The sequence below is a fragment of the Streptosporangium sandarakinum genome, from assembly GCF_050942225.1.
Taxonomy (GTDB): domain Bacteria; phylum Actinomycetota; class Actinomycetes; order Streptosporangiales; family Streptosporangiaceae; genus Streptosporangium; species Streptosporangium nondiastaticum.
In genome coordinates, this window is sequence record NZ_CP192034.1 from 7,718,697 (window position 1) to 7,776,005 (window position 57,309).

Here is a 57,309-nt window from a genome sequence, read left to right on the forward strand (position 1 = left end):
TTCGGTCACGCCAGTGCCGGTTCAACGTCATAAGTCTGCCAGCACCGCCCCCACAAGCTCCCATCGAGGTATTAACCAGACATAGAGGCACATGTGGGACGTGAACGACCAGGCTAAAATACCGGCGCACCGGCAGTGCTCGCACCCATTGCCCCTCTGATGACCTTGAGCTGGGCTAACGTTGGGCGGGGCACGGGGGACCTGAGGCCCACCGGCAAACCACGCGAATTGCCGTGGAACCTCTTTCTCGGAGATCCCGTCCAATGTGTGCGGCGGACCCCCGCCGCAGGCACTTCAACCACTCGCATCCAATAGAGTCCTTGCCATGAGCCAGCCGGAATCCGCGATCGCGGACGCCCAGGCGGGCGGCCCGAAGAACGGCACCCCCACCAAGGGGCAGGAGCCGCTGGCCAAGCTCGCCGAGCGTTACGGACTTCGGCGTGCCATCGCACGCCCCAGTCTGCCCGTCTACCTGCGCCAGTTGTGGGAACGACGGCACTTCATCACGACGTACGCCACCGCGCGCAACGTCTCGAAGTACAGCAACTCAGCCCTGGGCCAGCTGTGGCAGGTCCTCACGCCGCTGCTCAACGCGGCGATCTACTACGTGATGTTCGGCCTCATCCTGGGGGCCAAGGGCGGCATCGAGAACTACCCGGCGTTCCTCATCACCGGGATGTTCGTCTTCACCTACACCCAGCGCTCGGTGAGCAGCGGCGCCAAGTCGATCTCCGGCAACCTGTCGCTGATCCGCGCCCTGCACTTCCCCCGCGCGGCGCTCCCCCTCGCCTACACCATCCAGGAGTTCCAGCAGCTGCTGATCTCCATGGGCGTGCTGGTCGTGCTCGTGGTCATCACCGGCGAGCTGCCCACGTGGCTCTGGCTCCTCGTCCCGGTCGCCCTGGCACTGCAGACCATGTTCAACATCGGCGCGAGCCTGGTCCTGGCCCGCGTCGGCGCCTCGGCCCGCGACCTGAACCAGCTGCTGCCCTTCATCATGCGCACCTGGCTGTACGCCTCCGGGGTGTTCTTCTCCATCCAGGACCGGGTCGTGAACGCCGCGCACCTGCCGCAGTGGATCGCCGACGTCATGTACTTCAACCCGGCCGCCGCCTACATGGAGCTCATGCGCGATCTACTCATGAAAACGCACGAGCTGCGCCCCTATATCTGGCAGGTCTGCGTATTCTGGGCAGTGTTCGCCCTGATCGGTGGCTTCTGGTACTTCTGGCGAGCCGAGGAGAAGTACGGCCGTGGCTGAGTTGACCGAGGAGCTGTCGCACGTGAAGGCCGAGGAGCCCGGCGTCCCCAAGACGGACGTCAGGGTGCACCCTGACCCCGAGCCCGCCGGCAAGGACAAGGAGCGCGTCCCCACGGTCATCGTGGACGACCTGCACATCATCTACCGCGTGTACGGCGCGGCCACCGACAACGAGAAGGGCAACGCCGCCAACGCCCTGATGCGCCTCGTCAAGCGCCAGGGGCGGCCCCAGATGAAGGAGGTGCACGCCGTACGCGGCGTGTCCTTCGTGGCCTACCACGGCGACGCCATCGGCATCGTCGGCCGCAACGGCTCCGGCAAGTCCACGATGCTGCGCGCCATCGCCGGCCTGCTGCCGCCGCACTCCGGCGCCGTCTACACCGACGGCCAGCCGTCCCTGCTCGGCGTCAACGCCGCGCTGATGCGCGAGCTCACCGGCGAGCGCAACATCGTGCTCGGCTGCTACGCCATGGGCATGAACCCCGCGCAGGTCAAGGAGAAGTACGACGACATCGTCGACTTCTCCGGCATCGGGGAGTTCGTACAGTTCCCCATGTCCACCTACTCCTCGGGCATGGGCGCCCGCCTGCGCTTCGCCATCGCCTCGGCCAAGTCCCACGACGTGCTGCTCATCGACGAGGCCCTGGCCACCGGCGACCGCGAGTTCAAGCGCAAGAGCCAGGAGCGCATCAAGCAGATGCGCCAGGAGGCCGGCACGGTCTTCCTCGTCGCCCACAACCTCGACGTGATCGAGGAGACCTGCAACCGGGTCATCTGGCTGCACAAGGGGAAGATCAAGATGGACGGCGACCCGAAGACGGTCCTCGCCGCCTACAACGCCTGACCCGGGCAAGATGGGAAGGTCCGAAAGACCGTCCCACCGGAGGTGAACCTGTGTCCTCGCGGCCACCGATCCCCTACGACTTCCTGCCCGAGGTCCCCGCGCTGACCGTCGAGAGCGACGACGTCCGCGACGGCGAGACCATGTCCCAGACCCACGTGTTCGACGACTGGGGCTTCACCGGGGAGAACCTCTCCCCGCACCTGCGCTGGTCCGGCGCCCCCGAGGGCACGCTGAGCTACGCCGTCACCTGCTACGACCCCGACGCCCCCACCGGCAGCGGGTTCTGGCACTGGCTGCTGTTCGACATCCCCGCCGACGTGACGGAGCTGCCGAGGGGCGCCGGGAGCGCCGACGGCGGGTTCGGCACCCACGGCCGCAACGACTACAGCGCCAACGCCTACGGTGGCGCCGCCCCGCCGCCCGGCCTGCCGCACCGCTACATCTTCGCGGTGCACGCCCTCGACGTGGACAAGCTCGACCTGGGCCCCGACACCCCGCCGGCCGTGATCGGTTTCAACATCACCGCGCACACCGTGGCCCGCGGCTACATCGCGCCGGTCTACGAGAGCTGACCGCCGCCGCGCCGTCCCGCTCGGGACCGCCCCGGCCGGGACCGCCGGAGGGCCGCCCGCCCGGGCGCGTCCCGGCGCGCCGAACGGGGCCCCCGGCGCGTCTCCGGCGCGTCCGCCCCGATCCGCTGACACGACGATCAGCGTTCCGCTATGATTCGAACGTTGGTTCGATCATTGGAAGCCGTCATGGAGTGGGGGAGCGCGTTGCGAGAGCTGTCGACCGCGATCGACCACCTGGCCGTCGAGGACCCATCCGAGATTCCCCGCCTCCAGCTCGCCGAGCAGCTCATCGAGCTGCACTGGCAGATGGCGCGGCTCCAGGCCCAGATCGCCCGCCGCACCGCCGTACGGGCGCCGGGGGCCTGAGCCCGAGCGGGCCCGCGCGGCCCCGGAGCGTTCGGGAGACCCGCACGGGATCCCCGGCCCCGGGAAACGCGGCGCACCTTACGTCCACCCGGAAGGCGCGCGAGACCGGACTTCGGCGGCCGGTCGCGGCGCGCGGCACGACGGAGAGGGGCGGCCGACACATGTCGGCCGCCCCCTCTCCTCGTCACGGTCATCCGGCCCCCGGCGAACGCCGCGGCCGGCGCCCGTCCCGGGTTCCGTCCCCGCGGAATGATCCGCGGGGACGGAACCGGACCGTCCGGTGGCGCCCACGATCGTCCACGCGGGCACCGCCCGGCCGCCGTCAGCGGCCCATGACCACCAGCGGCATGCCGCCCATCGGCATCCCGCCCATCTGCGCGCCCATCTGCGCGCCCATGGGCATGCCGCCCATCGGCATGCCACCCATGGGCATCCCGCCCATCGGCATGCCGCCGCCCAGCGGCATCATCATGGGCGGCACGCCCGTCTCGCCGCCGCCGTTGAGGCCGAGCGACCCGATCGGCTGGCCGAGCAGGTTGAGGTTGTCGAGCTGCAGGCCGAGGATGCCCAGCAGGTTGTTGTTCCCGCCGATACCGCTGTCCGTCGCCGCCTGGGCGGGGGCGCACACCGTCGCCGCGACGCCGAACGCCGCGACGGCCACGGCCGTCTTGATGATCTTCTTCATGGTTGCCTTCCCAGCTTCTCTTCGGCCCGCTTCGTTCCCGGACTCTTTTCGGGAAGCGGGCTCTGGACCCTGTGTCGCCGGCGGGCGCGATGTGAAGGGTGCGCGGTGAACGCGCCGGCCGGGAACCGCTCGGCATTTGTATCCCAGGCCCGACGGCGCGAGATCGGCCTTTGGCCAGCTGATTACCCTCCTGGTCCGGGCCCTCCCGTCCCCGGGTGCCCGCTTGACCGATCGCGGCGGATACGGAGTCCTCCACGTCCCGGCCTTTGGCTTTCCCGCCGGACGGCGCACCTTCCCCACCGCCCTTCCGGCGCCGAGCCGCACGACCCTCCACGCACCCCGCCCTCCCCGGCGCTCCGGCCGACCCGGTGCCCCGCCCTCCCCGGCGCTCCGGCCGGCCCGGCGGCACTCCTCCGGAAATCACCGGATTCACCTATCGCGATATATCTTGTCCGCGTACAATCGGCGCATGACCTCCCTCGACCCCGCCGCCCGCGTGTCCGGCCTGGCCCCGCACGGGTCCGACCCCGCGCTGCGCGCCTCCGACGCCGACCGCGACCGCGTGGCGAGCGTGCTGAGCGAAGCCCTCGCCTCCGGCAGGCTCACCAGCCTCGAACACGCCGACCGCCTGGAGGCGACCTACAACTCCGTGACCGTGGGCGAGCTCGCCCCGATCATCCGCGACCTGCCCGACACCACCCCGGCCGGCACCGGCGCCGCCCCCGTCCGGCAGGAGATCGGCGCGGTCTTCAGCAAGGTGATCCGCGACGGGCGCTGGATCGCCGGACGCCACACGGCGCTGAACGCCACCTTCGGCGCCCTGATCGTCGACCTGTCCGACGCCGTGCTCCCCGGCCGGGAGATCACCCTTGAGGTCGACTGCCGCTTCAGCAAAATGATCGTCAGGGTCCCCGAGAACTCCCACGTCATCGACGAGGTCGGCGCACTGTTCGCCAAGCGCAGCATCTCCGGCGGCGTCGGCGCCGCGGACGGGCCCGTCATCAGGGTCGTCGGCAACGTCGCCTTCGGGAAGATCGTCATCTCGCGGGAGACCACCGACTGGAACCTTCCCCCCAGACGCTGAGCCCCGCACCGGTGAGCCCCGGCACCCCGGAGAACCGAGCCCGCGGTCGTCCCGCCTACGATGCGGGCATCCCCTTTCCCGCACGAGGTGACCGCTTGCCTGACACCGACGCCCCAGGCGTCCCGCCCATCGCCCTGGACGCCATGGGCGGCGACCACGCTCCCGACGAGATCGTCGCGGGGGCCGTGCGGGCCGTACGGGAACACGGGGTGCCCGTCCTCCTCGTGGGCGCGCCCCGACCCCTCCACGAGGCGCTCGCCCGGCACGACGCGCTCACCGAGATCCCCATCGTGCGGGCCGAGGAGGCCCTCGCCATGGACGAGGGCGCCCTGGCGAGCCTGCGCCGCCCGCGCTCCAGCATCGCCGTCGCCTGCCACCTCGTACGGCGGGGCGACGCCTGCGCCGTGGTCTCCGCCGGATCCACCGCCGGGGTGGTCGCCACCGGCAAGCTACGGCTCCGCAGCCAGCCCGGGGTGCTCCGGCCCGCCATCGCGGTCGCCCTGCCGACCCGGCCCGTCCCCACCATCCTGCTGGACGCCGGAGCGAACGCCGAGGTCAAGCCCGAGATGCTGGTGCAGTTCGCCCACCTCGGCGCCGCCTACGCACAGGCCTGCCTGGACATCCCCGACCCCAGGATCGGCCTGCTCACCATCGGCAGCGAACCGGAGAAGGGCAACAAGCTCGTCCGGCGGGCCCACGAACTGCTGGCCGCCGCGCCGGGACTGAACTTCACCGGCAACATCGAGGGACACGACCTGCTCACCGGGGTGGCCGACGTCATCGTCACCGACGGCTTCACCGGCAATGTGGCGCTCAAGACCATGGAGGGCAGCGTCCGCTACGCCTTCTCGGAGCTGGGCGCCACGCTCCGGGAGAGCCACGCGGCCCGGCTGGGCGGCCTGCTGCAGCGCAGGCGTCTTAGGGGCCTCCACCGTCGGCTCGACCCGGAGGTCCACGGCGGGGCCGTACTGCTCGGCCTGAACGGAACCGTGGTCATCGCGCACGGGGCGTCCCGGGCCGGCGGCGTCAGCGCCGCGTGCGTCCTGGCGGCCGAGCTGGCCCGGCGGGGGGTGGTGGCGCGGGTGGGAGAGCGCCTGGCCTCCTCCCGGCCGCACCGCCTCTGGGGACGGCCGTCCCCGCCCGCATCCCCGCCCTCATCACCGGCGGCGTCCCCGTCGAACCCCGGCGACGGCCACCCGGGGTGAGACCGCCGCACGAGTGAGACCGCTGGAACCGCGCACCGGACAGACCCCTCGCGTGGGTGGAACCACCGCGTCCAGTGAGATCACCGGACGAGGCGACGCGAACCCCGCACGACCTCGCCGGCGGCCATTTTCAAGATCATGTCATCGGTCGATATATCGCCGGTTCACCGCAGGCCAACCGATACCCTTGATGCATGACCGACCCGCAGCTCGTGCTCACCGAGCGCGTCCAGCAGGCGCTGGCCGCCGCATTCGGTGCGGAGTACGCCACCGCAGACCCGCTGATCCGTCCCTCGCAGTTCGCCGACTACCAGGCGAACGTCGCGATGAGTCTGAGCAAGCGACTGCGACGGGCCCCGCGCGAGGTCGCCCAGGAGATCGCCGACCGCCTCTCCGGCGCGAGCGGGGAGGGCCGGCCCTTCCCCGGCACCGTCGAGGTCAGCGGCCCCGGCTTCCTGAACATCACCCTCTCCGACGACTGGATCACCGGCCAGGTCGCCGAGCTGCTCACCGACCCGCGGGCCGGCGTCCCCGAGACCGCGTCGTCGCAGACCGTCGTGATCGACTACTCCGCGCCCAACGCGGCCAAGGAGATGCACGTCGGCCACCTGCGCACCACCATCGTCGGTGACGCGCTCGTCCGCGTCCACGAGCACCTCGGCAACCGGGTCGTCCGGCAGAACCACCTGGGCGACTGGGGCACCCCGTTCGGCATGCTCATCGAGCACCTCCTCGACATCGGCGAGGACGCCGCCGTGGCGCAGCTGGAGGCCGGCGAGGGCAACGCCTACTACCAGGCCGCCCGCGCGAAGTTCGACAGCGACCCCGAGTTCAACCGGCGCGCCCGCGCCCGCGTGGTCACCCTCCAGGCCGAGGAGCCGGAGACCATGCGCCTGTGGCACATCTTCATGGACGCCACGGTCCGCTACTTCAACAAGGTCTACACCCAGCTCGGCGTGACGCTGACCGACGCCGACATCGCCGGCGAGAGCATGTACAACCCCATGCTCGCCCAGGTCTGCGACGAACTGCAGGAGCACGGCATCGCCGTGATCAGCGAAGGCGCGCTCTGCGTCTTCCCGTCCGGCTTCACCGGCCGCGAGGGCCAGCCGCTCCCGTTCATGATCCGCAAGAGCGACGGCGGGTACGGCTACGCCACCACCGACATGGCGACGATCCGCTACCGCGTCCAGGACCTCAAGGCCGACCGCATCCTCTACGTGATCGGCGCCACCCAGGCCCTGCACATGTCGATGCTGTTCGCCTCCGCCCGGATGGCCGGCTGGCTGCCCGACCACGTCAACGCCGAGCACGTCCAGATCGGCAGCGTGCTGGGCAGCGACGGCAAGATGTTCAAGACCCGCAGCGGCGAGTCCATCAAGCTGCTCGACCTGCTCGCCGAGGCCGAGACCAGGGCCGCCGCGGTGATCGCCGAACGCGACTACGACGAGGCGACCCGCGCGGAGATCGCGCACGCCGTCGGCATGGGCGCGGTCAAGTACGCCGACCTGTCGGTCAGCCACGACAGCGAGTACGTCTTCGACTTCGACCGCATGCTCGCCCTGACCGGCAACACCGGCCCCTACCTGCAGTACGCCACCGCCCGGATCCGCTCCATCTTCCGCAGGGGGGGGATCGACCCGGCGGAGGCGACCGGACCGATCGTCCTCGGCCACCCGGCCGAGCGCGCCCTCGCCCTCCAGCTCCTCGGGTTCGCCCCGGCCGTGCTGGAGATGGCCGAGGGTTCGGTCCCGCACAAGCTCGCCGCCTACCTCTTCGAGACCGCGAGCACCCTCACCACCTTCTACGAGCACTGCCCCGTGCTCAAGGAGGGTGTCGAGCCGGCCACCCGCGCCTCGCGCCTGGCTCTGCTCGCGCTGACCCTGCGCGTCCTGGTGACCGGCCTGGACCTGCTCGGTATCCCGGTGCCCGAGCGCATGTGAGATCATCGACCGAATGATCGCCTTGATTCGGTAAATCGAGGCGATCATCCGGCAAAGTTGGATTCGGCGCGCCTCCCGACGGGGATGACCGGATCGCACTACGCTGGCGCGGTCAGTCGGTCACGATTTCGGAGAGTTCTCTGCCTTGAGCACGGACCTGACCGCGAGCCCCCGCATCGGAACGGAGTCGCACCGCTACGCCGAGGCGCTCCTGACAAGCCTGACCGCCGGAACCGGCGCCGGCCTCCCGATGCCACCGGAGGCCGCGGACGCGCCCGAGCACTGGCTGAGGCCCGCCGTCCAGGCGCTTGAGATGATCCTGCGGGGCGAGGACGCCCTCGAACCCCTCGGCCGCGCCGCCCAGCTCGACGGCCGGCGGACCGCGCTCTTCCTCTGCCTCGCCCTGGCCGTCGCCGGGCAGGGCGAGCAGATCCACGCCTCCTGGCTCGGCATCGCCTTCGGCGAGCTGTCGCTGGACCAGCCGGTGACCCACGGCCAGCGCGCGCTCTGGCTCGCCGCCGCCCGGGGCGCGTACGGCCCCGCCGGCAAGATCTTCGTGCTCCGCAGGCTCGACGCGGTGGCGATCCCCGCGCACACCGAGCCCGAACGCTGGCTGAGCGCGCTGACCCCGCACGAGCCCGCGATGGTGGTGCCGCCCTCGCTGGTCGACTTCCCCGAGCTCGCCGAGCTTCCCGAGCTGGCCGAGCCGGTTGAGGCCGCCGCACAGCTCGCCCGCCTCCGCGGCCGCTGCACCGAGATCACCTCCACCCGGCAGAACGGCTCCGGCCGCAAACCGGCCACCCCCGAGGGAAGGCCCGCGGAAGCCGAGGAGAAGCTCCTCGTCGCGCTACGCCACCTGATCGGCTCCGCCGAGCCCGAGACGCCGCCCGGCTCGCTCATCGACCATCTCCTCGCCGACCTGCGGCCGGGCTCCGACCTGCACCTCGCGGGCATCGCCCTGCACGTGGCCGCGCCCATCGTGCGGTCCGCCGCGGAGACCCTCGTCACGACCACCCAGGCCGAGCCTCCGGAGTCGGTCACCATGCCGATCCTGGGACACAGCGTGGTGCTCCGTCCCGAGGGTCCGGACCCCGAGTCGCTGGCCGCGGCCGAGGAGCGGATCTCCGTCGAGGGTGTGCCGGACCGCGGCCGTCCCTGGATGGGTTACGCGCTCCTCGCCTTCGGCGTGGCCGTACTGGCGACGGCGTTCGCCACCTCGGCGACGCTCCCCCTCGCGGGTCTCGCGCTGGCCCTGTTCGCGGCGGGCGGCTACGGGCTCTGGCACCGGCGCAGGCGCGAGCGGGCCGACGCCGAGTACGTCACCGCGCAGCTCTCCGAACTGCGGGAACTGGCGGAGGGCGCCGTGTGGGCGCTGCACGAGTACGCCCGGGAGAACGAGAAGCGCGTCCAGGACGCGGCGGCGGACCTCGCCGAGCTGACCCGTCTGCTCCGCAGGGGCCCCCGCGCCCGCTAGGTTCCGTCCTGCGGGTCGTCCCACCCTGCGCGGGCGACCGGACGGAGATGCACGGAACCGGAACCCAGGTCACGCCGCCTCCGGACACGGACGTGCCCGGAGGCGGCGTGGCATCTCCGGGCACGTTCCAAGATCGAAAGGGTCAGCCGGTGGTGATCTCCACGTCGGCGGGCGCCAGCAGGAAGACCTTCTCGGCGATGCGCTCGATACGGCCCTCGCAGCCGTAGGCCAGACCCGCCGCGAAGTCGACCATCCGGGTGGCCTCGGCGGTGCTCATGCAGTTGACGTCCATGATGACCGTCTGACCGTCACGGAAGTGCCGCCCGATGAGCGGCGCGTCGTTGTACTTGCGCGGCGTCAGCATCACGATCTGCGAGGGCTCGCTGGTCGAGTGCCAGCGCCTGGCCGCGCGCTCCGACGCGGACTGCCAGTCCTCACCCTCGCCTTCGACGTCGTCCACGTACTCGTAGGACTCGTCGTAGTCCTCCACACCGCTCAGGCCAAGGTATGTCGCCACCTTGCGCACTGCCCCCATCGGCTCGTCCTTTCCTACAGGACCACGCCGCAGCCGGCTTGTCCCTCCACCTTGGACGGTAACCGACGAATTGAAGTTCGCCGCGCGACACGCCCAGGGCTTATTCCCACTTTGTACGGCTAGCGCACTGGTCCACCCGACCCTCATACCCACTTCTGGGCGGATATTGCATCACGACTAGCATTATGGACATGCGCATCTACACGGTCGATTCATTTACCGACCAGTTTTTCAAGGGTAACCCGGCGGGGGTCTGCCTACTCGACAATCCGGCACCGGACGCCTGGATGCAGGCCCTCGCCGCGGAGATGCGGCACTCCGAGACCGCCTTCCTCCTCGGAGGAGAGGCCGGCGAGCCGTACTCGCTCCGCTGGTTCACCCCGGCGACCGAGGTGGCCCTGTGCGGACACGCGACCTTGGCGACGGCGCACGTCCTGTATTCCACCGGAACGGCTCCGGAAACCCTGAAGTTCGCCACGAAGAGCGGAATCCTCGCCGTGACCAGGGACGAAACAGGTCTGATCACCATGGACTTCCCCGCCAAGCCCCTGGAGGAGACCGATCCGCCGGAGGGGCTGACGGAGGCGCTGGGGGTCACTCCCCGGTGGGCAGGCAAGAACGTCTGGGACTACCTCGTGGAGGTGGAGTCCGAGGACGCCGTACGCGCCGTCTCCCCCGACTTCCCCGCCCTGGCGGCCGTGGACGCCCGAGGGGTCATCGTGACCGCCCCCTCGGCTCGTCCCGGCGTCGACTACGTCTCGCGGTTCTTCGCCCCCAGGGTCGGCGTCCCGGAGGACCCGGTCACCGGTTCGGCCCACTGCGCCCTGGCGCCGTACTGGACGGCCAAGCTCGGCCCGGCCACCCTCCTCGGGGAGCAGCTCTCCGAGCGGGGCGGGACGATACGCACGACCGTGCGGGGGGACCGCGTCGAGCTGTCGGGCCGGGCGGTGACCGTCCTCTCCGGCGAGCTCCACGCCTGAGACCCCGAGCGCGTCATCCGAGACCCCGCCCTGAGGCTCCGAACGCTTCCCAGAGACTTCAGGCGTGCCGACTGGGGCCATGGGCGCTTCCCGGAGGTTCCGAGGCGCCGGCGGAGACTTCAGGTCGTGTCGGTCCCGCGGCCCGTCGGGAGCCACGATCCCCAGCCGGTTCGCGCCGAACGCGCTCGAACAAAAGCCCGTCTGACGTTTGGACACGAGAATCCCGGCAGATGGAAAAGAACCGCACATACTAAAAAAGCGCCTCACCCGGGCAGTGGAAAAACATGCATGAATCGCGAGAGAACCCCGGAAACACAGAAAGGGCCGCTCCCCCGGTGAAACCAGGGGGCGGCCCTCTCCAAAAGATTGTCCGGCGGCGACCTACTCTCCCACACCGTCCCCGGTGCAGTACCATCGGCGCTGAAGAGCTTAACTTCCGGGTTCGGAATGTAACCGGGTGTTTCCCCTTCGCCATAACCGCCGTAACACTATGAAACACACAAACACACGCACCCAACCCGAAAACCAGCCGGCTCCGGGGGTGCAGACGGTGCCTGCTGCCTCAGAATCACACAGTGGACGCGAGCAAAACCAGTGATCACGCGCTGCTCCGGACCCGGCGAAGAGTACAGAGCGCTGCAGAAAACCACACGAATGCTTTATGGTCAAGTCCTCGGCCTATTAGTACCGGTCAGCTCCACACATTACTGCGCTTCCACCTCCGGCCTATCAACCCAATCGTCTATTGGGAGCCTTACCCCCTCACGGGGTGGGAGACCTCATCTCAAGGCAAGCTTCCCGCTTAGATGCTTTCAGCGGTTATCCCTCCCGAACGTAGCCAACCAGCCGTGCTCCTGGCGGAACAACTGGCACACCAGAGGTTCGTCCGTCCCGGTCCTCTCGTACTAGGGACAGCCCCTTTCAAGTCTCCTGCGCGCGCAGCGGATAGGGACCGAACTGTCTCGCGACGTTCTAAACCCAGCTCGCGTACCGCTTTAATGGGCGAACAGCCCAACCCTTGGGACCTACTCCAGCCCCAGGATGCGACGAGCCGACATCGAGGTGCCAAACCATCCCGTCGATATGGACTCTTGGGGAAGATCAGCCTGTTATCCCCGGGGTACCTTTTAGCCGTTGAGCGACGGCGCTTCCACATGCCACCGCCGGATCACTAGTCCCAGCTTTCGCTCCTGCTCGACCCGCCGGTCTCACAGTCAAGCTCCCTTGTGCACTTACACTCGACACCTGATTGCCAACCAGGCTGAGGGAACCTTTGGGCGCCTCCGTTACCCTTTAGGAGGCAACCGCCCCAGTTAAACTACCCACCAGACACTGTCCCTGATCCGGATCACGGACCCAAGTTAGACGTCCAAAACGACCAGAGTGGTATTTCACCAATGACTCCACCGGAACTAGCGTCCCAGCTTCACCGTCTCCCACCTATCCTACACAAACCGTTCCAAACGCCAATGTCAAGCTGTAGTGAAGGTCCCGGGGTCTTTCCGTCCTGCTGCGCGTAACGAGCATCTTTACTCGTAGTGCAATTTCGCCGGGTCTGCGGTTGAGACAGCGGGGAAGTCGTTACGCCATTCGTGCAGGTCGGAACTTACCCGACAAGGAATTTCGCTACCTTAGGATGGTTATAGTTACCACCGCCGTTTACTGGCGCTTAAGTTCTCACCTTCGCACACCCGAAGGCATGCTAAGCGGTCCCCTTAACGTTCCAGCACCGGGCAGGCGTCAGTCCGTATACATCGTCTTACGACTTCGCACGGACCTGTGTTTTTAGTAAACAGTCGCTTCCCCCTGGCCTCTGCGGCCCCCACCAGCTCCGAGTGCAAGACTCATCACCAGCGAAGGCCCCCCTTCTCCCGAAGTTACGGGGGCAATTTGCCGAGTTCCTTAACCGCAGTTCACCCGATCGCCTTGGTATTCTCTACCTGACCACCTGAGTCGGTTTCGGGTACGGGCCGCCATGACACTCACTAGAGGCTTTTCTCGGCAGCATAGGATCACCCACTTCGCCACAATCGGCTCGGCATCACGTCTCAGGATATACGGACCGCGGATTTACCTACGGTCCTCCCTACACGCTTACCCCAGGAACAACCATCGCCTGGGATGGGCTACCTTCCTGCGTCACCCCATCGCTTACCTACTACCAGATCAGGTCAGGCGTTCAGCCTCACCCCAGACCCGAAGGCCCGGAGGGCTTAAGGACCCTTAGTATCACTGGGTTCAGTATGGGCGCATCACAGCGGGTACGGGAATATCAACCCGTTGTCCATCGACTACGCCTGTCGGCCTCGCCTTAGGTCCCGACTTACCCTGGGCGGATTAGCCTGGCCCAGGAACCCTTGGTCATCCGGCGCAGAAGTTTCTCACTTCTGATTCGCTACTCATGCCTGCATTCTCACTCGCACGGCCTCCACAACTGGATCACTCCGCTGCTTCGCCGGCCGCACGACGCTCCCCTACCCATCCACACCCCTCGACAAAAGCCAGGGTTGATGTGTGAATGCCACGACTTCGGCGGTGTACTTGAGCCCCGCTACATTGTCGGCGCAGAATCACTTGACCAGTGAGCTATTACGCACTCTTTCAAGGGTGGCTGCTTCTAAGCCAACCTCCTGGTTGTCACTGCGACTCCACATCCTTTCCCACTTAGCACACGCTTAGGGGCCTTAGTCGGTGGTCTGGGCTGTTTCCCTCTCGACTACGGAGCTTATCCCCCGCAGTCTCACTGCCACGCTCTCACTTACCGGCATTCGGAGTTTGGCTGACGTCAGTAACCTTGTCGGGCCCATCGGCCATCCAGTGCTCTACCTCCGGCAAGAAACACGCGACGCTGCACCTAAATGCATTTCGGGGAGAACCAGCTATCACGGAGTTTGATTGGCCTTTCACCCCTAAACACAGGTCATCCCCCAGGTTTTCAACCCTGGTGGGTTCGGTCCTCCACGCGGTCTTACCCGCGCTTCAACCTGCCCATGCCTAGATCACTCCGCTTCGGGTCTGCAGCATGCGACTCAAACGCCCTATTCAGACTCGCTTTCGCTACGGCTACCCCACACGGGTTAACCTCGCCACACACCGCAACTCGCAGGCTCATTCTTCAAAAGGCACGCAGTCACATCACGAGCAGGGCGAACCCCGCTCACGCTCCTACGGCTTGTAGGCACACGGTTTCAGGTACTATTTCACGACCCCTCACCGGGGCACTTTTCACCTTTCCCTCACGGTACTAGTGCACTATCGGTCATCAGGGAGTATTTAGGCTTACCAGGTGGTCCTGGCAGATTCACACAGGATTTCTCGGGCCCCGTGCTACTTGGGATCCCCTCCAGCAGTCGACAGGATTTCGCCTACCCGGCTCTCACGGTCTCCGGCGCCCCTTCCCAGAAGCTTCGGCTACCCCATCGATTTCTCACTGCTCGTGGCTCCGGCAGAAACCACAAGAAGGTCCCACAACCCCGAACACGCAACGCCCGCCGGCTTTAACACGCGCCCGGTTTAGCCTCTTCCGCTTTCGCTCACCACTACTCACGGAATCACTATTTGTTTTCTCTTCCTACGGGTACTGAGATGTTTCACTTCCCCGCGTTACCACCAACCGCCCTATACATTCAGGCGGAGGCAACACCACATGACTGGTGCTAGGTTTCCCCATTCGGACATCCCCGGATCAACGTCTGGTTGGCGACTCCCCGGGGCTTAACGCAGCCTCCCACGTCCTTCATCGGCTCCTGATGCCAAGGCATCCACCGTGTGCCCTAAAAAACTTGGCCACAAAGATGCTCGCGTCCACTATGCAAATCTCAAACAACACGCAGCGACCATCACGACCCCACCACCAGACACCCACACGAGCCGGAAGCCAACAGCTTCCACCTCATCCGAGCCGGTATGACAGGCGGACGGTCCCGCAGAGGGAAACTCAGAACCTCACCAGCTGCGCGGTCTCCCGCGAAGCTGGCCGCCACACGCCACCACTCTTCACGAGTGGCGCCGCACGGCGGCTGGTCCGTTTCCTCAGGACCCAACAGTGTGTTCACCCGGACCTCACCCCGACGACCCCGTTCCCACTCCCGTCCCCCCGAAGGGGGCAGGCGGTACTAGCGGCCCGGCGACCCGGTCCGACTGACTAGCCAGTGCTCCACTAATGAGCGCGCCACGCGCAGGACACTCGCCTGCGACCGTGGCTGGATCAGATCGACTCGCTCGCTGAGCGGGCCGGCTGATCGGATGCTCCTTAGAAAGGAGGTGATCCAGCCGCACCTTCCGGTACGGCTACCTTGTTACGACTTCGTCCCAATCGCCAGCCCCACCTTCGACCGCTCCCCCCCAAAGGGTTGGGCCACGGGCTTCGGGTGTTGCCGACTTTCGTGACGTGACGGGCGGTGTGTACAAGGCCCGGGAACGTATTCACCGCAGCGTTGCTGATCTGCGATTACTAGCGACTCCGACTTCATGGGGTCGAGTTGCAGACCCCAATCCGAACTGAGACCGGCTTTTAGGGATTCGCTCCACCTTGCGGTATCGCAACCCTCTGTACCGGCCATTGTAGCATGTTTGCAGCCCAAGACATAAGGGGCATGATGACTTGACGTCATCCCCACCTTCCTCCGAGTTGACCCCGGCAGTCCCCCATGAGTCCCCACCACCCCGAAGGGCGTGCTGGCAACATGGAGCAAGGGTTGCGCTCGTTGCGGGACTTAACCCAACATCTCACGACACGAGCTGACGACAGCCATGCACCACCTGTCACCCAGTCCGAAGAGGGCTCTGTCTCCAGAGCTTTCCGGGCGATGTCAAGCCTTGGTAAGGTTCTTCGCGTTGCGTCGAATTAAGCAACATGCTCCGCCGCTTGTGCGGGCCCCCGTCAATTCCTTTGAGTTTTAGCCTTGCGGCCGTACTCCCCAGGCGGGGCGCTTAATGCGTTAGCTACGGCGCGGAAACCGTGGAAGGCCCCCACACCTAGCGCCCAACGTTTACGGCGTGGACTACCAGGGTATCTAATCCTGTTCGCTCCCCACGCTTTCGCTCCTCAGCGTCAGGTAAGGCCCAGAGAACCGCCTTCGCCACCGGTGTTCCTCCTGATATCTGCGCATTTCACCGCTACACCAGGAATTCCGTTCTCCCCTGCCTACCTCTAGCCAGCCCGTATCGAATGCAGACCTGGAGTTAAGCCCCAAGCTTTCACATCCGACGCGACAAGCCACCTACGAGCTCTTTACGCCCAATAATTCCGGACAACGCTTGCGCCCTACGTATTACCGCGGCTGCTGGCACGTAGTTAGCCGGCGCTTCTTCTGCAGGTACACGTCAACTTCGTCCCTGCTGAAAGAGGTTTACAACCCGAAGGCCGTCATCCCCCACGCGGCGTCGCTGCGTCAGGCTTCCGCCCATTGCGCAATATTCCCCACTGCTGCCTCCCGTAGGAGTCTGGGCCGTGTCTCAGTCCCAGTGTGGCCGGTCGCCCTCTCAGGCCGGCTACCCGTCGTCGCCTTGGTAGGCCGTTACCCCACCAACAAGCTGATAGGCCGCGAGTCCATCCCCAACCGAAAAACTTTCCACACGCATCCCATGCGGAAGCGTGTCGTATCCGGTATTAGACCCAGTTTCCCGGGCTTATCCCAGAGTCAGGGGCAGGTTACTCACGTGTTACTCACCCGTTCGCCGCTCGAGTACCCCGAAGGGCCTTTCCGCTCGACTTGCATGTGTTAAGCACGCCGCCAGCGTTCGTCCTGAGCCAGGATCAAACTCTCCAAACAATGTCTACAGAGTTTCTCCCGGCTGAAAGCATCCCCGTCCCGGCAAAGGAGACGAGGTGCATCAACCAAAGGAATCCGTCCTCCCACCGAAGCGGGTGGGACGGGGTTGTGCATCATACACTGGCTTTTAACACACTGTTGAGTTCTCAAGAAACGGACGCGTTCACCGTCGATCCGGACCCTCAGGCCCGTTTCTCCGGGGCGTTTCGTTCGTTTCGTTGTGCCTTTATTCTTTCAGACCGGCTTTTTCGTGTCAAACCGCTCTTTCGGAGCGACTTTCTTCGATTCCACCGACCCGAAGGGAATTCGGGCGGCCCCTTTCGAGGCAACCCCTCAAACTTACCAGCCTCTGAGCGGCTCTGCGAACCGATCAACGCGGCGGTGCGTTTCAAGGGGATATCGGGGAACACAGTACAAGCCACGCCGAAGTCACCGAAGTGATTGGAGTGGTTTGGCCGGTCCCTGCCGACCACGAAAGATTAGCAGTCCCCGCGGACCGCTTGAGCCGTAACGGCAGAACATCTCCCCGCCCTGAACCGAGCCGAGCCGAGTCGGGCCGAACTGAGCGCCGGACCAAGCGGAGCCGGACCGAGCCGGACCGAGCCGTGCCGCCGAGCCGTGACAGCCGAACCGCCCTCCGGAGGGTGCCCCGGGGAAGACCCCGGACCCCCGGGGACGGGTCCGGCGGGAAACATAGACTCGGCGGGTGAGCAGTCAGATGCCGCCCAAGGCGAAGAAGGTTCCCAGCGAGCGCGTACACCACGGGGACACCGTGATCGACGAGTACGCGTGGCTGACGGTCAAGGACGATCCCGACACGATCGCTTACCTCGAAGCGGAGAACGCCTATACGGAGCAGGCGACCGCTCATCTCAAGCCCCTGCAGGAGACGATCTTCCAGGAGATCAAGAGCCGGACGCTGGAGACCGACCTCTCGGTCCCCAGCCGGAAGAACGGCTGGTGGTACTACTCGCGGACCGAGGAGGGCAAGCAGTACGGCATCCAGTGCCGGGTCGCGGCCACCGGGGAGACGCCGCCCGAGCTGAAGGCCGGCGAGCCGCTTCCCGGTGAGGAGGTCCTCCTCGACGGCAACGAGCTGGCCGGGGACAGCGACTTCTTCGCCATCGGCACCAGCGCGGTCAGCCCCGACGGCACCATGATGGCCTACTCGGTGAACTTCACCGGCGACGAGCGCTTCACCCTGAGGGTGAGGAACCTCGTCACCGGGGAGATCCTCCCCGACGAGATCCCCGGCATTTTCTACGGCGGCGCCTGGTCGGCGGACGGCACCGCCTTCTTCTACACGACGGTGGACGAGAGCTGGCGGCCGTACCGGGTCCACCGGCACACGATCGGCACCGCGGCCGAGGACGACGTCCTGGTCCACGAGGAGACCGACGAGCGGTTCTGGCTGGGCATCGGCCTCAGCCGCAGCGAGCGCTACCTGATGCTGGCGGCCGAAAGCAAGATCACCAGCGAGGTCAGGATCCTGGAGGCGGACGACCCCGCGGGCGAGTTCCGCGTCGTACGGCCCCGCGAGACGGGCGTCGAGTACGGCGTCGAGCACGCCGGCGACCGCTTCCTGGTCCTGCACAACCGGAACGCGGAGAACTTCGAGCTGGCCACCGCCCCGCTCGACGACCCCGGCACCTGGACCCCGCTGATCGAGCACCGCGCCGACACCCGGCTGCTCAACGTCGACGCGTTCCAGAGCCACTCCGTCGTGCACTTCCGCCGGGACGGCCTCACCGGCATCCGCATCCTCCCGGGGGACGGCGAGCCGTACGAGATCTCCTTCCCCGAGCCGATCTACGACGTCGGGCCCGCCGGCAACCCGGAGTTCGTCACCGAGCGGCTGCGCCTGGGCTACACCAGCATGATCACCCCTGCGTCGGTCTACGACTACGACCTGGCGACGCGCGAGCTGATCCTGCTGAAGCGCAAGCCGGTGCTCGGCGGTTACGACCCGGACGACTACGAGCAGTTCCGCGAGTGGGCGACGGCCTCCGACGGCACCCGCGTCCCCATCTCGATCGTGGTCAGGAAGGGCACCGAGCGGCCCGCGCCCACCCTCCTGTACGGCTACGGCAGCTACGAGGTGTCGATCGACCCGTCGTTCTCGATCCCCAGGCTCAGCCTGCTCGACCGGGGCTTCGTCTTCGCCATCGCGCACATCCGGGGCGGCGGCGAGATGGGCCGCCGCTGGTACGAGGACGGCAAGTTCCAGCAGAAGAAGAACACCTTCACCGACTTCGTCGCCGCCGCCGAGCACCTGAAGGCCGAGGGGTGGTCGAGCTCGATCGTCGCCCGGGGCGGTTCGGCCGGCGGGCTGCTGATGGGGGCGGTGGCGAACCTCGCGCCGGAGAGCTTCGCCGGCGTCGTCGCCCAGGTGCCGTTCGTGGACGCGCTCAACACGATCCTCGATCCGTCGCTGCCGTTGACGGTGATCGAGTGGGACGAGTGGGGCGATCCCCTGCACAACGCCGACGTGTACGAGTACATGAAGTCGTACACGCCGTACGAGAACGTGGACGACCGGGTCTACCCGCCGATCTTCGCGATCACCAGCCTCAACGACACCCGGGTCTTCTACCACGAGCCCGCCAAATGGGTCGCGAAGCTCCGCGACACCGCGCGGGGCGGGCCGTTCCTGCTCAAGACGGAGATGGGCGCCGGCCACGGCGGACGCAGCGGCAGGTACGACGCCTGGCGCGAGGAGGCTCTCGTCCTCTCCTGGATCCTCGACACGGCCAAGGTGACCAAGTGACGTACACGGCGGCGGAAGACCGCTACGACGGGCGGCAGCCGTACAACAGGGTCGGCAGGAGCGGGCTGAGGCTGCCCGCCGTCTCACTGGGCCTCTGGCACAACTTCGGCGACGACAAGCCCTTCGAGACCCAGCGGGCCATCCTGCGCCGGGCGTTCGACCTGGGGGTGACCCACTTCGACCTGGCCAACAACTACGGCCCGCCGTACGGCTCGGCGGAGACCAACTTCGGCCGGCACCTGCGGGAGGACTTCGCGCCGTACCGCGACGAGCTGGTGATCTCGACGAAGGCCGGGTACGACATGTGGCCCGGCCCCTACGGCGAGTGGGGGTCGCGCAAGTACCTGCTCGCCAGCCTCGACCAGTCGCTGAAGCGGATGGGCCTGGACTACGTCGACATCTTCTACAGCCACCGGTTCGACCCGGACACCCCGCTGGAGGAGACGATGGGCGCGCTGGACCACGCGGTCCGGTCGGGCCGGGCGCTGTACGCGGGCATCTCCTCCTACTCGCCGGAGCACACCGTCGAGGCGGCGCGGATCATGCGGGAGATGGGCACGCCGCTGCTCATCCACCAGCCGTCCTACTCGATGCTCAACCGGTGGATCGAGGGTGGGCTGCTCGACGCCCTGGAGCAGGAGGGCATGGGCTGCATCGCGTTCTCGCCGCTGGCCCAGGGCATGCTGACCAGCCGCTACCTCGACGGGATCCCCGAGGGGTCGCGGGCGTCGCTGGGGAGGTTCCTCACCCCCGAGATGCTGACCGAGGAGACGATGCGGCACGTCCGCCGGCTCAACGAGATCGCCCAGGGGCGGGGGCAGACGCTCGCCCAGATGGCGCTCTCCTGGGCGCTGCGCGACAGCCGCGTGACGTCCGTGCTGATCGGCGCGAGCAGCGTCGGGCAGCTTGAGGACAGCCTCGGAGCGGTGCGGAACCTGTCGTTCACCGACGACGAGCTCGCGGCCATCGACAAGGACGCGGTCGAGGCGGGCATCAACATCTGGGCCCGGTCGAGCGAGGCCTGACCTTCCGGTGCCCGGGACCGCGGTCCCGGGCACCGGAAGGACCTCGGGTACGGGGTTCCGCCGCCCGTGGCCCTCGCCCGGAGGAACCCCGGGTACGGGGCCCCGCCGGGCGGAGCGTCCTACAGCGCCTCGTGCCGCTGGAGGTAGGCGAACGAGGCCCACCCGGGCAGGACCGGCAGCCAGAAGGTGAACAGCCGGAACAGCAGCACGGCCGACGTGGCGATCTCCTTGGGCAGGCCGGCGAGGGTCAGGCCGGCCGCGAGGGAGACCTCGACGGCGCCGAGGCCGCCGGGGGTGGGGGCGGCGGAGCCGATGGCGTTGCCGGCGAGGAAGACGATCGCCACGGCGGTGAAGTCGAGGGAGCCGCCGAAGGCCCGGATGGAGGCGTCGAGGCAGGTCACGAAGAAGATGGTCAGCATGAGCGTGCCGGCGAAGCCCTCGAAGAGCTTGCTGGGCGTCTGCAGGACGTCCAGCAGGCGCGGGACGACGCCCGAGAACAGGCTGCGGACCCGGGAGGTGACCATCCTGCGCAGCCGCGGGACTCCCAGCACGCCCAACGTCACCAGGGCGACGGCCAGCAGCGCGAACACCAGGGTCCGCGAGGGCGTGAACGACTGGGCGGTCCGGGAGCCGGTGACGTAGGCGAACAGCAGCAGCAGGCCGATGTGGAAGGCCAGGCCGATGACCTGCGAGGCGCCCACGCTGGCCACCGCCTGCCCCGGCGGAATGCCACGTTTCTGCAGGTACCGGGTGTTTATGGCGACGCCGCTGACCGCGGCGGGCGCGACGAGCTTGACGAAGGACCCGGCGAACTGGACGAGCACCGTACGGCCCAGCGGCAGCTTCTCCGGCACGAAGCCCTTGAGCATCAGGGCGGCGGCGACGTAGCTCAGCATCGCGGCGGCGAGCGCGACGACGGTCCAGCCCCACTTGGCGGAGCTGAGGACGTTCAGGTTGATCTGGCTGAGCGAGCCGACCAGGAAGTACGCGGCGACGGTGCTGGCGATGATCGTGACGAGGGTCCGCGGGCGGAAGCGCTCCAGGCGGACCTCCTCGCTCTCCACCTTGGGGGCGAGTTCGACGATCCGCTCCCGGATGTCCGGCAGCAGGCCCTTGTTCCGGTTGAGCGCCGCCCGGGTCTCGCGGGTGAGCGCGATGGGCTGCAGCAGCGGCAGCGCGCCGGCCAGCACGCCGGGCCCCGCGACGGTGGCGGCGGCGTCGACCGCGCGCTCGGCGCCGACGCGCAGGCTGAGGTAGGTGAGGAGCTGGGCGACGTCGAGGCGGAGCAGCAGGTCACCGGCGGCGATCTCTCCGCTGCGGGCGTCCATGAGGACGATGCGGCCCTCGTCGTCGACGTGGATGCTGTCACCGGTCAGCCTGCGATGGGCGAGGCGCTGGACCTGCAGGAGCAGGACCTGCTCCCAGATCTGGGCGAGCAGGTTGTCGTCGATCTCCTCGTCGGGGATGTCGTCGAGGGGACGGGTGGGGACGTGCGCGTAGGCGAGCAGTGCCGCCTCGGTGCCGATCTCGCTGGTGCCGACGAGGCGGGGCGTGCTGACTCCGGCGGCCTGGGCGGCGTACGCCATCAGGGCCTCACGCTCCAGCTCGGCGCGGAGCGAGCGGATGGCGCGGCGGCGGGTCTCGCTGTTGAGCCTGATCCGCCGCCAGAGCCGGTAGAGAAGCCCGGCGACCTGGCGGTCGCGGTCGAGGACGGTGACGTCGAGGCGGTTGCCGTCCCTGAGGTCGACGGCGTAGCGCCTGCTGCTCTGGTGGTCGTCGTCCATCCGCCGGGCCTTGACAGGCTGGAAGCCCAGCTTGCGGAGCGTGGTGATGATCGCGCTGCCCGGCGGGCGGGTGTTGGGGCTGCCCAGGCCGTACAGGGTGGCGTAGCCGACGGCCAGGCCGACCAGGAGGGAGACGGCGACGCCGAGGAGGGTGGCGGCGCTGCCGGCGAAGAGCGCGATGGTGTTGAGCGCGACCGCGCTCCACAGGGCCGCGCGCCAGGTGGGGCGGCGGGAGATGCGCACCGCGGTGACGTAGGCGATGACCGAGGTGACCAGCGTGTTGAGCGGCTCGATGTCGCCGCGGCCGTTGGTGAACAGGAACCGCAGCTCGGCGGAGCCGAACTTGATGATCCACTCGCCGAGTGCGAAGGAGAGGACCATGCCGGCGATGGCGGCGAAGACGCCTTCGGCGACCCGCAGGCCGTCGCGGTGGAGCACCCGCTCGATCGCGTAGGCGGCGGGGACGCCGAGCATGGCGGCCCCGCTCAGCACGCCCACCACGCCGCCGAGGAGGAACGGCAGGTGGTTGGTGCTGTCGGCCACGTCGCCCTCAAGGCCGTTGAGCGTCTTCTGCGCCACGAGCGCGAGGAGCACCACGGCCGCCAGCACGATGACCGTGGCGAGGAAGCGCAGCAGGTCGGAGGGGCGCCGGATGCGCTGCGGGAGCAGCGGTTCGATGACGAGCACGGCGGTATCGCCGCTCGCCGGGGGCCTCTCACCGCCGGCGGACGACGCTTCTCCGTGCTCTCTGATTTCGGTCACCACCCGCGATTCTGCACGTTCTCCATTGCTGTTGCGTCATCGATCTTCATTACGGATACGTCACCGATCTTCCTTTCGTGCCGGCGCCCGGAGCCGTGAACACCGTGCCGTCCGGGCTTCCGGCCGTCCGGCGGTTGGCTTCCATTCTGCTGTGCGGAACCGGAAAAGAAGCCCCGCCCTCCCCCGTACGGGGATCCCGGCGACGACCGACGGGGCGAATCGATCATGAAAGGCACGTTCCAGGCCCGGCTTCCCGCGCGCCTACGCCGCCGGGGACGACCCGTCAAGTAGGGAGGGGGGAACACCCCGAACGCTGATTCGACTCCGCTCGATAACGAATGTCGGAGCGGTCTTTAAAGATCAAGATTGTCCGGACTACGTTCTGTCCCATCGCGATCACGGGGGATTTCCGGCATCACCGTTGTTCTCCAAAGGAGTCCGCATGCGCGCACGCGCGTCGAGGGGTCTGGTAGCCGCGGTCACCACCGCGGCGGCCGTGGCCCTGCCCGTCGTCTCCGCCGTCCCGGCCAGCGCCGATCCCAACCCGGCTGGGCTGAGCCAGTCGGTCAAGGTCCCGTCCGTCAAGCAGCACCTGGCGAAGTTCCAGCAGATCGCCGACGCCAACGGCGGCACCCGGGCCTCGGGCACCCCCGGCCACGAGGCCTCGGTGGCCTACGTCGCCGGCAAGCTGCGCGCCGCCGGGTACGACGTGACCCTGCAGGAGTTCGAGTTCCCGTTCTTCCGCGAGATCACCCCGGCCGTCATGGAGCGGGTCTCCCCCTCGGCGAAGACCTACGCGCGCAACACCGACTTCAAGGTCATGACCTACTCCGGATCTGGGAGCGTCACGGCCCCGGTGCAGGGTGTGGACCTGACGCTGCCGCCGAGCACGACGCCCAACAGCTCGACCTCGGGGTGTGAGGCGAGCGACTTCGCGGGCTTCACCGCGGGCAACATCGCCCTGATGCAGCGCGGCACCTGCAACTTCCAGGTCAAGGCCGAGAACGCCCAGGCGGCCGGGGCCTCGGGTGTGATCATCTTCAACGAGGGCCAGCCGGGCGAGGGCACCAACGACCGCCGGACCCTGCTGAGCGGCACCCTCAACGAGCCCACCACGCACATCCCCGTCGTCGGCGCCACCTTCGCGGCCGGCAGCGAGCTGGCCGCGACCGGGACGACGGTGCGGCTCGCGGTGAGCACCGAGAGCGATCTGCACCGCAAGACCCGCAACGTCATCGCCGAGAGCCGCAAGGGCGACCCGGGCAAGGTCGTCATGCTGGGCGCCCACCTCGACAGCGTTCCCGAGGGACCGGGCATCAACGACAACGGCTCGGGCAGCGCGGCCATCCTGGAGACCGCGCTGCGAGCGGGTCACCTGCCCACCCGCAACCGGCTGCGCTTCGCCTTCTGGGGCGCCGAGGAGCTCGGCCTGCTCGGCTCCGAGCACTACGTGGACGGCCTCTCCGCCGAGGAGAAGGCCCGGATCAAGCTGTACCTGAACTTCGACATGATCGCCTCACCGAACTACACGCTGGGGATCTACGACGGCGACGACTCCGACAAGACGGGCGCCCCGGCAGGCCCGGCGGGATCGGACGAGATCGAGAAGCTCTTCGAGACGTACTACCGGACGATCCGCCAGCCGTACGTCGGCACCGACTTCACCGGCCGGTCCGACTACGGCCCGTTCATCGCGGTGGGCATCCCGGCCGGCGGCCTGTTCACCGGCGCGGAGGGCATCAAGAGCCCCGAGGAGGCGGCCAAGTTCGGCGGCCAGGCCGGGGTCGCCTACGACAAGTGCTACCACCAGGCGTGCGACACCATCGCCAACATCAGCGACAAGGCGTTGACGATCAACACCGGCGCGGTCGCGACGGCGGCGTTCGTCTACGCCTACAGCCGCGACCTGCCCGGCGGCGGCACGCCCGCCGCCACCCGGGCGGGCACCGGGGGCGGCGGCCTCGGGGCCGACCACGACCACGGCGACGTCTCGAAGTGACCCGCGGGGGCGTCCGGGTGACGTGTCCGGGCGTCCCAGAGCTCCAGGTGTCCCCGGGTGACGCGCAGGGGTGTTCCGGGGTGACCCGCGAGGGCGCCTCGGGGTGACCTGGGAAAGGGAGGGGGGTACGGCCACGCCGGCCGTACCCCCCTTCGGCGTCCACGGCTAAAGTCGGAGCCATGTCGCTGGGTGATATGGGTGAACTGCGCGTTCTGGGGGCCTGCCCGCTGGACTGTCCCGACACGTGCTCGTGGGTCGTGACGGTGCGGGACGGCGAGGCCCTCGGGATGCGGGGCAACCCCGACCAGCCCTACACCCGGGGCGCGCTCTGCGTGAAGGTCAACCGCTACCTGGAGCAGGTGAAGTCGCCCGACCGCATCCTGTACCCGCTGCGCCGTACCGGTCCCAAGGGGTCGGGGGAGTTCGAGCGGATCACCTGGGACGAGGCCCTGGAGGAGATCTCCGTACGGCTGCGCCGGATCGTCGACGAGCACGGCGGCGAGGCCATCTGGCCCTACCAGGGCACCGGCACGCTCGGCTACATCCAGGGCGTCGAGGGCGAGGCGGGGCGCCGGTTCTGGAACGTGCTGGGCGCCTCCCGGCACGTCGCGAACATCTGCTCGGCCGCCGGCAACGCCGGCCTCACCGAGATCAACGGCACGCCCGGCGGGATGGACCCCGAGACGTTCGCGCTGTCGAAGCTGATCCTGCTGTGGGGCACCAACACGCTGACCAGCGGCCACCACCTGTGGAAGTTCATCCAGGACGCCCGCGCGGACGGAGCGCACGTGGTCGCGATCGACCCGATCCGCACCCGCACCGCCGACCAGGCCGACGAGTACCTGCCGATCCGGCCCGGCACCGACGCGGCGCTGGCGCTGGGGCTGCTGAACGTGGTCCTCGCCGAGGGCGCGGAGGACCGCGACTACCTCGCCCGGCACACCGAGGGCTGGGAGGGCTTCCGCGAGGAGATCCTCCGCCACCCCCCGGAGGTGGTCGCGGAGATCACCGGGCTGCCCGAGTCGGACATCCGGGCCCTGGGACTGCGGCTGGCGCACACCCGGCCCACCGGCATCCGGGCCACGATGGGCATCCAGCGGCACGCCGGCGGCGGCGCCGCGCTGCGCACGATCGCCGCCATCCCGGCGGTGACCGGCGACTGGCGCCGTCCCGGCGGCGGGGTCGCCTACTCCACCAGCGGATACATCCACCTGAACATCGACACCCGCGACGACCTGCTCGCCCGGCCGGTGCGGCGGCGGACGATGACCCGGCTGGCCGACGAGCTGGACGAGTCGGTGAAGTGCCTGTGGGTCTACGGCGCCAACCCGATGGCCTCCACCTCCGACCAGAACCGCATCCGCGAGCGGCTGCTGCGCGAGGACCTGTTCACGGTCGTGATGGAGCACTTCCCCACCGACACCGTCGACTACGCCGACATCGTGCTGCCCGCGACCATGCAGATCGAGCACACCGACCTGCACGCCGGCTACGGGCACATGTACCTGATGTGGAACGAGCCCGCCGTCCCGCCGCCGGGCGAGTGCCTGTCGACGATGGAGACGTTCCGCCGGCTGGCCCGGCACATGGGCCTGACCGAGCCGTCGCTGTACGACTCCGACCTTGAGCTGGCCGAGCAGCTCCTGTCCTCCGGCCACCCGTCGCTGGCCGGGATCACGGTGGACCGGCTGCGCAAGGAGGGGTGGGTCCGGCTGAGCGTGCCGCGGCCGTTCACGCCGTTCGCCGACGGCTTCCCCACCCCCTCGGGGAGGCTCCGGTTCGGCTCCGGACCCGCCTACGTCCCCCCGCGCACGGCCTCGGCCGCCGAGGGGCCGTACCCGCTGACGCTGGTCACCCCGGCCTCGCACATGTTCCTGAACAGCACGTTCGGCAACAACCCCGAGCTGCTTCGGCGCTCCCGGGGCCCCCGGGTCCTGGTCAACCCGGCCGATGCCGGGTCGCGGGGGCTCGTCGACGGGCAGCGGGCCCGGGTGTTCAACGACGTCGGCGGGTTCGAGGCCGTGGTGGAGATCAGCGACCGGGTACGGCCCGGCGTGGTGGCCGCCACCAAGGGCCACTGGCGCAAGCTGAGCGCCGGAGGCTCGACGGTGAACGCCGCGGTGGAGGCGCGCGACGCCGACCTGGGCCGGGGCGCCGTCTACCACGACAACCTGGTCGAGATCAGCCCGAGTGCTTCGTGACGAACGCCGTGATCGCCTGAAGCGCCTTGTCGCCCTGCTCGGCGGTGAACAGGGCGCTGGCGTGCTCCCGGCCGTTCAGCACGAGGAGCTGGCGGTCGGCCGACTTCTTCGCCTCCTGGTAGACGGCCCGCGCCAGTTCGAGCGGGGCGGTCGAGTCCTCGTCGGCGGTGACCTGGAGGAAGGGCGCCTTGAGGGCGGTGACGTCCCCGGGCTGGGTCGTGCCGCCGGAGACGCTGATGACCCCGGCCACCGGGAACTTCAGCAGGCCGGCCGCGAGCACGGACTGCCGCCCGCCCATCGAGCCGCCGATCAGGAACACCTTCTCGACGCCCGCGTCGTGCAGCCGCCGGGCCATCTCCACGGTGTCCTTCTCGGGGCTCACCACGTCGTTGCGGTCGAACAGCAGGACGCGGCGGCCCTCGGCGACCAGCCGCTCGGCCAGCGGCAGCCAGTCGCACACGGTGCCGCGGCGCTCGTAGGAGACGACCGCGCCGACCGTCCCCTTGCCCATGATCACGCCCTTGGTGACGGTGCCGTCACGGGTGTACTTGAAGATCTCGCCCTTGTCCGCGGTGACGCAGCCGGCGATGTTCTCCCCGGTGGGGCTGGGACTGGAGTTCGGGGTCGGCAGGCCGGTCGGGGTGGGGCTCGCCGCGGCGCTCTCCGTGGCGCTCGCGGCGGCGCTCGTGGTGGCGGCCGGGGCCGCCGCCGGGTCGCCGGTGTTCCCGCCGCAGGCCGCCAGCAGCATGGCCAGGGCTCCCAGCCCCAACGCGTGTCGTCTCATATCGCCCGTCCCGTCGGCTCGTGTCGTTAGCGGTGGGGACGAGGATAACGATCAACTCAGGGTGAGCTTGTATCCCTCGTGGGAGGCGACGAAGCCGAGCGAGTCGTAGAACCGGTGGGCGTCCTTGCGGGCCTTGTCGGTGGTGAGCTGGACCAGCGCGCAGCCGCGGGCGCGGCCCCGCTCGACGGCCCACTCCATCATCCGGCGGCCCAGCCCCCGGCCGCGCAGCGGGGCCGCGACGCGGACCGCCTCGATCTGCATCCGCAGGGCGCCGCGCCGGGAGATGCCGGGGATGTAGGTGAGCTGCATGGTGCCCACCACCTCGCCGTCCAGCTCGGCGACGACGAGCTCGTTGCCGGGGTCGGCCTCGATGGCGTCGAAGGCGGCGCGGTGCTCCTCGCCGAGCTCGCCGGTGCGGGCGGCCGCGATGGCGTCGTCGGCGATCAGGGACACGATGGCCGGCAGGTCGCCGGGCCGGGCGAGGCGGAATTCCACGGGCATGGCGACCAACCTACCGGGGCGGGAATCCGGCGAATCCGCAGGGTGCGGGGGGCATGGAGCCGGCGCGAAGCCGCAGGGCGCGGGGTCAGGGTCGAAATCAGGGTCTCTCCCCGATGCGGGCAGGGGGGCTCGGGAGGCACCCTGAACGCATGAGCAACGAACTGACTCGTCGTGACGAGATCTCACTCGCCGGAGCCGCCCTGCACGGCGCGCCCTGGAAGGCCGCCGCGGTGACCGGCGGTACCGCAGCGGCCGTCAGCTTCGGCCTCGGCGTGATCCTGCCGGGAAGCGCCGACCTGACCTGGGCGCTGTCGCTGGGCATCGTCCTGTTCAGCCTGGTCACGGCCGTCGGCGCGGTCTCCAGGCCCGAGAGGGGCGACCGGGTGACCCGGCAGGCCCGGCTCTGGGCCCTGCGCCACCCCTGGCGCTTCTCGCTCTACCCGGCGCTCGGGGCCGCCGCGCTCATGTATCCGGTCCAGCTCGTCGTGGACGGCGAGGGCGTGTTCGGCGCGGCGTTCGACGCGCTCCAGGGCGGCGTCGCGGTGTACCTCATCACCGCGTTCCTGGCCCTGGTCTTCCGGGGACGGGGCCGCGAGCACCGCTCCCTGCCGTACGGCGGCTAAGCGCAGTCCCGCCGCACCCGGCCGCCGGCCTTCCCGGTACGGCCCGCCGGCTCCCGGTCGGGTCCGTCCAGTCGGTCAGGTTTGTCAGGTTTGTCAGGTCCTCGTGGCGGGCGCGGAGCGATCAACCGCCGGTGGACGGCGGCGCGCCCACCGCCTCCGCCGCCGCCTTCAGGCGCTCCAGGGTCCGCAGCATGTCGGCCCGCTCGCGGGCGGCCCGGTCGCGGACGCCGGAGACGAGCCCGCCCAGCAGACGCAGGACCGGGCCGCGGGTGTCCCAGGTGCTCTGCTCCACATGGCAGCCGGTCCCGGAGGGGGTGATCTCGAAGCGCCGGATCGCCACGTCCAGCAGGCCGCCCGCGCGGACGCCGTAGGCGAAGACCCGGTGGGGATCGGCGACGGTGACCGTGCAAAGCGTGGACCACCGCCGCCGGCCGTTCCTGTCGCGCCCGCGGAACCTCGCGCCGGGCCGCGGCCCGCGGATCGGGCCGACCCATTCGGCGCTCTCGCACTCGACGTTCCAGCCGCTCATGTCCGTGACACCGGTGACGAGCTCGTAGACCGTCTCGGGCGGCGCCGAGACATGAATGCTCACGGACGCGCTCGGGGGGCTCATGACCGCAGCATTCCCGAGCGAACATCATTCCGGCAAGACCCGCCATCGCACGGGGACCGGCCGCCCCTGAGGCCCCGGGCCGTCCCGGGGCCGCCGCACATCCCAGGGCCCTTGAACCTCCCGGGGCCGTCGCACATCCCAGGGCTGTCGTGCGCTCCGCGCGGGGACCGGCGTCAGGACCTCTCGTACTCGGCGCGGCAGACGCAGAACTCGTTGCCCTCGGGGTCGAGCATGGTCACCCAGCCCCTGCCGTCGGAGGCGCGCCGGTCGTCGTGGATCGTGGCGCCGAGCTTCAGCAGCCGCTCCACCTCCTCCTCGCGGGTGGTGCCGTCGGACCCGGTGACGTCCAGGTGGATGCGGTTCTTGACCGCCTTGCCCTCGGGGACCTTGATGAACAGCAGGCCGGGCGTGCCCGGCACGAGGATCTCGTCGTCGCCGGCGCTGCCGTCCGGGTGGATCGGCCGTCCGGTGGCCTGGCTCCAGAAGGTCGCCAGCTCGTACGGCTCGGCGCAGTCGAAGGTCACGTATTCGATCGCAATCATGCCCCACACCTAATCGCGACACCGTCTAAGCCGTCAAGCAGGTTACGCGGCACGCCGGAACCGGCACCGAGGCCAGGCGCGGGCCCTCGCCGTACCGGCCGGGACAAGGGCCCCGCCGTACCGAGGGCGGCCCGGCGCGGCCGTCAGGCCGTCTCCCACCACACCGTGAACCACCGCTCGCGCGGGAGCGGCCACATGCCCAGGGCGACGGCGGCCCCGGCCACCTCCCCCACCCGGTCGGGGGTGAGGCAGAGCCTCCGGCAGGCGCTTTCGGCGAGCTCGTCCAGCGACGCGTAGCGGGGCAGCGGAGCCGCGTGGGACTCGTGGCGGACCTCGTGGCCGAGCGCCCCGGCGACGGCGATCAGGTCGTGCGCCGTCGGCCGGGCGGGGCGGGGAAGGCCGTGGAAGTGCCTCCACAGCGGGGTGAGCCAGCTCATCGGGTGATGCTCGGTGAGCTCCAGGACGACCCGGCGCCGGGCGTGGCCGGTCAGCTCGGACAGGAAAGCGGCCAGGTCGGGCACGTTGTAGACGACGTGGGCGGCGACCGCGACGTCGGCCACCGGGGTGCGGGCCGCCATGTCGGGCCAGCGGCCCGGCACCGTCCGGACCGGGACGCCGAGCCGTTCGGCCCGGGGCGTCAGCTCGGCCAGCATCCCGGCGGAGGCGTCCACCGCGATCAGCTCCCCCAGGCGGCCGGCCAGCGGCAGCGAGGCCGCCCCGGTGCCGGCGCCGACGTCGAGCACGCTCCCCCGGCGGGCAGCGCCTCGGCGATCCTGGTCAGGGACGGGCCTTCGGGGGCCGCGAGCGCGTGCTCGGTGCGCTGGGCGAACCGCGCCGGGGAGTGTCCCCAGGGGCTCACCGGGGCCCGCCTGAGGATGTGCTCGGGGATGTCCCACCGCGCGAGGTCGGCGCGCCACCGCCCGTCCACCGGCGGGTCGCCCGCCGGTCCCCGCCCGCCCGTCCCGCCGTACGACTTCGTCATGTCCCGAGGGTACGGCGGCGCGTCCCGCAGGCCGGCGGACCGGCAGGCCGGAACCCGGAGGTCCCCTGGGTAAAGGGTTTCTCCAGGGCGTGTGACAAACGTCCCATCATTGCCGTTTTTTAGGGGTTACTCGCGGGTAGCATTGTCGGTAAGGTTACTGGCGAGTATGCAAGCGTCCCGGTTCACCCGTGTGAAGGAGCCGACCCCATGGGCCACTACAAGAGCAACATCCGTGACCTGGAGTTCAATCTCTTCGAGGTGTTCGGGCGCCGGGACATCCTGGGCAGCGGCCTGTTCGCCGACATCGACGAGGACGTCGTGCGCAGCGTCCTGGACGAGGTGAACCGCCTCGCCTCCGGCGTGCTGGCCGACTCTTTCGAGGAGGGCGACCGCAAGCCCCCGGTGTTCGACCCGGCCTCCGGCACCGTCACCATGCCGGAGGGTTTCAAGAGGTCCTTCGCCGCCTACCGTGACGCCGGCTGGACCAACCTCGGCCTGCCCGCCGAGCTGAACGGCCCCGGCCTGCCCAACAGCGTCAACTGGGCGCTGGCCGAGCTGGTGCTCGGCGCCAACCCGGCCATCTGGATGTACTCCAGCGGCCCCGCCTTCGCCCACGTGCTGCACACGATCGGCACCGAGGACCAGAAGCGCTTCGCCGAGCTGGCCATCGAGCACCAGTGGGGCGCCACGATGGTCCTCACCGAGCCCGACGCCGGCTCCGACGTGGGCGCCGGCCGTGCCAAGGCCGTGCAGCAGCCCGACGGCACCTGGCACATCGAGGGCGTCAAGCGCTTCATCACCAGCGCCGAGCACGACATGGCCGACAACATCTTCCACCTCGTGCTGGCCCGCCCCGAGGGGCACGGCGTCGGCACCAAGGGCCTGTCGATGTTCCTGGTCCCGAAGTACCACGTGGACCTCTCCACCGGTGAGCTTGGCGAGCGCAACGGCGTCTACGTCACCAACGTCGAGAAGAAGATGGGCCTGAAGGTCTCCACGACCTGCGAGCTCACCTTCGGCGAGAAGCACCCGGCCGTCGGCACGCTGGTCGGTGACGTGCACCAGGGCATCAAGCAGATGTTCATGATCATCGAGCACGCCCGCATGATGGTCGGCACCAAGGCGATCGCCACCCTCTCCACCGGCTACCTGAACGCCCTGGAGTACGCCAGGCAGCGGGTGCAGGGCTCCGACCTCACCCAGATGGCCGACAAGTCCGCCCCGCGCGTGACCGTCATCCGCCACCCGGACGTCCGCCGCGAGCTCATGCTCCAGAAGTCGTACGCCGAGGGCATGCGCGCGCTGGTCCTGCTGACCGCGACCTACCAGGACGCCGTGCAGATCGCCGGGTCCGAGGGCCGCCGCGACGAGCACGCCGAGGCCATGAACGACCTGCTGCTCCCGCTGGTCAAGGGCGTCGGCTCCGAGCGCTCCTACGAGCTGCTGGCCCGCTCGCTGCAGACCCTGGGCGGCTCCGGCTACCTGCAGGACTACCCGATCGAGCAGTACATCCGGGATGCCAAGATCGACTCCCTCTACGAGGGCACCACCGCGATCCAGGGCATGGACCTGTTCTTCCGCAAGGTCATGCGCAACCAGGGCGTCGCCCTCGGCACGATGTACGGCGACATCAAGGCGTTCGCCGCCTCCGACGCCGGCAACGGCCGCCTCAAGGAGGAGCGCAAGCTCCTCGGCGAGGCCGCGGACGAGGTCAAGGCCATGGCCGACACGATGGCCGGCTGGGCGATCTCCTCTCTGGAGACGCCGCAGGAGGTCTACAAGGTCGGCCTCAACACCACCCGGTTCCTGCTCGCCCTGGGCGACGTGGTGATCGGCTGGCTGCTGCTGCGCCAGGCCGAGGTGGCCCTCAAGGCGCTCGGCGAGTCCGACCGGGACAGGGCGTTCTACACCGGCAAGGTCGCGGCGGCCTCGTTCTTCGCCCAGACCGTCCTGCCCCGCGTCGCGGCCGAGCGCCGGGTGCTCGCCGCGACGAACCAGGACCTGATGGAGCTGCCCGAAGAGGCCTTCTGATCCGCTGATCCCGGCCTTCCGAAGACGCCCCGCTCCCGCGGCAGGTGGTGACGGGGGCGGTCCCGCTCGCGGGACCGCCCCCGTCCGCGTTCCCGGACCTTCCGCGTCCCGGCCTCCGGCGCCCCTTTTCCGGCCTTCGCCTCCGCCTCGGCCGCCCGGCGCCTTCCCCTGATCACCGCCCCGGGCCCCTTTTCCGGTCCTCCGTTCCCGGTCTTTCCGGGCGGGCGCGCATCGGGCCGGTGGTGGGATCGCGCGGGAAGGGGTATGAGGGATCACAGACGCTCTCTTTGCCTGATTACTACCTGTGTCCGGAGGGTCCGATGGGTGTCGGGGTCAGCATCTTCTTCCTCACGATCGGCGCCATCCTCCGGTTCGCCATCGAGCCCGACGTCCTCGGCGACAACGTGCACATCGACGTCATCGGGGTGATCTTCATGATCGTCGGCGCCGTCGGGGTGGTGCTGAGCGTGGTGCTGGCGCCCCGGCGCGGGGCGACGTCGGAGGGCCGCCTGATGCACCGGGAGAACCGCCCGCCGGAACTGTGACGGCGGCCTGACGGCGCGCCGTACCTCCGGCAGGGCTAGACGACGAACTGCACGGCCGCCCGTGAGGCCAGGATCGGCTTGATGTGTTCGGCGATCACCGCCTGGTGGACCGGGTGGTCGCGGTAGACCAGGTAGTCGTCGAGGCCGTCGAAGTCCGCGACGACCGCGAACTCGTGGTTGCCCGGATTCACGCCCGCGTCGGCTCCGACGGCGTAGGCGCGGATCTCCGGGATGATCCCCGGGAGCCGGCCCAGCTCGGTCGCGACCGCGGCCTTCTGCTCCTCGGTGGCCGTCTCGGACCAGGTGAACAGCACGACGTGGCGGAACATGGTCTTCCCTTCGCTCGGATGCCCCGCCAGCGTACGGGGCCGGGCCCTCCACGGCCCCTCGTGCCCCTCCGCGGTCATCCCGCGTTCTCGCCCTCGGGCCCGGCGCGCGGGCTCGCCGTACTACCTGTCCGAAATGCCTGGATATCTGCTATTTATTTGGTATTTATACACATCTGTGCGCCTTTGCCAAGCCATAAGTGGTTTGCGGTGACTTGGTCGCTCCGGCTCCGGCACGCTGTGAACTGTCCAGCAATCCAGGAGGACGGGTCACGTCTTCTCGTGGAATCGGAGGACCGCATGAAAAGCAGAACGGCCGCCTCGTTCGTCACGGGCCTGATGGGCGCCGGGCTCATCGCGGGAGCCCTCGTAGCCGGACCCGCACAGGCGTCGTCCTCGACCACCACCTCGACCCCGGCCGTCCAGGGAGTCACCGCGTCCAACTTCGTCACCGGGTGCGGCTGCGGTTGCCGCCGCGGCTGCGGTTGCCGCCGCTGCGGGTGCGGCGGCGGCTGCGGCGGCGGCTGGGGCGACTGGTGGTAAAGGCCCGCGGCACCCGATAGGCGCCTGAGAACCGCACGACCGGAAAGGCGTGCCCGCCTTTCCGGGCCACATGGAAAAACCGCCCCAAGAAACGCCCGGGGAGGTTTCTGCTCATCGTTTTCCGGGGTGGAATTTCCCAGGATCGAAGCCCCGCGGCGGGCCCGTCCCCTTTTCTCCGGGGACGGGCCCGCTTTTCGTGGGTCCCGGCCTGCCCAAAGGGCTCAGCCGTTTTTACGGCTTTCAGCAGGTTTTACGGGATCAGCCCCAGGCGAGCATGCGGAGCGGGTCCTCCAGCATGGCTCCGACGTCGCGCAGGAAGAGCGAGCCGAGCTCCCCGTCGATGACCCGGTGGTCGAAGGAGAGCGCGAGCGTGCAGACCCTGCGGGGCACGACCTGCCCGTCCACCACCCAGGGCAGGTCCCTGACCTGGCCGAACGCCAGGATCGCCGACTCGCCCGGGTTGAGGATCGGGGTGCCCGCGTCCACGCCGAACACACCCACGTTGGTGATCGTGATCGTGCCCCCGGACATCTCGGCGGGCTGGGTACGGCCGGCCCTGGCCGTCTCGGCGAGGGAGCCGATGGCCCGGGCGAGGTCCGGCAGCGACAGCTCGTGCGCGTTCTTGACATTGGGGACGAGCAGGCCACGCGGGGTGGCCGCGGCGATGCCGAGGTTCACGTAGTGCTTGACCACGATCTCCTGGGCGGCCTCGTCCCACATCGAGTTGATCATCGGGTACCGCCGCGCGGCGACGAGCACCGCCTTGGCCACCAGCAGCAGCGGCGAGACCTTGACCTCGGCGAAGTCGGGCAGCGCCCGGAGGCGGGTCACGGCCTCCATCGTGCCGGTGACGTCCACCTGCAGGAACTCGGTGACGTGCGGCGCGGTGAACGCCGAGGCCGTCATGGCCTGCGCGGTCGCCCGGCGCACCCCCTTGACCGGGATCCGCTCCTCGCCGCCGCGCGCGGCCGGAACCGCCTGCGGGGCCGTACGGCCGGCGTCGGCCACCGCCTCGACCGCGGCGTGGACGTCCTCCCGGGTGATCGTGCCGTGCGGGCCGGTCGGGGGAACGGTCGCCAGGTCGACCCCGAGGTCCTTGGCCAGCTTGCGCACCGGGGGCTTGGCGAGCACGGCGGCCCGCCGCGCCGCCGAGCCCGCCGCCGAGCCCGTGGGCGGCGCCTCCCGGCCGGCGGGCTCCGGCGCCGGCCGCGCGGGGACGGCCGGAGCAGCCGGAGAGGCGGCCGGGGCAGCCGGGGCAGCCGGGGCGACCGCGGACGAGGTCGCCGGGGAGGCGGCCGAGGGCTTCCGGGGACGGCGGCGGGCCGCGCCGGGCTTGACGCCGTACCCGACCAGGACGGGCTGGCGCTTCTCCGCGGGCGGCTCGTCCGCCGCGGCGGGCTCGGGCACCATGTCCTCGGCCAGGGCCTGCGCGCGGGCGCCGGCCGTACCCTCGCCCACGGCCGGGGCGGCGGGGCCGGAGCCGTCGTCCACGGAGATGATCGGCCTGCCGACGTCGACGGTCTCGCCCTCGTCGGCCATCAGGGCGGCCACCACGCCCTCGAACGGGCAGGGCAGCTCGACGACGGCCTTGGCCGTCTCGATCTCCACGATGATCTGGTTGACCTTGACGGGGTCGCCGGGCTTGACGTGCCAGCGGACGATCTCCGCCTCGGTCAGGCCCTCGCCCACGTCGGGGAGCTTGAACTCCTTCATCCTCGTCTCCCCCTCAGAACGCGAACAGGCGGTCGACGGCGTCGAGGACGCGGTCCAGGTCGGGCAGGTAGTGGTCCTCCAGCCGGGAGGGCGGGTACGGCGTCGACGGACCGCCGACGCGCAGCACCGGGGCCTCCAGGTTGTAGAAGCACCGCTCGGTGAGCCGGGCGGCGATCTCCGCCCCGAACCCGCTGAAGACCGGAGCCTCGTGCACCACCGCGCAGCGCCCGGTCCTGGCGACCGACTCGGCGACCCGGTCGATGTCCAGCGGGTTGAGCGAGCGCAGGTCCACGACCTCCAGGGAGCGGCCGTCCTCCTCGGCCGCCGCAGCGGCCTCAAGACAGGTCCGCACCATGGGGCCGTAGGCCAGCAGGGTGGCGTCGGCGCCGGGCCGTACGACGCGGGCCTGGTCGAACGGCGTCCAGTCGTCGGCGGGGGCGGAGGTGTCGACGTCGGCCTTCTCCCAGTAGCGCCGCTTGGGCTCGAAGAAGATGACCGGGTCCTCGCACCGGATCGCCTGCTGGATCATCGTGTAGCCGTCGGCGGGGTTGGAGCAGGCCACGATCCGCAGGCCCGCGGTGTGGGTGAAGTACGCCTCGGGGGACTCGCTGTGGTGCTCGACCGCGCCGATGCCGCCGCCGCAGGGGATGCGCACCACGACGGGCAGCTTCAGCTTGCCCAGCGATCGCAGCGGCATCTTGGCGAGCTGGGTGATGATCTGGTCGGCCGCGGGGAAGACGAACCCGTCGAACTGGATCTCGCAGACCGGGCGGTAGCCCCGCAGCGCCAGGCCGATCGCGGTGCCGATGATGCCGGACTCGGCCAGGGGGGTGTCGATGACCCGCTGCTCGCCGAAGTCCTTCTGCAGCCCGTCGGTGACCCGGAACACCCCGCCGAGCTTGCCCACGTCCTCGCCCATGACGAGGACCTTGGGGTCGTCCTCCATGGCCTTGCGCATGCCCTCGTTGAGCGCCTTCGCCAGCGTGAGAGTCGTCATCCCTCGAACCCCTCCAGGTAGGCGGCGAACTGTGCGCGCTCCTCGTCCATCAGCCGGTGCGGCTCGGCGTAGACGTGGTCGAAGATGGCCAGGGGCTCCGGATCGGGCAGTTCGAGACAGCGTTTGCGCACGTCACGGCCCAGCTCGTCGGCCTCGGCGTCGATCGCGTCGAAGAAGTCCTGGTCGGCGATGCGGTTCTTGAACATGTAGGCGCGGACCCGCTCGATCGGGTCCTTGAGCTTCCACGCCTCCAGCTCGTCGGCCAGGCGGTAACGCGTCGGGTCGTCGGAGGTGGTGTGGGCGCCCATCCGGTAGGTGAACGCCTCGATCATCATCGGGCCCTGCCCGGACCTGGCGTCGGCCAGCGCCTTGCGGGTGACCGCCAGGCAGGCGAAGACGTCGTTGCCGTCGACCCGGACGCCGGGGAAGCCGAAGCCGCTGGCCCGCCGGTACAGCGGGATCCGCGTCTGCTTCTCCAGCGGCTCGGAGATGGCCCACTGGTTGTTCTGGCAGAAGAACACGATCGGCGCGTTGAACACCGACGCCCAGATGAACGACTCGTTCACGTCTCCCTGGGAGGTGGCGCCGTCGCCGAAGTAGGCGATCGTGGCGGCGCCGTTCTCCCCGACGGCGCCGTCGCGCTGGACGCCCATGGCGTAGCCGACCGCGTGCAGGGTCTGGCTGCCGATCACGATGGTGTAGAGGTGGAAGTTGTGCTCGGCGGGGTCCCAGCCGCCGTGGTTGACCCCGCGGAACAGGCCGAGGAGGTTGACCGGGTCCACGCCCCGGCACCAGGCCACGCCGTGCTCGCGGTAGGTCGGGAAGACCATGTCCGACTCGGCCAGCGCCCTGCCCGAGCCGATCTGCGCCGCCTCCTGGCCGAGCAGCGAGGCCCAGATCCCCAGCTCTCCCTGGCGTTGCAGGGCGACCGCCTCCAGGTCGACGCGGCGCACCAGGACCAGGTCCCGGTACAGGCCGCGGACCTCCTCGGGGGTCAGATCGATGTCGTAGTCGGGATGCTCGACCCGCTCGCCTTCGGGGGTCAGCAGCTGGACGAGTTCCGGGGGTGCTTCCGCACCACGAGGGGGCTCGGTGGTCACGCGCCTCTCCTGTGTGCTCGGGGCCGTCGGGACGGGTTCTCCGCCTCTGCCCGGCCGGTCAGGGAAGCATGCGAACCGAATGATGGTGGTTCGTATGCGTTTGTGGACATCGTGGCAGAGGTCACATACCTGCGCGCAAGACCTGTCCCGGCTTCCATAAGCTCCCAGTTCCCGACACGCACCCCGCTTACGCCCGCACGCGGGCCCCCGGCCCCGCGACGAGCCGCCACGGCGGGCGGCTACGCTTGAGGCCCCGATCCATCCCCGCTTCCAGCAGGAGGAACACCGTGGCGCGCGTCATCGTCGACGTCATGCTCAAGCCCGAGATTCTCGACGCGCAGGGTCAGGCGATCGCCCGTGCGCTCCCGCGGCTGGGCTTCTCCGCTGTCGCCTCGGTACGGCAGGGCAAGCGATTCGAGGTCGAGCTCGACGGGCCCGTCGACGACGCCGCGCTCGCCGACGTCCGGAAGATGGCCGAGACCCTGCTGGCCAACACCGTGATCGAGGACTACACCGTCACCGTGGAGCGGGCCGAGTCGTAGGCCGCCCGCCGAGCCCGTGAACCACGGGCCGCGGGTCGCGGGTCGCGGGTCGCGGGTCTCACCGGCGGGCGGCGCGTTCCGCCCGCCGAACCTCGCCGTGTCACGCCGGCGCGGTTCATGCCGTATTCCGCCGGGTGGGTTCCACTATGGATGGCCGTAATCCCACGGCTTGACCAACGCTAAATAAGATCAGGGTTATTTTGCGGTTAGCCCGGATTCTGTGGGGAAGCCTTGACAGGGTGACGTCTGGCCCCGGGAGGAATCCGGTGGATATCGAGTTCTCGTTGGCACTGCCGAGAGAGGCCATGGGCATTCCCATGGTCCGGCGGGCGCTGGGCGACTCCCTGCGTTCGCTCGGCGTCACCGAGAGCTGCGTCTCCGACATCCTCCTCGCGGTGACCGAGGCGTGCGCCAACGCGGTGCGCCACGGCGGACCCGCCAACCGCTACGTGGTCGAGGTCTCGATCGGGCACGGCCGCTGCGACGTCCGCATCATCGACCGCGGCCACGGGCTGCCGAGGGTGCCCGACCGGTATCCCCCGACGGACGCCGAGCACGGCCGGGGCATCCTGATCATGCAGGCCGTGGTGGACGAGATCTCCTTCGACATCACCCCGGGACGGGGGACCACCGTGCACCTGCGCAAGCATCTCGCCTGGGACGACGAGCCGATCATCCCCCGGCAGCGGGCGCTCGCCGCCGTCTGACCCTCCGTACGGCCCGCTGGGGCGTTCCGCGCCGCCGTTGTGCGATCCTCCGTACGGCCCGCTGGGGCGTTCCGCGCCGCCGTTGTGCGATCCTCCAAGGCGGGCCGTCCGCGCGAAGCGGCAGGTTGTGCGATCGGACGGATCCCGTGCGTTCCCACCGTCGGCGAGCGGATAGCCTGGGCGCACCGCCGCAGACCGCCGTCCGCTGGGTGAGACGGCCGGCGCGGCGCTCGTTTGTGGAGGGGAACGCTGTCATGAGTGCTGCCCGCGTGGGCGTGGTCACTTTTCCCGGGACTCTTGACGATCAGGACGCGGCCCGCGCCGTACGGCACGCCGGTGGCGAGGCCGTGCCGCTGTGGCACGCGGACCCCGACCTCAAGGGGGTGGACGCGGTCTTCCTGCCCGGCGGGTTCTCCTACGGCGACTACCTCCGGTGCGGGGCCATCTCCCGGTTCGCGCCGCTGATGGAGGAGCTGATCCCCGCCGCCAGGGCCGGGCTCCCGGTCCTCGGCACCTGCAACGGCTTCCAGATCCTCTGCGAGGCCCACCTGCTGCCCGGCGCGCTGATGCGCAACGCCGGGCTCCACTACATCTGCCGCGACCAGCGCGTCCGCGTCGAGAGCACCGCCACCCCCTGGACCTCCGACTTCACCGAGGGCCAGGAGATCGTGCTGCCGATCAAGCACGGCGAGGGCCGCTACGTCGCCGACGCGGCGACCCTGGCGGCGCTGGAGGCGGGCGGCCAGGTCGTCTTCCGCTACGCCGGGAGCAACCCCAACGGCTCCATGAACGACATCGCGGGCATCCGCAACGAGGCGGGCAACATCGTCGGCCTCATGCCCCACCCCGAGCACGCGGTCGAGGACCTCACCGGCGCCCCGAGCACGGACGGCCGCGGATTCTTCTCCTCGATCCTGAAGAGGCTGGTGAACCTGTGAGCGAGCGACCCGGCGAGCACGGCGTGACCCTCGACACCGTCAAGCGGGCCGAGGACACCCCCGACGAGCGCCAGCCGTACGCCGAGCTGGGCATGAAGGCCGACGAGTACGAGCGGGTCCGGCAGATCCTCGGCCGCCGCCCGACGAGCTCGGAGCTGGCCATCTACAGCGTCATGTGGAGCGAGCACTGCTCCTACAAGTCCTCCAAGGTGCACCTGCGCCAGTTCGGCGCCAAGGCCCCCGCCTCCGACGCGCTGCTCGTCGGCATGGGCGAGAACGCCGGCGTGGTGGACATCGGCGACGGCTGGGCCGCCACCTTCAAGATCGAGTCGCACAACCACCCGTCGTACGTCGAACCGCACCAGGGTGCGGCGACCGGCGTCGGCGGCATCGTCCGCGACATCATGTCGATGGGCGCCCGGCCGATCGCGGTGATGGACGCCCTGCGGTTCGGCGCGGCCGACGCCCCCGACACCCGGCGGGTGCTGCCCGGCGTGGTGGAGGGCATCAGCCACTACGGCAACTGCCTGGGCCTGCCCAACATCGGCGGCGAGGTCGTCTTCGACCCCTGCTACATCGGCAACCCGCTGGTCAACGCCCTGTGCGTGGGCCTGCTCCGCAAGGACCAGATCAAGCTGGCCACCGCCCCGGGGCCGGGCAACAAGGTCGTGCTGTTCGGCGCGCTGACCGGCCCCGACGGCATCGGCGGCGCGTCCGTCCTGGCGAGCGCGACCTTCGAGGACGAGTCGCAGGCCAAGCGGCCCAGCGTCCAGGTCGGCGACCCGTTCATGGAGAAGCTGCTGATCGAGTGCTGCCTGGAGCTGTACCAGGCCGACGTGGTCGTCGGCATCCAGGACCTCGGCGCGGCCGGCGTCTCCTGCGCCACCACCGAGCTCGCGGCCAAGGGCACCGGCGGCATGGACGTCCGGCTCGACCTCGTCCCGCTGCGCGACCCGTCGCTGCGGCCCGAGGAGATCCTGATGAGCGAGTCGCAGGAGCGCATGATGGCGGTCGTCACCCCCGACGACATCGACGCCTTCATGGCGATCTGCGCCAAGTGGGACATCCCCGCGACCGTCATCGGCGAGGTCACCGACGGCGGCCGGCTGGTGATGACCTGGTACGGCGAGACCATCGTGGACATCCCGCCGGGCACCGCCGCCGACGAGGGCCCGGTCTACGAGCGGCCGTTCCACGAGCCCACCGGCCAGGCCGCGCTGAACGCCGACGACCCGAGCCGCCTGCCTCGCCCCGACGACCTGCGAGCGACGCTGCTCACGCTGCTCGGCTCGCCGAACCTCGCGTCGAAGGAGTGGGTGACCTCCCAGTACGACCGCTACGTCCGGGGCAACACCGTGCTGGCCCAGCCCGCCGACGCCGGTGTGCTGCGGATCAGCGAGGTCATGCCGGGCGCCGAGGAGACGACCCGGGGCATCGCGCTGGCCACCGACGGCAACGGCCGCTACGCCCGCCTCGACCCCTACGCCGGGGCCCAGCTCGCCCTGTCGGAGGCGTACCGCAACGTCGCCGTGACCGGCGCGCGGCCCCTCGCGGTGACCGACTGCCTGAACTTCGGCTCTCCGGAGGACCCGGAGGTCATGTGGCAGTTCGCCGAGGCCACCCGCGGCCTGGCCGACGCCTGCAAGATCCTCGGCGTGCCGGTGACCGGCGGGAACGTGTCGTTCTACAACCAGACGGGCACCACCGCGATCCACCCGACCCCGGTCGTCGGCGTGCTGGGCGTGATCGACGACGTGGCCCGGCGGGTCAGGAACGGCTTCACCGGCGAGGGCGACCGGGTCGTCCTGCTGGGTGAGACCCTCGCGGAGTTCGGCGGCTCGGAGTGGGCCCACGTCGTCCACGGCCACCTCGGCGGCCTGCCGCCCCAGGCTGACCTGGAGGCCGAGCGGGCCCTCGCCCACGTCCTGACCGAGGCCGCCGCCCAGGGCCTGCTGACCGGGTCGCACGACCTGTCCGACGGCGGCCTGGCCGTCGCGCTGGCCGAGGCCGTCCTCGCCCAGGGCGTCGGCTGCTCGGTCTCGCTGCCGGGCGACGACGCGTTCACCGACCTGTTCAGCGAGTCGCCGGCGCGCGCGCTGGTGACGGTGCGTCCCGACTCCTTCGACGCCTTCGCCGAGCTGTGCGCCGCGCACGAGGTGCCCTGCCAGCGGCTGGGCGTCACCGGCGGCTCCTCGCTGGCCGTCGAGGGCGTGCTGGACATCCCGGTCGCCGAGCTGCGGGAGACCCACGAGGCCACCCTGCCGGGCATCTTCGGCTGATCCTCCGGAGAAGAGAACTTCCGGAAAAGAGAAGGGGAGGCGCGGGCCGGGCCCGCGCCTCCCCTTCTGTCCAGGCCGTCTCCGGCGGCCTCACATGTTGATCATGTGGCCGGCGAGCCCGTGGACCGCCTCCTTGACCGCCTCGCTGAGCGTGGGGTGGGCGTGGACGTTACGGGCCACCTCGTGGACCGTGAGGTCCCACTGCTGGGCCAGGGTCAGCTCGGGCAGCAGCTCGGTGACGTCCGGGCCGATCATGTGGGCGCCGATCAGCTCGCCGTACTGGGCGTCGCTGATGAGCTTGACGAACCCGGTGGCGTCACCCAGGCCGTGGGCCTTGCCGTTGGCGGTGAAGGGGAACTTCGCGACCTTGACGTCGTAGCCCAGCTCCCGGGCCTGCGTCTCGGTGTAGCCGAAGCTGGCGACCTGCGGCTGGCAGTACGTCGCCCGGGGGATCATCACGTAGTCGAGCTCCATCGTCTCGGCGTCGCCGATGGTCTCCGCCGCGATGATGCCCATGGCCTCCGCCGTGTGCGCGAGCATCAGCTTGGCGGTCACGTCGCCGATGGCGAAGATGTGCGGCACGTTCGTCCGGCACCGGCCGTCGACGTCGATGGCCCCGCGCTCGGTCAGCGCGACCCCGGTCCGCTCCAGCCCGTAGCCCTCGACGCGCGGCTGGAAGCCGATCGCCTGCATGACCTTGTCGGTCTCCAGGACCTGCTGCGCGCCGTCCCGCGAGACCGTCACGCGCACCTTGTCGCCCGACTCGTCGATGGACTCCACCCGCGTCGAGGTCAGCACCTCGATGCCGAGCCGCTTGTAGCGCTTGGCCAGCTCCGCCGAGACCTCCTCGTCCTCCAGGGGGACGATGCGGTCGAGGAACTCCACGATCGTCACCTTGACGCCGTAGTTGCGCAGCACGTAGGCGAACTCGACGCCGATCGCGCCCGCGCCGGCGATGACGATGCTCTCGGGGAGCTTCTCGGTGAGGATCTGCTCCTCGTAGGTCACGACCCGGTCGCTCACCGAGGTGCCCGGCAGCAGCCTCGTGGTCGCGCCCGCGGCGATGATGCAGTGGTCGAACGTCACCGTCTCGGTGCCGCCGTCGCTCTTGGCCACCTCGATCGTGTTGGCGTCGGTGAAGGTGCCGCGCCCCTCGTACTCGGTGATGCCGTTCTTCTTCATCAGGTAGTGGACGCCCTTGACGCGCCCGTCGGCCACCTTGCGGCTGCGCTGGAAGGCCGCGCCGTAGTCGAAGGTGACCTGGCCGTCGACCTGGATGCCGAACGTCTTGGCCTCGTGGGTGAACAGGTGGGCCAGTTCGGCGTTGCGCAGCAGGGCCTTGGAGGGGATGCACCCCACGTTGAGGCAGACACCGCCCCAGTACCGCTCCTCGACGATCGCGGTGCGGAGGCCCAGCTGGGCGGCCCGGACGGCGGCCACGTATCCGCCGGGGCCGGCACCGAGAACGACGACGTCATAGTGAGAGCTCATGAACCGGACAATAGTCAACGCTCCGACCGGATAATGCCGGACGGTCGGACAGAGCGGCGGGACGGCACGTCCGCGGTCCGTTCGCGGACCTTCGGCGGCCGCGGCGGACCGGCCGGGTCTCCTGAGGAGACCCGGCCGGTCGTCATGTACGGCGCGCACGAGACGCTCGTACGCGGGGCGTCATCCGTGTACGGGTGTCATCCGTGTACGGGCGTCGGCCGTGTACGGGCGTCAGCCCTTCTTGGCGCAGACCACGTAGGCGGTGACCGTGACGTAGGCACCGTTGGTCTGGGTGGCCAGGCCCTGCGCCTTGCCGCCCGTGCCGGGGGTGGGGTTGGAGGTGGGGGAGCTCTTGGCGGCGGAGTCGGCGGACTCGTCGGACTTGTTTCCGGTGAGGGAGGAGTAGGAGTTGCCCTGGCTCACCTTCACCACCCAGCCGTTCCCGGAGGGCATCGACGCCGAGACCAGGTAGCTGCCGTTACCGTTCATGGAGTAGCCGCCGCCGGTGGCCAGCTCACCGGTCTGGCAGCTCACCGAGACGGATCCGTCACCCTTGATGTTGGAGCTCTGGTGGCGGGTCGTGACGGCCGCCAGACCGCCGTCCTGGCCGTCCTTACCGTCCTTGCCGGGCAGGCCCTGCTTGCCCGGGGCGCCATCCTGACCGTCCTTGCCGGGCAGGCCCCGCGGGCCCTGCTCGCCCTGCTTGCCCGGGGCGCCGTCCTTGCCGTTCTCGCCCGGCTTGCCCTGCTCGCCCTGGGGACCGCGCTCGCCCTGCTTGCCGGGAGCGCCGTCCTGGCCGTCCTTTCCGGGCAGGCCGCGCTCGCCCTGCTCGCCCTTCGCCCCGGGGGCGCCGTCCTTGCCGGGCGCACCCTGCGGGCCCTGCGGACCCTGCTTACCCTGGAAGCCGCGCGGGCCCTGCGGACCCTGGGGACCCTGCGGACCGGCGGGACCGGGCCTGCCCTGCGGACCCTGGGGGCCCTGCGGGCCGGCGGTGCCGACGGTCTGGGAGCCGCCGCCCTCACCGCCCCAGGTCACCCGGACCTCGGTGGTCCGGCACCTCGCCGACGCGTTGACGATGCGCGCGTAGCGCGTCTTCTTGTTCACGCACGCGTGGATCTCCGCGTCCGCCGAGGATGCGACGGCGCTGCCGCCACCGACCGTCAGCATCGTTCCGGCCAGTACTCCGACGGCCGTGACGGTGATCATCCGCCTGCCCGGCAACCTGATAGCCACTGGGCTTCCTTTCTGCGACGCCAGAGACTGGCGTGTTCCATGGATACGCGTGATACACGTTTGAACCGTTCCAAGAGATGACGTGACAAACATCACAGTTCGGCATCACTGTCCGCCGGATGCGGGTCGCCCACGAACCGGCCCGGCCGGGGCCGGGCCGGCGGCGTGCCGTACGTCACACTGGGCGGCATGGTCTCCGCCCCCCAGGACCCGCGTCCCGGCACCCGGGCCGCCCCGAACGCACCGAGCCCGCCGGGTCCGCCGGGTCCGCAGAGCCCACCGGAAGTGCCGGGCCCACTGGGCCCGCAGGACACACCGGGCGCGCCGGACCCACAGGACGCCTCGAACGCGCCGGGCCCGCAGGACGTGCCGGACCCGCGGGACACGCCGGGCTCGCCCGAGTACGCCGCCCGGCTCCGCCACGCGTGGCTGGTCTGCTCCGTGACCGGTCTCGGCCTGGTGCTGATCGGCGTGGCGGGCAACACGCTCAACGTGGCGCTCCCCGAGGTGGTCAGGCACTTCCACGCCGACGCGTTCGCCTCGGGATGGATCCTGCTGGCCTTCATGCTGGTCAACACCGCCAGCCTGGTGTTCTTCGGCCGGGTGGCCGACCTGCTCGGGCGCAGGGAGGTCTACCTGGCGGGCTTCGCCCTCTTCACCGCCGGGTCGCTGCTGGCCGGGCTCTCCCCGGGGGTGTGGTTCCTGATCGCCATGCGGGCCGTGCAGGCGGTCGGGGCGTCGATGATCCTGGCCAACGGCACGGTGATCATCACCGACGCCTTCCCGCCCGACCGGCTCAGCCAGGGCATGGGGGTCTACATCGGCACCCTCTCCGTCGCCCAGCTCGCCGGCCCCACGCTGGGCGGCCTGGTCGCCGAGACGGCGGGCTGGCGGTGGATCTTCTGGATGAACGTCCCGGCCGGCCTGCTCGCCCTCGTCTGGGGCGCGTTCGTGCTGCGCCGGGTCGCCCCCGGCCCCCGCGAGCCGGTGGACGCGGCCGGGAACCTGGTCATGTTCGCCCTGCTGTCGGCCGCGCTCGTCGCGCTGTCGGAGGCGGGGTCGCGCGGCCTGTCCAGCCCGGTCGCGCTCACCGGCGCCGTCGTCGCGGCGGCCCTGGTGCCGGTGCTGGTGGCGGTGGAGCGCCGGGCGGCGCGGCCCGTGCTCGACGTCCGGCTGTTCGGCGAGCGCATGCTGGCCTTCGCCAACGCCGCCTCGTTCTGCAACGCGCTGGCCCGCGCGTCGCTCATCCTGCTGGCCGCCCTCCACTTCCGGGCGGCCATGGGCGTCGGGCCGGTCACCGCCGCCCTGGCCGTGCTCCCGGTCCCGGTCGGCATGGCCGTCGCCTCGCCGCTCGCCGGCTCCCTGGGCCGCCGGGTCTCCCCGCACGCGCTGTCCGTCGGAGGGGCGCTGCTGAGCAGCGCCGGCCTGGCCGTGCTGATGCCGTCCACCGCGCCGGGCACGCCGTACTGGATCGTGGGAACGGGACTGTTCCTGTGCGGGTGCGGCAGCGGGACGTTCCTCACGGGCAACACCACCCAGGTCATGGCCGCGCTGCCGGCCGGCAACCTCGGTCTGGTGAACGGCTTCCGCCTCATGATCATGAACGTCGGGATCGTGCTCAGTGTCGCGCTCACGCTGAGCGTGCTGACCGCGCCGGTCAGCGCCGAGCTGCGCGGCCGGGTGTACGCGGGCACGCTCTCCCGCGTCTCCCCGGCCGCCGTGGAGCAGTTGATGACCGGCTTCCGCAACACCTACGCCGTGCTGCTGGGCGTCGCGCTGTGCGGGGCCGTGTGCGCGCTGCTCGCCCGGCCTCGGCGGCGCGGCGAGGGACCGTCCGGACCGTCCGGATCGCCTGGACCGTCCGGGACGCCCGCGGCTCAGCCGTCGAGCCGGGCCGCCATGGATTCGATGCCTGACAGCAGCAGGTCCACGCCGAACGTGTCGTAGAGCTCGGCATCGCCCCTCTCGGTGAGGGGCACGGCCATCCGCACGATGTTCGGGTAGGTGTCCGGCGGGAGCGACTGGAAGCGGACGCGCTTGAGGCGGACGTGCTCCGCGTGCCCCTCCGGCCCGCACCTGCGGTGCTCCACCGAGCCTCCGGCCAGGGCGATGGCCCCCTGGAGGATGTACCGGGTGATCAGGCAGCTCTCCCGGGCGCCGAACCCGGCGCGCAGGGCCAGGCCGAGGGCGGTGTCCCACACCCGCAGGAAGGCCGGCACCTCCATCTTGTCGACCTCCTCCAGCACGGCCTCCGCGCAGGGGTGGCGCCGCAGCATCCGCACCAGCCGGCCGACGAGTTCGCGGAGCTGCTCCTGCCACGGGCGTGAGCCGTCGGGGGTGATCTCGAAGCCCTCGATCAGATGGTCGGCCATGCCGACGACCAGCTGCTCCTTGTTCTTGAAGTGCCAGTACAGCGCCATCGGTGTGACGCCCAGCTCCTGGGCGAGCCGCCGGATGGTGACCGCCTGAAGCCCTTCGGCGTCACCGATCTCCAGCGCCCGCTCGACGACCGCCTCGCGCGTCAGTTTTCCCATCACGCTTGACAACTATACGCGGTACAGGTTCCACTATGCGCTGTACATGTACGACGTACAAGTACAGCGTAGAGGAGCTGTTATGTCGCAGGACCGCAGGTGGTGGGCTCTGGGAGCGATCTCCCTCGCCACTTTCATGACCTATCTGGACAACAACGTGGTCAATGTCGCGTTGCCGACGATCCAGCGGGACCTCTCGCTGGACGTCTCGGGCCTGGAATGGGTCGTGAGCGTGTACGTCCTCATCTCGGCCGGGCTGATGCTGGCCGGTGGGCGGCTGGCCGACCTGTTCGGAAGACGACGGATCTTCCTGGCCGGCCTCGCCGCCTTCACCCTGTCCTCCCTCGCCGCCGGCCTGGCCTCGGACGGCGGCGTGCTGACCGCCACCCGGGTGTTCCAGGGCGTCGGCGCCGCCCTCCTGGCGCCCACCGCCCTCGCGCTGCTGACCACGGTCTTCCCCGATCCCAGGGAGCGCGCGACCGCGGTCGGCCTGTGGAGCGCGATCGGCGCGCTGGCCATGGCGCTGGGGCCGCTGACCGGTGGGGTGATCAGCGAGCGGTGGCACTGGGGGTGGATCTTCCTGATCAACGTCCCGATCGGGATCGTGGCGTTCGGGCTCGGCCTGTGGGCCATCGCGGCCGCCCCCCGCGACCCGGTACGGCGCCGCCTCGACCTGCCCGGCATCGTCACGTCGAGCCTGACGATGGTCTCCCTGACGTACGCCCTCATCGAGGGCGGGAAGGCCGGCTGGACCTCGCCGGAGATCCTCGGCGCGTTCGGCCTCGCGCTGGCCTCGGCACTGGTCTTCGTCGCGGTCGAGCTCCGTACGTCCGAGCCGATGATCGACCTGTCGCTGTTCCGGTCACGGGTGTTCAGCGGCGGCACCCTGGTGACGGGGCTGTGGTCGTTCGCGGTGTTCGGGATCTACTTCTTCACCGCCCTCTACCTGCAGAACGCGCTGGGCTTCTCGCCCACCGAGGCCGGGGCGTCGTTCGTGCCGATGGCACTGGTCATGTCCGTGGTCGCGGCGGTCGCGCCCCGGGTCACCGCCCGGCTCGGGACCGCCCGCACCGTGGCCGCCGGGATGCTGCTGATGGCCGTGGCGATCTTCGGGATCTCCTTCGTCGGAGAGGGCGGCTCGTTCGCCGACCTGCTGCCGTGGTTCCTGCTCTACGGGCTCGGCGGCGGACTGCTGGTGCCGCTGACCACCGCCATCCTCACCGCGTTGCCCGCCGGCCGCGCCGGGGTCGCCTCGGGGGCGCTGAACGTCTCACGACAGGTGTTCGGGCTGCTCGGCGTCACGGTCCTCGGTGCGATCCTCAGCACCCGGCAGGCATCCCTCCTGACGGACGGCGCCGCGCCGGCCGCGGCCTTCCTGGACGCCTACCGGTACGCGCTGGTGGTGTCGGCGGCGATCGTGCTGGCCGGCGTGCCGATCAGCCTGTTCGCGCTGCGGACGGCCCGGACCGCCGGCCCCGGGGCCGAACCCGCCGGGGCCGCGGCCGCGTCCGAGCCGACCGGTGTCGCGGGGAGCCCCGCGGGACCGCGGGCGGCCGGAGCCGTCGAGCCCGCCGGGGCCGCGGCCGAGCCCGTCGGGACGACGGCCGCCACGGCGCCGATCGCGTGGGGCGCGGTACGCCGGACCAGCGTGGCTCCCCTTTTTTCGCGACACGGCACACATAATTAAGACGAACAGCTTGGTCAGGACGGCGATCCGGGAGTCCTCACCCGGGTCGCCCCGGGCCCGGGCCGTGGGCCCCCGCCATGGTGGAGGCCGCGGAGCGGGCTTCGGGTGAGCGCCCCTCCACCGTCACCCATGCCGTGCCCGGCGGAGGCACTCAGCCGGCGCGGGCACCCGTCCGGGCAGGAGGAGCGCATGCGTCTCGCCATCGGCGCCGGGGTGGCCGCCGTCTTCCTGGCGGGTCCGGCCGTCGTGGCCTGGCCCGGCGCCGCCCCGGTCGCGGGTGCCCCCGCGCCCGGCACCGCGGCCGCTCCCGCCCCCGGTCCCGGCGCGAGCCCGAACGCAGGCGTCGCCCCCGGTCCCAGCCCCAGCCCCAGTGCCAGTGCCAGTGCCAGTGTGAGTGCCAGCCCCAGCGCCACGGCCACCGCCAGTGCCACCGCGAGCGCCACGGCCACCGCCAGTGCCACCGCGAGCGCCAGCGCCACGAGCACGGCCTACGTCAGGTCCCGGACCGATCAGACGGTGTTCACGCCGTTCACCAGGGGGCGCAACCACATCCCCCGGCTGCTGAGGAAGGTCCCGTCGCTCCGGGTCCTGCCCTTCGACCCCCGCCAGGCCAGCCACGTCCGGATATTCGTGCACTGCCCCAAGACGGCGAACCACGCGCTCATCGGCTCGACCGCCTTCAACCTGAAGGGATCGCGACGGATCTACCGGGAGGTCGGGCTGGGCCTGTCCAACAGGGGCCTGGGGCACCGCGCCGCCTCGATCTCCTACTACGCCCTGCCGGGTTTCCACGAGGTCTGCCTGAAGTGTGTGAAGGTCACGATGAACCTCAGGACCCGCATCCGGCACATCCGGGTGGTCGGCCGGGCCGCGGTCCCCCTCATCGTCCGCAGGTTCAGCATCTGGCAGTACTTCTGAACTTCTGAGGTCGCCGGGACGCCGTACGGCGGCGCGGACGGGCCCTACGCGTCCCGGCGCCGGAACGAGACGATCGCGGCGCCGAGCGCGGCGACGGTCCAGCCGGTGACGACGGCCCACCTCCCCCCTGCGCCGAGCACCCCGCCGGCGCCCGTACCGCCGCCGGGCCACAGACCCGCGGTGCCGGGCAGGTACGCGGCGAGCGCGGTCCGGCCGGCCAGGTAGGGGCCGACGACGAAGTGGTGGCCGAGAAGCACCGTGACGGCTGGAATCGTCCCTCGCGTCAACGTCGCCACGGCGGAGGAGAGCAGTGCGGTGAGGACGAGGTACGCGGCCGCCCCCGCCACGGCCCGGACCTCCCCCGGCGCGTCCACCGGCCCGGCGGCGCCGTACGGCGGAGCGTGCGCGGCGAGCGCCACGCGGGCGGCGAGGACGCCGGATCCGGCGGCCGCCACGGCGACGGGAAGGGCCGTCACGGCGAGCGCCGCCGCCTTCGCGAGCTGCACCTCGACCCGGCGGGGCACGCACGTCAGCGTCGTCCTGATCTGCCCGCCCCGGTACTCGGAGGCGGCGGCGAGGACGCCGAGGACGACGAACCCGGCCTGCGCGTACCCGACCGGGGCCAGACCCGGGTCCGTCCCGGGGCCGGGCCCGTTCCCCTCCCCGGCGGCGGCCGAGACGGACGCGACCGCCAGGAGCGGGGCGACCGCCCAGGTGATCGCGGCCGTCAGGTACAGCGCCGGGAGAGTGAGGAGCTTCAGGACCTCCGCGCGGAACGTGCCGGCCACGGCGCGCGGTCCGGACGTACCGGAATGACCGGACCCGCCGGACGCACCAGACAGACCGGACGCACCGGACGGGCCGGGCCTCGGGAGACGGGCGGCGGCGGTCACGCGTCCCTCCGGAGGAAGACGGCGGCGGCGACGCCGAGCAGCGCGAGCGTCCAGGCGGCCATGACGGCGCCCCCGGCGAGGGGCGGGATCTCTACGGAGGACCGGAACGTCCGGATGAACATCCGCGCCCCGGCCAGGTCGGGCAGGTAGTTCGCCAGGGGCGTGACCCGGGTCAGCAGGTAGGTGACGCTGACGACGGAGGTGTTCAGGATGAGCACGACGAGCGGCACCACGCCGCCGCGGGTGAGGAGGGTGAGCCCGTGGGCGAGCAGCGCGGTCAGCACCCAGTAGGCGACCACGCCGAGGACACGCGGCGCGTCGGCGGAGGTGAGCGGCGCCGTGAGCTCCCCGGGCACGACCCGGCTGACGGTGAGCGTGGCCGCCGTGGAGAGGGCGGCGAGGACGGCTGCGGCCAGGATCAGCGCGCCGGCCTTCGCGGCGAGGAACCGGACGCGGGACGGCACCGCGGTCAGGCTCGCCGTGATCTGCCGGCCGCCCGCCGAGTCCCCGCCCTCGGCGAAGTACTCGCTGCTCGCCGCGACGACGCCGAGGACGACCACGCCGATGACCCCGAAGGCCAGTTCCTGGAACCCGGCGTCGACGCCGGCCGGGTCGGAGCCCCCGGCGGCCCGGCCGGCGCTCCGGGCGCCGGCGTTGAGGGCCGCGACGGCGAAGGGCACGACCAGGCCGATCACGACCGCCACCCACGCCGACGGGATCCCGGAGAGCTTGAGGAGTTCCGCGCGGAGCGCCCTCACGGCCGGCCCCCCTGCCCCGCGCCGGGACCCGTGCCCGAGGTGAGGGCGAAGAACGCGTCCTCAAGGCCGCGGTGGGCGCCGGTGACCTCGGCGAGGGTGCCCAGCGCCACGACACGCCCGCGGTCGATGACCACGACGTCGTCGACGGTCTCGGCCAGCTCGCCGATGAGGTGACTGGACAGCAGCACGGTCCCGCCGGCCGCGGCACGGTCCCGGAGGAGCCCGCGGAGCCGGCGGATGCCCTCGGGGTCGAGCCCGTTGACCGGCTCGTCGAGCACCAGCACCGGCGGGTCGCCCAGCAGGGCCGCCGCGAGGGCGAGACGTCTGCCCATCCCGAGCGAGTAGCCGCCCACGCGCCGGCCCGCGGCCTCGGTGAGGCCGACGAGGTCGAGGACCTCGTCCACCCGGGCGCGGGGCAGCCCGTTGGAGGCGGCGATCCAGCGCAGGTGCCCGCGGCCGGTGCGGGAGCGGTGCGCGCCGCCGCCGTCGAGCACCGCGCCCACCGTCGTCAGGGGCCGGCGCAACCGGGCGTACGGCCGCCCCGCCACGAGGGCGACGCCGCCGTCGGGGCGGTCCAGGCCGAGGAGGATGCGCAGGGTGGAGGACTTCCCGGCCCCGTTCGGGCCGAGGAACCCGGTCACCCGCCCCGGGCGGGCCTCGAAGCCGACCTCGGTGAGGATCCGCTTGCTCCCCCGCCGTTTGCTGACCTGGTCGATCGTGATCATGTGTCTCCCGTCGTCACCGGATCGCCGCCGTCCCCCGGGTTCCGTTCCGCGGGTCTCCGCCGTGTCGGGGCCCGGTCGGGCGGCCCCTCGGCGACCGCGGCGGGCGGGACGATCCGTGAAGCAGGACCCCAGCCAACGGCCGTCACCGGGGTGGGCGCATCGGTCCCGGAGCGGGTCCGCGGGGGCGGGCTCGGCCCGCGGGACGTCAGTCCCCGGTCCGACGACGCCGGGGCGGGCGGACCGTAGGATCGGGGCGATGAACACCCCGGGACGGCCGGTGTGGCGGTCACGCGTGCGATATCTCGCCGGGACGGCCTTCGCCGTACTGGCCGCGATCCTTCTCGGGGTCGGGGCGAGCGGCCCCCTCGCGGTCGTCGTGCCCCCGGTGATCACGGTGGCGGCGTTCGGCGTCGCGGTATGGGCCGTCCGCCGGGGCCGCGCCGAGCGAGCCGCCCACGAGGCCAGGCTCACGGAGTGGGCGGCGTCCGAGGCGGTGCTGGTCGAACGGCTGCGCGTCGCCCGCGACCTGCACGACATCGTCTCCCACGGCCTCGGCCTCGTCACCGTCCGCGCCGCCGCGGCCCGGCACGTCATCGACGCCGGTGACACCGCCTGTGACCCCGCCTGTGGCGCCGCCGTCCGCGAGGCGCGGGAGGCGCTGGCGGACATCGAGGAGGCGAGCCGGCACGCCACCACCGAGCTGCGCCGCATGCTCATCGTGCTCCGCCGTACCGACGGGCCCGAGACCCTCGACCCCGTGGAGGACCTCGGCCGGGTCCCCGGGATCGTGCGGGCCGCGCGGCTCGCCGGGCTGCGTGTCCGGCTCGACCTCGGGCCGGTCGGGGAGGTGTCGCCGGGCGTCCAGGTGGCGGTCTGCAAGGTGATCCGCGAGGCCCTCGACAACGCCGCGCGGCACGCCGGCCCCACCGGCGTCCGGGTCCGTCTCCGCCGTGACGCGGACGCCGTCGTCGTCACCGTCGACGACGACGGTCCCGTGGGCCACTGGACGGCCAGGCCCGGCGCCGGTCACGGCCTGCTCGGGCTGAACGAGCGGGTGACCGCGCTCGGCGGCGTCCTCGGCGCGGAGCGCGCCGGGCGCGGCTTCCGCGTCACCGCCCGCATCCCGGACGGGGAGGCGGCGTGACCGCGCCCGGCCGTACGGGACGCCCCGGCGGGACGACGCCGGACACCGCCGGGGTCGTGACCCCGGACGGCTCTCCGGGAGCCGTTCCGGAAGCCGCCGCGGACGGCGGTGAACGCCCGATCCGGGTGCTGCTCGTCGACGACCAGCCGCTTCTCCGGCGCAGCCTCGCCATGGTCATCGACCACGACCCCGGTCTCACGGTCGTGGGTCAGGCCGGCGACGGCGCCGACGCGCTCGCCGCCGTCCGGGCCGCCCGCCCCGACGTCGTGCTGATGGACGTGCGGATGCCCGTGCTCGACGGCATCCAGGCCACCCGCCGGATATGCGCCGACCCGCACCTGGCGGCGACCCGGGTCCTCGTGCTCAGCATGTTCGAACTCGACGAGTACGTCCACGAGGCCCTCCGCGCCGGGGCGTCCGGGTTCCTCCTCAAGGACATCCAGCCCGGCGAGCTCATCGCCGCGATCCGGCGCGCCCACTCCGGGGAGGCGCTCTTCGCCCCCTCGATCCTCACCAGGCTCGTCGAGCACTACCTGAGGACGCCGGCCGTCCGCGAGCCCGCGCCGGTCGGCGGGCTCACCGCCAGGGAGGTCGAGATACTCGCGCTCGTCGGCGCCGGGCTCTCCAACGGAGAGATCGCGGACCACCTCACGATCTCCGTCAAGACCGTCAAGACCCACATCTCCCACCTGCTCGCCAAGCTCGGCGCGCGGGACCGGGTCCACCTCGTCATCGCCGCCTACGACCACGGGCTCGTGGCCCCCCGCGCCGGCGCCTGACCGGCCGCGCCGCCCCGCCTCCGCGCGTCGGGCGAGAGCGGCCCACCAGGACTCCGGACGGGACGGCGGCCGGCGGCTCACCGGCCGCGCCGCTCCCGGGGGCGGGCATGATGGGGGCGTGCCGCCTCACAAGCCCGATCCCGCCAAGGTCCGCGCCGCGCTGGACGCCCAGCTCGCCGCACTCGACGAGCCGCCCTACGACGGGCCGGGAAGCCCCGCGGCGCTGCTGGCCGCGTGCGTGCCGGTGGTGCTGCGGGTCTACGACCGCGATCTGCGGCCCGAGCGGGACATCGCGCGGCTGGCCGTACGGCACCTGCTGGACCGGCTGGCGACGGCGGCTCCCGGGCGGACCGTCGAGGTGCGGGTCCCGCCGTACGCCGCCGTGCAGTGCGTGGAAGGCCCCCGGCACACCCGCGGCACCCCGCCGAACGTGATCGAGACCGACGCGCGGACCTGGCTGGAGCTCGCCACCGGGCGGGTGACGTGGGCCGAGGCGACGGCCGCCGGGAAGGTCTCCGCGAGCGGGGCCAGGGCCGACCTGTCGGCGTACCTCCCGGTGCCCTGAGGGCGATCCCGGACCCCGGTCCGGCCTTCCACGTCCGACATCCGGTCCCGGCACCCGCGTCCGGACGTCCGGCCCGATCACACCGGGTTCAGCCGCACCCGTCAGGGCAGCCCGTCCGACGGGCGGGCCGGATCCCGCCGGGAGAGGCGCGCGGTCACCGTCCGGCGGTCACGGCGTGCTCACCTGGATGCCGAGCCGGTCCTCGATGCAGCGCCGCTGGAGCTCGGGCGACAGGTTGGCGCAGTCGCCGACCTTGCTGTAGAGCCAGCTCAGGAAGACCACGGCGATGATCAGGGTCAGCGCGCTCAGGATGATGCCCGCCCAGCCGCGCCCGCGGCCGGAGTTCTTCGCCACCGCGACGATGCCGACGATCAGTCCGGCCACCGCCGTCAGCACGCCCAAACCGCACACCAGGAGCAGGAAGATGCTCACGATGCCGAGCACGAGCGCGGCGGTGCCGATCCCCGTCCTCGGCTTCTCCGGCGCCCACCGGCCCCCCGGATACCCCGGGTAGGGCGCCGGCCCCGGGTAGGCGCCGCCCGTCCCGTACGGCTCGCCGCCGCCCGCGGGCGGGTAGGCCGGCGTCTCCCCCGTGCCTCCCCCCGGGTAGCCGGGGGTTCCCCGGTACGGACCGCCCCCCTCGTACGGCGGGGCTCCCTGGTACGGCGGAGCGCCCTCGTACGGCGGAGCGCCCTCGTACGGCCCGCCGCCCGGCGGCGGCGCGGCACCCCGGCCCGGCTCCCCACCGGGCGGCCCGGCCCGGTCCGGCTCACCGGCTCCGCCCTGCCCGCCGGTTCCGCCCTGCTCACCGGCTCCGCCCTGTCCGCCGGTTCCGCCCGGTTCGTTCACTCCGCCCGGTCCTCCCGTTCCGCCCGTTCCGCCCGTCTCGGCACGCTCGCCCGGTCGCTCCGGCTCACCGGGCTCGCCCTGCCGTTCCTCCCCGCCCGGCGGGGGGTCGAAGCGGGAAGGCTGTGCGGCGATCGGCGGCACGCCCGGCTCGCCGAGCGGCTCGTGGGCCGCCTCCTCGGGCGCGCTCTCCCACCCGGGGTAGGCGGGCGGGGTGGAACCCGGCACGACGTAGGGGGTCTCCGGCTCCGACCGGATCGGCTCGGGGACCTCCGGTGCGGTGGGCACGTCCGGGTGACGGGGCGGCGTGGGCTCCGAGGGGGTGGAGACCGGCGGCTGCTCGGTGTCCTCGTCCTCACCGGGGACGCGCGGTTCCGGGGAATGTGGCCGGGTCTCCTCCGGGCCCTCCTCTCCCGGCTCCCGCCGGGGGTCGGGCTGGCGCGGATCCTCAGGTGTTGTCACGTCTCTTCTCCCGACGCTAGATATGCCGGATACCTCACACTCCCCCCGCCCTTTGCCCCGAAACAGGCCGACACGGCAAACGACAGATCATAGTTCGGTCAAGGCCGGACGACCCCCGGAGCGCGAGCAGCGATTCGGCCGACCTAGACTGAAGCATGTGCTGAAGGGCGACGGCCGGCTGAGCCATGACCTTGATCCCCAAGACCGTCCTCCGAAGGACGCCTGCGGCGTCTTCGGTGTCTGGGCG

General features: G+C 70.7%; 48 protein-coding genes and 3 rRNA genes (1 of these 51 cut by a window edge). 28 read left to right on the forward strand and 23 right to left on the reverse strand.

All coding sequences use genetic code 11. The annotated features are described in order from the left end of the window. Nucleotides 1-325 precede the first annotated feature (325 nt). The 4 genes from ACQP10_RS35405 (at nt 326) to ACQP10_RS35420 (ending at nt 3,043) form a co-directional block, all read left to right on the forward strand. Nucleotides 326-1,261: an ABC transporter permease gene (locus ACQP10_RS35405; RefSeq protein WP_179826187.1), complete on the forward strand. Its 936-nt coding sequence runs from the start codon at nt 326-328 to the stop codon at nt 1,259-1,261. Then, nucleotides 1,254-2,105, forward strand: a complete 852-nt coding sequence (locus tag ACQP10_RS35410; protein ID WP_179826189.1) for an ABC transporter ATP-binding protein — start codon at nt 1,254-1,256, stop codon at nt 2,103-2,105. The genes ACQP10_RS35405 and ACQP10_RS35410 overlap by 8 nt, the downstream gene beginning before the upstream one ends. Before the next feature lie 50 nt (nt 2,106-2,155). Beyond that, complete coding sequence (locus tag ACQP10_RS35415; protein WP_390000434.1) at nt 2,156-2,677, forward strand: YbhB/YbcL family Raf kinase inhibitor-like protein; 522 nt, start codon at nt 2,156-2,158, stop codon at nt 2,675-2,677. A gap of 162 nt (nt 2,678-2,839) precedes the next feature. Continuing rightward, nucleotides 2,840-3,043: a hypothetical protein gene (locus ACQP10_RS35420; protein WP_246424517.1), complete on the forward strand. Its 204-nt coding sequence runs from the start codon at nt 2,840-2,842 to the stop codon at nt 3,041-3,043. A gap of 322 nt (nt 3,044-3,365) precedes the next feature. Here the strand turns inward: ACQP10_RS35420 and ACQP10_RS35425 are convergent, their stop codons facing one another. Beyond that, nucleotides 3,366-3,728: a hypothetical protein gene (locus tag ACQP10_RS35425; RefSeq protein WP_346018636.1), complete on the reverse strand. Its 363-nt coding sequence runs from the start codon at nt 3,726-3,728 to the stop codon at nt 3,366-3,368. A gap of 469 nt (nt 3,729-4,197) precedes the next feature. Here ACQP10_RS35425 and ACQP10_RS35430 point away from each other — a divergent pair, with 469 nt between their 5' ends. From ACQP10_RS35430 to ACQP10_RS35445, 4 genes are all read left to right on the forward strand, one after another. Then, a complete protein-coding gene (locus ACQP10_RS35430; protein WP_346018635.1) occupies nt 4,198-4,812 on the forward strand; it encodes a DUF1707 SHOCT-like domain-containing protein in 615 nt (204 codons plus the stop codon). A gap of 143 nt (nt 4,813-4,955) precedes the next feature. Next, nucleotides 4,956-6,017: a phosphate acyltransferase PlsX gene (plsX, locus tag ACQP10_RS35435; protein WP_346019699.1), complete on the forward strand. Its 1,062-nt coding sequence runs from the start codon at nt 4,956-4,958 to the stop codon at nt 6,015-6,017. A 194-nt stretch (nt 6,018-6,211) separates the two neighbouring features. Next, nucleotides 6,212-7,960, forward strand: a complete 1,749-nt coding sequence (argS, locus tag ACQP10_RS35440; protein WP_390000423.1) for an arginine--tRNA ligase — start codon at nt 6,212-6,214, stop codon at nt 7,958-7,960. 145 nt (nt 7,961-8,105) lie between these two features. Beyond that, nucleotides 8,106-9,434 carry a hypothetical protein gene (locus ACQP10_RS35445; protein ID WP_390000420.1) on the forward strand — a complete coding sequence of 443 codons (1,329 nt, stop codon included), beginning with the start codon at nt 8,106-8,108 and terminating at the stop codon, nt 9,432-9,434. A gap of 142 nt (nt 9,435-9,576) precedes the next feature. On the opposite strand, the gene ACQP10_RS35450 is transcribed toward ACQP10_RS35445, so the two are convergent. After that, nucleotides 9,577-9,969: a cell division protein SepF gene (locus tag ACQP10_RS35450; RefSeq protein ID WP_179817696.1), complete on the reverse strand. Its 393-nt coding sequence runs from the start codon at nt 9,967-9,969 to the stop codon at nt 9,577-9,579. Between the two features lie 191 nt (nt 9,970-10,160). Between ACQP10_RS35450 and ACQP10_RS35455 the strand changes: the two genes are divergently transcribed. Continuing rightward, complete coding sequence (locus ACQP10_RS35455; protein WP_433540488.1) at nt 10,161-10,949, forward strand: PhzF family phenazine biosynthesis protein; 789 nt, start codon at nt 10,161-10,163, stop codon at nt 10,947-10,949. A 368-nt stretch (nt 10,950-11,317) separates the two neighbouring features. Here the strand turns inward: ACQP10_RS35455 and rrf are convergent. The 3 genes from rrf to ACQP10_RS35470 all read right to left on the reverse strand — a co-directional run bounded on the left by rrf (nt 11,318) and on the right by ACQP10_RS35470 (nt 16,723). Continuing rightward, nucleotides 11,318-11,434 (reverse strand): 5S ribosomal RNA (gene rrf, locus ACQP10_RS35460). A 176-nt stretch (nt 11,435-11,610) separates the two neighbouring features. Next, a 23S ribosomal RNA gene (locus ACQP10_RS35465) occupies nt 11,611-14,737 on the reverse strand. Nucleotides 14,738-15,205: 468 nt separating this feature from the next. Continuing rightward, a 16S ribosomal RNA gene (locus ACQP10_RS35470) occupies nt 15,206-16,723 on the reverse strand. The 16S, 23S and 5S rRNA genes sit together here, the layout of an rRNA operon. A 706-nt stretch (nt 16,724-17,429) precedes the next feature. Between ACQP10_RS35470 and ACQP10_RS35475 the strand changes: the two genes are divergently transcribed. Together ACQP10_RS35475 and mgrA are read left to right on the forward strand one after the other, a co-directional pair. Further along, on the forward strand, nt 17,430-19,490 hold the full coding sequence (locus ACQP10_RS35475; protein WP_346018631.1) for a S9 family peptidase: 2,061 nt from the start codon (nt 17,430-17,432) through the stop codon (nt 19,488-19,490). Next, nucleotides 19,487-20,515, forward strand: a complete 1,029-nt coding sequence (mgrA, locus tag ACQP10_RS35480; protein ID WP_346018630.1) for an L-glyceraldehyde 3-phosphate reductase — start codon at nt 19,487-19,489, stop codon at nt 20,513-20,515. The genes ACQP10_RS35475 and mgrA overlap by 4 nt, the downstream gene beginning before the upstream one ends. Before the next feature lie 119 nt (nt 20,516-20,634). Here mgrA and ACQP10_RS35485 read toward each other — a convergent pair whose 3' ends face one another. Further along, entirely contained in the window at nt 20,635-23,061 is a 2,427-nt protein-coding gene (locus ACQP10_RS35485) for a lysylphosphatidylglycerol synthase transmembrane domain-containing protein (protein WP_346018629.1), read from the reverse strand. Between the two features lie 442 nt (nt 23,062-23,503). Between ACQP10_RS35485 and ACQP10_RS35490 the strand changes: the two genes are divergently transcribed. Further along, nucleotides 23,504-25,060: a M28 family metallopeptidase gene (locus tag ACQP10_RS35490; protein WP_346018628.1), complete on the forward strand. Its 1,557-nt coding sequence runs from the start codon at nt 23,504-23,506 to the stop codon at nt 25,058-25,060. Nucleotides 25,061-25,239: 179 nt separating this feature from the next. Then, nucleotides 25,240-27,261: a molybdopterin-containing oxidoreductase family protein gene (locus tag ACQP10_RS35495; protein ID WP_179822497.1), complete on the forward strand. Its 2,022-nt coding sequence runs from the start codon at nt 25,240-25,242 to the stop codon at nt 27,259-27,261. On the opposite strand, the gene ACQP10_RS35500 is transcribed toward ACQP10_RS35495, so the two are convergent. Together ACQP10_RS35500 and ACQP10_RS35505 are read right to left on the reverse strand one after the other, a co-directional pair. Next, the gene (locus ACQP10_RS35500; RefSeq protein ID WP_433540489.1) at nt 27,242-28,045 is read right to left on the reverse strand and encodes an alpha/beta hydrolase; all 804 of its coding nucleotides are present in this window, start codon (nt 28,043-28,045) and stop codon (nt 27,242-27,244) included. The genes ACQP10_RS35495 and ACQP10_RS35500 overlap by 20 nt on opposite strands. A 51-nt stretch (nt 28,046-28,096) precedes the next feature. Next, nucleotides 28,097-28,546 (reverse strand): GNAT family N-acetyltransferase, encoded by a 450-nt coding sequence (locus tag ACQP10_RS35505; protein ID WP_179822492.1) that lies wholly within the window; start codon nt 28,544-28,546, stop codon nt 28,097-28,099. 149 nt (nt 28,547-28,695) lie between these two features. On the opposite strand from ACQP10_RS35505, the gene ACQP10_RS35510 reads away from it, so the two are divergent. Further along, the gene (locus ACQP10_RS35510) at nt 28,696-29,169 is read left to right on the forward strand and encodes a hypothetical protein (protein ID WP_179822490.1); all 474 of its coding nucleotides are present in this window, start codon (nt 28,696-28,698) and stop codon (nt 29,167-29,169) included. 121 nt (nt 29,170-29,290) lie between these two features. Here ACQP10_RS35510 and ACQP10_RS35515 read toward each other — a convergent pair whose 3' ends face one another. The 4 genes from ACQP10_RS35515 to ACQP10_RS35530 all read right to left on the reverse strand — a co-directional run bounded on the left by ACQP10_RS35515 (nt 29,291) and on the right by ACQP10_RS35530 (nt 31,306). Then, nucleotides 29,291-29,782, reverse strand: coding sequence for an SRPBCC family protein (locus ACQP10_RS35515; RefSeq protein ID WP_433540490.1), 492 nt, complete (start codon nt 29,780-29,782; stop codon nt 29,291-29,293). 173 nt (nt 29,783-29,955) lie between these two features. Next, nucleotides 29,956-30,324: a VOC family protein gene (locus ACQP10_RS35520; RefSeq protein WP_179822485.1), complete on the reverse strand. Its 369-nt coding sequence runs from the start codon at nt 30,322-30,324 to the stop codon at nt 29,956-29,958. Nucleotides 30,325-30,467: 143 nt separating this feature from the next. Beyond that, complete coding sequence (locus tag ACQP10_RS35525; RefSeq protein WP_433540491.1) at nt 30,468-31,067, reverse strand: class I SAM-dependent methyltransferase; 600 nt, start codon at nt 31,065-31,067, stop codon at nt 30,468-30,470. Next, nucleotides 31,001-31,306, reverse strand: coding sequence for a hypothetical protein (locus tag ACQP10_RS35530; protein WP_433540492.1), 306 nt, complete (start codon nt 31,304-31,306; stop codon nt 31,001-31,003). Before ACQP10_RS35530 ends, ACQP10_RS35525 begins: the two co-directional genes overlap by 67 nt. Before the next feature lie 207 nt (nt 31,307-31,513). On the opposite strand from ACQP10_RS35530, the gene ACQP10_RS35535 reads away from it, so the two are divergent. Then, nucleotides 31,514-33,337, forward strand: a complete 1,824-nt coding sequence (locus ACQP10_RS35535; RefSeq protein ID WP_346018627.1) for an acyl-CoA dehydrogenase — start codon at nt 31,514-31,516, stop codon at nt 33,335-33,337. A 320-nt stretch (nt 33,338-33,657) separates the two neighbouring features. Beyond that, nucleotides 33,658-33,882 (forward strand): DUF6458 family protein, encoded by a 225-nt coding sequence (locus ACQP10_RS35540; protein WP_346018626.1) that lies wholly within the window; start codon nt 33,658-33,660, stop codon nt 33,880-33,882. Nucleotides 33,883-33,917: 35 nt separating this feature from the next. Here the strand turns inward: ACQP10_RS35540 and ACQP10_RS35545 are convergent, their stop codons facing one another. Further along, nucleotides 33,918-34,211 carry a Dabb family protein gene (locus tag ACQP10_RS35545; RefSeq protein ID WP_346018625.1) on the reverse strand — a complete coding sequence of 98 codons (294 nt, stop codon included), beginning with the start codon at nt 34,209-34,211 and terminating at the stop codon, nt 33,918-33,920. Nucleotides 34,212-34,508: 297 nt separating this feature from the next. Here ACQP10_RS35545 and ACQP10_RS35550 point away from each other — a divergent pair, with 297 nt between their 5' ends. Further along, complete coding sequence (locus tag ACQP10_RS35550; protein WP_179822476.1) at nt 34,509-34,751, forward strand: hypothetical protein; 243 nt, start codon at nt 34,509-34,511, stop codon at nt 34,749-34,751. A 258-nt stretch (nt 34,752-35,009) separates the two neighbouring features. On the opposite strand, the gene ACQP10_RS35555 is transcribed toward ACQP10_RS35550, so the two are convergent. From ACQP10_RS35555 to pdhA, 3 genes are read right to left on the reverse strand one after another with little or no spacing between them, the layout of a single operon-like run. Next, a complete protein-coding gene (locus ACQP10_RS35555; RefSeq protein WP_433540493.1) occupies nt 35,010-36,464 on the reverse strand; it encodes a dihydrolipoamide acetyltransferase family protein in 1,455 nt (484 codons plus the stop codon). Between the two features lie 13 nt (nt 36,465-36,477). Then, nucleotides 36,478-37,461: an alpha-ketoacid dehydrogenase subunit beta gene (locus tag ACQP10_RS35560; RefSeq protein ID WP_346018623.1), complete on the reverse strand. Its 984-nt coding sequence runs from the start codon at nt 37,459-37,461 to the stop codon at nt 36,478-36,480. After that, the gene (gene pdhA / locus ACQP10_RS35565; protein WP_346018622.1) at nt 37,458-38,561 is read right to left on the reverse strand and encodes a pyruvate dehydrogenase (acetyl-transferring) E1 component subunit alpha; all 1,104 of its coding nucleotides are present in this window, start codon (nt 38,559-38,561) and stop codon (nt 37,458-37,460) included. The genes ACQP10_RS35560 and pdhA overlap by 4 nt, the downstream gene beginning before the upstream one ends. Before the next feature lie 287 nt (nt 38,562-38,848). On the opposite strand from pdhA, the gene purS reads away from it, so the two are divergent. From purS to purL, 4 genes are all read left to right on the forward strand, one after another. Beyond that, complete coding sequence (purS, locus tag ACQP10_RS35570) at nt 38,849-39,103, forward strand: phosphoribosylformylglycinamidine synthase subunit PurS (protein ID WP_179822465.1); 255 nt, start codon at nt 38,849-38,851, stop codon at nt 39,101-39,103. 266 nt (nt 39,104-39,369) lie between these two features. Next, complete coding sequence (locus ACQP10_RS35575; RefSeq protein ID WP_346018621.1) at nt 39,370-39,810, forward strand: ATP-binding protein; 441 nt, start codon at nt 39,370-39,372, stop codon at nt 39,808-39,810. 254 nt (nt 39,811-40,064) lie between these two features. After that, nucleotides 40,065-40,748, forward strand: coding sequence for a phosphoribosylformylglycinamidine synthase subunit PurQ (gene purQ / locus ACQP10_RS35580; RefSeq protein WP_179822460.1), 684 nt, complete (start codon nt 40,065-40,067; stop codon nt 40,746-40,748). After that, nucleotides 40,745-43,027 carry a phosphoribosylformylglycinamidine synthase subunit PurL gene (gene purL, locus ACQP10_RS35585; protein ID WP_386150795.1) on the forward strand — a complete coding sequence of 761 codons (2,283 nt, stop codon included), beginning with the start codon at nt 40,745-40,747 and terminating at the stop codon, nt 43,025-43,027. The genes purQ and purL overlap by 4 nt, the downstream gene beginning before the upstream one ends. Before the next feature lie 90 nt (nt 43,028-43,117). Here purL and lpdA read toward each other — a convergent pair whose 3' ends face one another. Together lpdA and ACQP10_RS35595 are read right to left on the reverse strand one after the other, a co-directional pair. Continuing rightward, nucleotides 43,118-44,518 (reverse strand): dihydrolipoyl dehydrogenase, encoded by a 1,401-nt coding sequence (gene lpdA, locus ACQP10_RS35590; RefSeq protein ID WP_179822458.1) that lies wholly within the window; start codon nt 44,516-44,518, stop codon nt 43,118-43,120. Nucleotides 44,519-44,749: 231 nt separating this feature from the next. Beyond that, nucleotides 44,750-45,751: a hypothetical protein gene (locus ACQP10_RS35595; protein WP_433540494.1), complete on the reverse strand. Its 1,002-nt coding sequence runs from the start codon at nt 45,749-45,751 to the stop codon at nt 44,750-44,752. 366 nt (nt 45,752-46,117) lie between these two features. On the opposite strand from ACQP10_RS35595, the gene ACQP10_RS35600 reads away from it, so the two are divergent. Continuing rightward, the gene (locus ACQP10_RS35600) at nt 46,118-47,698 is read left to right on the forward strand and encodes an MFS transporter (RefSeq protein WP_433540495.1); all 1,581 of its coding nucleotides are present in this window, start codon (nt 46,118-46,120) and stop codon (nt 47,696-47,698) included. Here ACQP10_RS35600 and ACQP10_RS35605 read toward each other — a convergent pair. Continuing rightward, nucleotides 47,629-48,285 (reverse strand): TetR family transcriptional regulator, encoded by a 657-nt coding sequence (locus ACQP10_RS35605; RefSeq protein WP_390003192.1) that lies wholly within the window; start codon nt 48,283-48,285, stop codon nt 47,629-47,631. The two genes, ACQP10_RS35600 and ACQP10_RS35605, sit on opposite strands and share 70 nt — an antisense overlap. An 82-nt stretch (nt 48,286-48,367) precedes the next feature. Between ACQP10_RS35605 and ACQP10_RS35610 the strand changes: the two genes are divergently transcribed. Further along, complete coding sequence (locus ACQP10_RS35610; RefSeq protein ID WP_390003143.1) at nt 48,368-49,972, forward strand: DHA2 family efflux MFS transporter permease subunit; 1,605 nt, start codon at nt 48,368-48,370, stop codon at nt 49,970-49,972. A gap of 189 nt (nt 49,973-50,161) precedes the next feature. Then, complete coding sequence (locus ACQP10_RS35615) at nt 50,162-50,890, forward strand: hypothetical protein (RefSeq protein WP_433540496.1); 729 nt, start codon at nt 50,162-50,164, stop codon at nt 50,888-50,890. 44 nt (nt 50,891-50,934) lie between these two features. Here ACQP10_RS35615 and ACQP10_RS35620 read toward each other — a convergent pair whose 3' ends face one another. The 3 genes from ACQP10_RS35620 to ACQP10_RS35630 form a co-directional block, all read right to left on the reverse strand. Further along, nucleotides 50,935-51,678 carry a hypothetical protein gene (locus ACQP10_RS35620; RefSeq protein ID WP_390003141.1) on the reverse strand — a complete coding sequence of 248 codons (744 nt, stop codon included), beginning with the start codon at nt 51,676-51,678 and terminating at the stop codon, nt 50,935-50,937. A gap of 101 nt (nt 51,679-51,779) precedes the next feature. Then, nucleotides 51,780-52,541 (reverse strand): ABC transporter permease, encoded by a 762-nt coding sequence (locus tag ACQP10_RS35625; protein ID WP_433540497.1) that lies wholly within the window; start codon nt 52,539-52,541, stop codon nt 51,780-51,782. Continuing rightward, the gene (locus tag ACQP10_RS35630; protein ID WP_433540498.1) at nt 52,538-53,266 is read right to left on the reverse strand and encodes an ABC transporter ATP-binding protein; all 729 of its coding nucleotides are present in this window, start codon (nt 53,264-53,266) and stop codon (nt 52,538-52,540) included. Before ACQP10_RS35630 ends, ACQP10_RS35625 begins: the two co-directional genes overlap by 4 nt. Before the next feature lie 256 nt (nt 53,267-53,522). Here ACQP10_RS35630 and ACQP10_RS35635 point away from each other — a divergent pair, with 256 nt between their 5' ends. The 3 genes from ACQP10_RS35635 to ACQP10_RS35645 all read left to right on the forward strand — a co-directional run bounded on the left by ACQP10_RS35635 (nt 53,523) and on the right by ACQP10_RS35645 (nt 55,754). Next, a complete protein-coding gene (locus ACQP10_RS35635; protein WP_433540499.1) occupies nt 53,523-54,410 on the forward strand; it encodes a sensor histidine kinase in 888 nt (295 codons plus the stop codon). A gap of 119 nt (nt 54,411-54,529) precedes the next feature. Then, nucleotides 54,530-55,189 carry a response regulator gene (locus ACQP10_RS35640; RefSeq protein ID WP_390003189.1) on the forward strand — a complete coding sequence of 220 codons (660 nt, stop codon included), beginning with the start codon at nt 54,530-54,532 and terminating at the stop codon, nt 55,187-55,189. Between the two features lie 118 nt (nt 55,190-55,307). Further along, nucleotides 55,308-55,754, forward strand: coding sequence for a sterol carrier family protein (locus ACQP10_RS35645; RefSeq protein ID WP_433540500.1), 447 nt, complete (start codon nt 55,308-55,310; stop codon nt 55,752-55,754). Between the two features lie 168 nt (nt 55,755-55,922). Here the strand turns inward: ACQP10_RS35645 and ACQP10_RS35650 are convergent, their stop codons facing one another. Next, complete coding sequence (locus tag ACQP10_RS35650; protein ID WP_433540501.1) at nt 55,923-57,062, reverse strand: hypothetical protein; 1,140 nt, start codon at nt 57,060-57,062, stop codon at nt 55,923-55,925. 157 nt (nt 57,063-57,219) lie between these two features. On the opposite strand from ACQP10_RS35650, the gene purF reads away from it, so the two are divergent. After that, nucleotides 57,220-57,309 carry the 5' portion of an amidophosphoribosyltransferase gene (gene purF / locus ACQP10_RS35655; protein WP_179822420.1) on the forward strand. Its footprint extends 1,347 nt past the window's final position, so 90 of the gene's 1,437 nt are visible here — the first part of the coding sequence; its start codon is at nt 57,220-57,222; its stop codon lies beyond the right edge, outside the window.

Excerpts from the sequence above, each read along its gene's own strand:
- ACQP10_RS35405 (WP_179826187.1), top strand. The coding sequence starts at position 326 with ATGAGCCAGCCGGAATCCGCGATCGCGGACGCCCAGGCGGGCGGCCCG.
- ACQP10_RS35425 (WP_346018636.1), bottom strand. The coding sequence starts at position 3,728 with ATGAAGAAGATCATCAAGACGGCCGTGGCCGTCGCGGCGTTCGGCGTC.
- ACQP10_RS35430 (WP_346018635.1), top strand. The coding sequence starts at position 4,198 with ATGACCTCCCTCGACCCCGCCGCCCGCGTGTCCGGCCTGGCCCCGCAC.
- plsX (WP_346019699.1), top strand. The coding sequence starts at position 4,956 with ATGGGCGGCGACCACGCTCCCGACGAGATCGTCGCGGGGGCCGTGCGG.
- argS (WP_390000423.1), top strand. The coding sequence starts at position 6,212 with ATGACCGACCCGCAGCTCGTGCTCACCGAGCGCGTCCAGCAGGCGCTG.
- ACQP10_RS35450 (WP_179817696.1), bottom strand. The coding sequence starts at position 9,969 with ATGGGGGCAGTGCGCAAGGTGGCGACATACCTTGGCCTGAGCGGTGTG.
- ACQP10_RS35455 (WP_433540488.1), top strand. The coding sequence starts at position 10,161 with ATGCGCATCTACACGGTCGATTCATTTACCGACCAGTTTTTCAAGGGT.
- ACQP10_RS35490 (WP_346018628.1), top strand. The coding sequence starts at position 23,504 with ATGCGCGCACGCGCGTCGAGGGGTCTGGTAGCCGCGGTCACCACCGCG.
- ACQP10_RS35495 (WP_179822497.1), top strand. The coding sequence starts at position 25,240 with ATGTCGCTGGGTGATATGGGTGAACTGCGCGTTCTGGGGGCCTGCCCG.
- ACQP10_RS35500 (WP_433540489.1), bottom strand. The coding sequence starts at position 28,045 with ATGAGACGACACGCGTTGGGGCTGGGAGCCCTGGCCATGCTGCTGGCG.
- ACQP10_RS35505 (WP_179822492.1), bottom strand. The coding sequence starts at position 28,546 with ATGCCCGTGGAATTCCGCCTCGCCCGGCCCGGCGACCTGCCGGCCATC.
- ACQP10_RS35510 (WP_179822490.1), top strand. The coding sequence starts at position 28,696 with ATGAGCAACGAACTGACTCGTCGTGACGAGATCTCACTCGCCGGAGCC.
- ACQP10_RS35515 (WP_433540490.1), bottom strand. The coding sequence starts at position 29,782 with ATGAGCCCCCCGAGCGCGTCCGTGAGCATTCATGTCTCGGCGCCGCCC.
- ACQP10_RS35520 (WP_179822485.1), bottom strand. The coding sequence starts at position 30,324 with ATGATTGCGATCGAATACGTGACCTTCGACTGCGCCGAGCCGTACGAG.
- ACQP10_RS35530 (WP_433540492.1), bottom strand. The coding sequence starts at position 31,306 with ATGACGAAGTCGTACGGCGGGACGGGCGGGCGGGGACCGGCGGGCGAC.
- ACQP10_RS35535 (WP_346018627.1), top strand. The coding sequence starts at position 31,514 with ATGGGCCACTACAAGAGCAACATCCGTGACCTGGAGTTCAATCTCTTC.
- ACQP10_RS35540 (WP_346018626.1), top strand. The coding sequence starts at position 33,658 with ATGGGTGTCGGGGTCAGCATCTTCTTCCTCACGATCGGCGCCATCCTC.
- ACQP10_RS35545 (WP_346018625.1), bottom strand. The coding sequence starts at position 34,211 with ATGTTCCGCCACGTCGTGCTGTTCACCTGGTCCGAGACGGCCACCGAG.
- ACQP10_RS35550 (WP_179822476.1), top strand. The coding sequence starts at position 34,509 with ATGAAAAGCAGAACGGCCGCCTCGTTCGTCACGGGCCTGATGGGCGCC.
- ACQP10_RS35555 (WP_433540493.1), bottom strand. The coding sequence starts at position 36,464 with ATGAAGGAGTTCAAGCTCCCCGACGTGGGCGAGGGCCTGACCGAGGCG.
- ACQP10_RS35560 (WP_346018623.1), bottom strand. The coding sequence starts at position 37,461 with ATGACGACTCTCACGCTGGCGAAGGCGCTCAACGAGGGCATGCGCAAG.
- purQ (WP_179822460.1), top strand. The coding sequence starts at position 40,065 with ATGAGTGCTGCCCGCGTGGGCGTGGTCACTTTTCCCGGGACTCTTGAC.
- lpdA (WP_179822458.1), bottom strand. The coding sequence starts at position 44,518 with ATGAGCTCTCACTATGACGTCGTCGTTCTCGGTGCCGGCCCCGGCGGA.
- ACQP10_RS35605 (WP_390003192.1), bottom strand. The coding sequence starts at position 48,285 with ATGGGAAAACTGACGCGCGAGGCGGTCGTCGAGCGGGCGCTGGAGATC.
- ACQP10_RS35610 (WP_390003143.1), top strand. The coding sequence starts at position 48,368 with ATGTCGCAGGACCGCAGGTGGTGGGCTCTGGGAGCGATCTCCCTCGCC.
- ACQP10_RS35615 (WP_433540496.1), top strand. The coding sequence starts at position 50,162 with ATGCGTCTCGCCATCGGCGCCGGGGTGGCCGCCGTCTTCCTGGCGGGT.
- ACQP10_RS35630 (WP_433540498.1), bottom strand. The coding sequence starts at position 53,266 with ATGATCACGATCGACCAGGTCAGCAAACGGCGGGGGAGCAAGCGGATC.
- ACQP10_RS35635 (WP_433540499.1), top strand. The coding sequence starts at position 53,523 with ATGAACACCCCGGGACGGCCGGTGTGGCGGTCACGCGTGCGATATCTC.